Source organism: Glaciihabitans sp. INWT7 (genome assembly GCF_014217685.1).
In the GTDB taxonomy this organism is placed as follows: Bacteria; Actinomycetota; Actinomycetes; order Actinomycetales; family Microbacteriaceae; genus Lacisediminihabitans.
Window position 1 is genome coordinate 1 of sequence record NZ_CP043653.1, and the last position, 57,031, is coordinate 57,031.

Annotated in this window: 50 protein-coding genes and 3 tRNA genes (1 of these 53 cut by a window edge); 27 read left to right on the plus strand and 26 right to left on the minus strand. The window is 66.3% G+C overall.

Annotation, left to right across the window (positions count from 1 at the left end; genetic code table 11):
* The 10 genes from dnaA (at position 1) to F1C58_RS00050 (ending at position 11,085) form a co-directional block, all read left to right on the plus strand.
* On the plus strand, positions 1 to 1,440 hold the full coding sequence (dnaA, locus tag F1C58_RS00005; RefSeq protein ID WP_185202034.1) for a chromosomal replication initiator protein DnaA: 1,440 nt from the start codon (positions 1 to 3) through the stop codon (positions 1,438 to 1,440).
* A 380-nt stretch (positions 1,441 to 1,820) separates the two neighbouring features.
* A complete protein-coding gene (gene dnaN / locus F1C58_RS00010; RefSeq protein ID WP_185202035.1) occupies positions 1,821 to 2,969 on the plus strand; it encodes a DNA polymerase III subunit beta in 1,149 nt (382 codons plus the stop codon).
* A gap of 34 nt (positions 2,970 to 3,003) precedes the next feature.
* Positions 3,004 to 3,894 carry a phosphogluconate dehydrogenase (NAD(+)-dependent, decarboxylating) gene (gene gnd / locus F1C58_RS00015; RefSeq protein WP_185202036.1) on the plus strand — a complete coding sequence of 297 codons (891 nt, stop codon included), beginning with the start codon at positions 3,004 to 3,006 and terminating at the stop codon, positions 3,892 to 3,894.
* Between the two features lie 4 nt (positions 3,895 to 3,898).
* A complete protein-coding gene (gene recF, locus F1C58_RS00020; protein ID WP_185202037.1) occupies positions 3,899 to 5,083 on the plus strand; it encodes a DNA replication/repair protein RecF in 1,185 nt (394 codons plus the stop codon).
* Positions 5,084 to 5,093: 10 nt separating this feature from the next.
* Positions 5,094 to 5,600, plus strand: coding sequence for a DUF721 domain-containing protein (locus F1C58_RS00025; protein WP_255461169.1), 507 nt, complete (start codon positions 5,094 to 5,096; stop codon positions 5,598 to 5,600).
* Between the two features lie 166 nt (positions 5,601 to 5,766).
* On the plus strand, positions 5,767 to 7,737 hold the full coding sequence (gene gyrB, locus F1C58_RS00030) for a DNA topoisomerase (ATP-hydrolyzing) subunit B (protein WP_185202038.1): 1,971 nt from the start codon (positions 5,767 to 5,769) through the stop codon (positions 7,735 to 7,737).
* 113 nt (positions 7,738 to 7,850) lie between these two features.
* Positions 7,851 to 10,436: a DNA gyrase subunit A gene (gene gyrA / locus F1C58_RS00035; RefSeq protein WP_185202039.1), complete on the plus strand. Its 2,586-nt coding sequence runs from the start codon at positions 7,851 to 7,853 to the stop codon at positions 10,434 to 10,436.
* Positions 10,429 to 10,836: a DUF3566 domain-containing protein gene (locus F1C58_RS00040; protein WP_185202040.1), complete on the plus strand. Its 408-nt coding sequence runs from the start codon at positions 10,429 to 10,431 to the stop codon at positions 10,834 to 10,836. Before gyrA ends, F1C58_RS00040 begins: the two co-directional genes overlap by 8 nt.
* Positions 10,837 to 10,913: 77 nt before the next feature.
* A tRNA-Ile gene (locus F1C58_RS00045) sits at positions 10,914 to 10,987 on the plus strand.
* Positions 10,988 to 11,012: 25 nt separating this feature from the next.
* Positions 11,013 to 11,085: transfer RNA gene (locus F1C58_RS00050), tRNA-Ala, on the plus strand.
* Positions 11,086 to 11,337: 252 nt separating this feature from the next.
* Here F1C58_RS00050 and F1C58_RS00055 read toward each other — a convergent pair.
* Positions 11,338 to 11,907, minus strand: a complete 570-nt coding sequence (locus F1C58_RS00055) for a hypothetical protein (protein ID WP_185202041.1) — start codon at positions 11,905 to 11,907, stop codon at positions 11,338 to 11,340.
* A 118-nt stretch (positions 11,908 to 12,025) separates the two neighbouring features.
* Between F1C58_RS00055 and F1C58_RS00060 the strand changes: the two genes are divergently transcribed.
* Entirely contained in the window at positions 12,026 to 12,565 is a 540-nt protein-coding gene (locus F1C58_RS00060) for a peptidylprolyl isomerase (protein WP_185202042.1), read from the plus strand.
* 178 nt (positions 12,566 to 12,743) lie between these two features.
* A complete protein-coding gene (locus F1C58_RS00065; protein ID WP_255461170.1) occupies positions 12,744 to 13,454 on the plus strand; it encodes a rhomboid family intramembrane serine protease in 711 nt (236 codons plus the stop codon).
* A 77-nt stretch (positions 13,455 to 13,531) separates the two neighbouring features.
* On the opposite strand, the gene F1C58_RS00070 is transcribed toward F1C58_RS00065, so the two are convergent.
* A complete protein-coding gene (locus F1C58_RS00070) occupies positions 13,532 to 13,777 on the minus strand; it encodes a cell division protein CrgA (RefSeq protein WP_185202044.1) in 246 nt (81 codons plus the stop codon).
* 87 nt (positions 13,778 to 13,864) lie between these two features.
* On the opposite strand from F1C58_RS00070, the gene F1C58_RS00075 reads away from it, so the two are divergent.
* The 3 genes from F1C58_RS00075 to F1C58_RS00085 are packed head-to-tail and all read left to right on the plus strand — an operon-like array spanning position 13,865 to position 15,436.
* The gene (locus tag F1C58_RS00075) at positions 13,865 to 14,635 is read left to right on the plus strand and encodes a class E sortase (protein ID WP_185202045.1); all 771 of its coding nucleotides are present in this window, start codon (positions 13,865 to 13,867) and stop codon (positions 14,633 to 14,635) included.
* Positions 14,636 to 14,642: 7 nt separating this feature from the next.
* Positions 14,643 to 14,801 carry a hypothetical protein gene (locus F1C58_RS00080; RefSeq protein WP_185202046.1) on the plus strand — a complete coding sequence of 53 codons (159 nt, stop codon included), beginning with the start codon at positions 14,643 to 14,645 and terminating at the stop codon, positions 14,799 to 14,801.
* Positions 14,798 to 15,436 carry an aminodeoxychorismate/anthranilate synthase component II gene (locus tag F1C58_RS00085; protein WP_185202047.1) on the plus strand — a complete coding sequence of 213 codons (639 nt, stop codon included), beginning with the start codon at positions 14,798 to 14,800 and terminating at the stop codon, positions 15,434 to 15,436. Before F1C58_RS00080 ends, F1C58_RS00085 begins: the two co-directional genes overlap by 4 nt.
* A 19-nt stretch (positions 15,437 to 15,455) precedes the next feature.
* On the opposite strand, the gene pknB is transcribed toward F1C58_RS00085, so the two are convergent.
* The 7 genes from pknB to F1C58_RS00120 form a co-directional block, all read right to left on the minus strand.
* Positions 15,456 to 17,144, minus strand: coding sequence for a Stk1 family PASTA domain-containing Ser/Thr kinase (gene pknB / locus F1C58_RS00090; RefSeq protein ID WP_185202048.1), 1,689 nt, complete (start codon positions 17,142 to 17,144; stop codon positions 15,456 to 15,458).
* Between the two features lie 69 nt (positions 17,145 to 17,213).
* The gene (locus F1C58_RS00095; RefSeq protein ID WP_185202049.1) at positions 17,214 to 18,884 is read right to left on the minus strand and encodes a serine/threonine-protein kinase; all 1,671 of its coding nucleotides are present in this window, start codon (positions 18,882 to 18,884) and stop codon (positions 17,214 to 17,216) included.
* The gene (locus F1C58_RS00100) at positions 18,881 to 20,317 is read right to left on the minus strand and encodes a penicillin-binding protein 2 (RefSeq protein ID WP_185202050.1); all 1,437 of its coding nucleotides are present in this window, start codon (positions 20,315 to 20,317) and stop codon (positions 18,881 to 18,883) included. Before F1C58_RS00100 ends, F1C58_RS00095 begins: the two co-directional genes overlap by 4 nt.
* Positions 20,317 to 21,747, minus strand: a complete 1,431-nt coding sequence (locus F1C58_RS00105; protein WP_370543674.1) for an FtsW/RodA/SpoVE family cell cycle protein — start codon at positions 21,745 to 21,747, stop codon at positions 20,317 to 20,319. The genes F1C58_RS00100 and F1C58_RS00105 overlap by 1 nt, the downstream gene beginning before the upstream one ends.
* A gap of 9 nt (positions 21,748 to 21,756) precedes the next feature.
* Complete coding sequence (locus F1C58_RS00110) at positions 21,757 to 23,001, minus strand: Stp1/IreP family PP2C-type Ser/Thr phosphatase (protein ID WP_185202051.1); 1,245 nt, start codon at positions 22,999 to 23,001, stop codon at positions 21,757 to 21,759.
* Between the two features lie 4 nt (positions 23,002 to 23,005).
* Positions 23,006 to 23,575, minus strand: a complete 570-nt coding sequence (locus tag F1C58_RS00115; RefSeq protein WP_185202052.1) for an FHA domain-containing protein — start codon at positions 23,573 to 23,575, stop codon at positions 23,006 to 23,008.
* Positions 23,572 to 24,297, minus strand: a complete 726-nt coding sequence (locus tag F1C58_RS00120) for a DUF3662 and FHA domain-containing protein (protein WP_185202053.1) — start codon at positions 24,295 to 24,297, stop codon at positions 23,572 to 23,574. Before F1C58_RS00120 ends, F1C58_RS00115 begins: the two co-directional genes overlap by 4 nt.
* A gap of 117 nt (positions 24,298 to 24,414) precedes the next feature.
* Here F1C58_RS00120 and F1C58_RS00125 point away from each other — a divergent pair.
* A tRNA-Leu gene (locus F1C58_RS00125) sits at positions 24,415 to 24,498 on the plus strand.
* 205 nt (positions 24,499 to 24,703) lie between these two features.
* Here the strand turns inward: F1C58_RS00125 and F1C58_RS00130 are convergent.
* From F1C58_RS00130 to F1C58_RS00150, 5 genes are all read right to left on the minus strand, one after another.
* Positions 24,704 to 25,378 carry an ABC transporter ATP-binding protein gene (locus tag F1C58_RS00130; RefSeq protein ID WP_185202054.1) on the minus strand — a complete coding sequence of 225 codons (675 nt, stop codon included), beginning with the start codon at positions 25,376 to 25,378 and terminating at the stop codon, positions 24,704 to 24,706.
* Positions 25,375 to 26,280, minus strand: coding sequence for an ABC transporter ATP-binding protein (locus F1C58_RS00135; RefSeq protein WP_185202055.1), 906 nt, complete (start codon positions 26,278 to 26,280; stop codon positions 25,375 to 25,377). The genes F1C58_RS00130 and F1C58_RS00135 overlap by 4 nt, the downstream gene beginning before the upstream one ends.
* Positions 26,281 to 28,929, minus strand: a complete 2,649-nt coding sequence (locus F1C58_RS00140; protein WP_185202056.1) for an FtsX-like permease family protein — start codon at positions 28,927 to 28,929, stop codon at positions 26,281 to 26,283. It abuts the gene before it with no gap.
* Complete coding sequence (locus F1C58_RS00145; protein WP_185202057.1) at positions 28,926 to 31,880, minus strand: FtsX-like permease family protein; 2,955 nt, start codon at positions 31,878 to 31,880, stop codon at positions 28,926 to 28,928. The genes F1C58_RS00140 and F1C58_RS00145 overlap by 4 nt, the downstream gene beginning before the upstream one ends.
* A gap of 185 nt (positions 31,881 to 32,065) precedes the next feature.
* The gene (locus F1C58_RS00150) at positions 32,066 to 33,169 is read right to left on the minus strand and encodes a YihY/virulence factor BrkB family protein (RefSeq protein ID WP_185202058.1); all 1,104 of its coding nucleotides are present in this window, start codon (positions 33,167 to 33,169) and stop codon (positions 32,066 to 32,068) included.
* A gap of 128 nt (positions 33,170 to 33,297) precedes the next feature.
* Between F1C58_RS00150 and F1C58_RS00155 the strand changes: the two genes are divergently transcribed.
* Positions 33,298 to 34,140: a hypothetical protein gene (locus tag F1C58_RS00155; protein ID WP_185202059.1), complete on the plus strand. Its 843-nt coding sequence runs from the start codon at positions 33,298 to 33,300 to the stop codon at positions 34,138 to 34,140.
* Between the two features lie 3 nt (positions 34,141 to 34,143).
* On the opposite strand, the gene F1C58_RS00160 is transcribed toward F1C58_RS00155, so the two are convergent.
* Positions 34,144 to 35,175 (minus strand): aldo/keto reductase, encoded by a 1,032-nt coding sequence (locus F1C58_RS00160; RefSeq protein ID WP_185202060.1) that lies wholly within the window; start codon positions 35,173 to 35,175, stop codon positions 34,144 to 34,146.
* 149 nt (positions 35,176 to 35,324) lie between these two features.
* On the opposite strand from F1C58_RS00160, the gene F1C58_RS00165 reads away from it, so the two are divergent.
* Positions 35,325 to 36,695, plus strand: coding sequence for an NAD-dependent succinate-semialdehyde dehydrogenase (locus F1C58_RS00165; protein WP_185202061.1), 1,371 nt, complete (start codon positions 35,325 to 35,327; stop codon positions 36,693 to 36,695).
* 77 nt (positions 36,696 to 36,772) lie between these two features.
* Here the strand turns inward: F1C58_RS00165 and F1C58_RS00170 are convergent, their stop codons facing one another.
* Positions 36,773 to 37,444 carry a Type 1 glutamine amidotransferase-like domain-containing protein gene (locus F1C58_RS00170; RefSeq protein WP_185202062.1) on the minus strand — a complete coding sequence of 224 codons (672 nt, stop codon included), beginning with the start codon at positions 37,442 to 37,444 and terminating at the stop codon, positions 36,773 to 36,775.
* Positions 37,445 to 37,673: 229 nt separating this feature from the next.
* Between F1C58_RS00170 and F1C58_RS00175 the strand changes: the two genes are divergently transcribed.
* From F1C58_RS00175 to F1C58_RS00195, 5 genes are all read left to right on the plus strand, one after another.
* Complete coding sequence (locus F1C58_RS00175; RefSeq protein WP_185202063.1) at positions 37,674 to 38,111, plus strand: hypothetical protein; 438 nt, start codon at positions 37,674 to 37,676, stop codon at positions 38,109 to 38,111.
* A 292-nt stretch (positions 38,112 to 38,403) separates the two neighbouring features.
* Positions 38,404 to 39,231, plus strand: coding sequence for an SDR family oxidoreductase (locus F1C58_RS00180; protein WP_219731997.1), 828 nt, complete (start codon positions 38,404 to 38,406; stop codon positions 39,229 to 39,231).
* A 73-nt stretch (positions 39,232 to 39,304) separates the two neighbouring features.
* Positions 39,305 to 39,655 (plus strand): hypothetical protein, encoded by a 351-nt coding sequence (locus tag F1C58_RS00185; protein ID WP_185202064.1) that lies wholly within the window; start codon positions 39,305 to 39,307, stop codon positions 39,653 to 39,655.
* A 101-nt stretch (positions 39,656 to 39,756) separates the two neighbouring features.
* Positions 39,757 to 40,191, plus strand: coding sequence for a VOC family protein (locus F1C58_RS00190; protein WP_185202065.1), 435 nt, complete (start codon positions 39,757 to 39,759; stop codon positions 40,189 to 40,191).
* 4 nt (positions 40,192 to 40,195) lie between these two features.
* On the plus strand, positions 40,196 to 40,837 hold the full coding sequence (locus F1C58_RS00195) for a helix-turn-helix domain-containing protein (protein ID WP_185202066.1): 642 nt from the start codon (positions 40,196 to 40,198) through the stop codon (positions 40,835 to 40,837).
* A 23-nt stretch (positions 40,838 to 40,860) separates the two neighbouring features.
* Here the strand turns inward: F1C58_RS00195 and F1C58_RS00200 are convergent, their stop codons facing one another.
* Entirely contained in the window at positions 40,861 to 41,706 is an 846-nt protein-coding gene (locus tag F1C58_RS00200; RefSeq protein WP_185202067.1) for a sigma-70 family RNA polymerase sigma factor, read from the minus strand.
* A 45-nt stretch (positions 41,707 to 41,751) separates the two neighbouring features.
* On the minus strand, positions 41,752 to 41,988 hold the full coding sequence (locus tag F1C58_RS00205; RefSeq protein WP_185202068.1) for a hypothetical protein: 237 nt from the start codon (positions 41,986 to 41,988) through the stop codon (positions 41,752 to 41,754).
* A gap of 274 nt (positions 41,989 to 42,262) precedes the next feature.
* Between F1C58_RS00205 and F1C58_RS00210 the strand changes: the two genes are divergently transcribed.
* Positions 42,263 to 43,741 (plus strand): glycosyltransferase, encoded by a 1,479-nt coding sequence (locus F1C58_RS00210; protein ID WP_185202069.1) that lies wholly within the window; start codon positions 42,263 to 42,265, stop codon positions 43,739 to 43,741.
* A gap of 48 nt (positions 43,742 to 43,789) precedes the next feature.
* Here F1C58_RS00210 and F1C58_RS00215 read toward each other — a convergent pair whose 3' ends face one another.
* Together F1C58_RS00215 and F1C58_RS00220 are read right to left on the minus strand one after the other, a co-directional pair.
* Entirely contained in the window at positions 43,790 to 45,967 is a 2,178-nt protein-coding gene (locus F1C58_RS00215) for a beta-glucosidase (RefSeq protein ID WP_185202070.1), read from the minus strand.
* A 258-nt stretch (positions 45,968 to 46,225) separates the two neighbouring features.
* Complete coding sequence (locus tag F1C58_RS00220; protein ID WP_185202071.1) at positions 46,226 to 46,666, minus strand: VOC family protein; 441 nt, start codon at positions 46,664 to 46,666, stop codon at positions 46,226 to 46,228.
* A gap of 119 nt (positions 46,667 to 46,785) precedes the next feature.
* Between F1C58_RS00220 and F1C58_RS00225 the strand changes: the two genes are divergently transcribed.
* Both F1C58_RS00225 and F1C58_RS00230 read left to right on the plus strand, forming a co-directional pair.
* Positions 46,786 to 47,133, plus strand: coding sequence for a helix-turn-helix transcriptional regulator (locus tag F1C58_RS00225; RefSeq protein ID WP_255461171.1), 348 nt, complete (start codon positions 46,786 to 46,788; stop codon positions 47,131 to 47,133).
* Positions 47,130 to 47,621, plus strand: coding sequence for an SRPBCC domain-containing protein (locus F1C58_RS00230; RefSeq protein ID WP_185202072.1), 492 nt, complete (start codon positions 47,130 to 47,132; stop codon positions 47,619 to 47,621). Before F1C58_RS00225 ends, F1C58_RS00230 begins: the two co-directional genes overlap by 4 nt.
* Before the next feature lie 7 nt (positions 47,622 to 47,628).
* On the opposite strand, the gene F1C58_RS00235 is transcribed toward F1C58_RS00230, so the two are convergent.
* Genes F1C58_RS00235 through F1C58_RS00245 form a run of 3 tightly spaced genes read right to left on the minus strand, consistent with a single transcriptional unit; the run spans position 47,629 to position 51,664 of the window.
* Positions 47,629 to 48,813: an acyl-CoA dehydrogenase family protein gene (locus tag F1C58_RS00235; protein WP_185202073.1), complete on the minus strand. Its 1,185-nt coding sequence runs from the start codon at positions 48,811 to 48,813 to the stop codon at positions 47,629 to 47,631.
* Positions 48,810 to 50,315: an aldehyde dehydrogenase family protein gene (locus F1C58_RS00240; protein WP_185202074.1), complete on the minus strand. Its 1,506-nt coding sequence runs from the start codon at positions 50,313 to 50,315 to the stop codon at positions 48,810 to 48,812. Before F1C58_RS00240 ends, F1C58_RS00235 begins: the two co-directional genes overlap by 4 nt.
* Positions 50,312 to 51,664, minus strand: coding sequence for an aminotransferase class III-fold pyridoxal phosphate-dependent enzyme (locus F1C58_RS00245; protein ID WP_185202075.1), 1,353 nt, complete (start codon positions 51,662 to 51,664; stop codon positions 50,312 to 50,314). Before F1C58_RS00245 ends, F1C58_RS00240 begins: the two co-directional genes overlap by 4 nt.
* 61 nt (positions 51,665 to 51,725) lie before the next feature.
* Between F1C58_RS00245 and F1C58_RS00250 the strand changes: the two genes are divergently transcribed.
* Positions 51,726 to 53,228: a PucR family transcriptional regulator gene (locus F1C58_RS00250; RefSeq protein WP_219731999.1), complete on the plus strand. Its 1,503-nt coding sequence runs from the start codon at positions 51,726 to 51,728 to the stop codon at positions 53,226 to 53,228.
* Here F1C58_RS00250 and F1C58_RS00255 read toward each other — a convergent pair.
* The 3 genes from F1C58_RS00255 to F1C58_RS00265 form a co-directional block, all read right to left on the minus strand.
* Positions 53,209 to 54,372, minus strand: a complete 1,164-nt coding sequence (locus F1C58_RS00255) for a CaiB/BaiF CoA-transferase family protein (RefSeq protein WP_185202077.1) — start codon at positions 54,370 to 54,372, stop codon at positions 53,209 to 53,211. The two genes, F1C58_RS00250 and F1C58_RS00255, sit on opposite strands and share 20 nt — an antisense overlap.
* 101 nt (positions 54,373 to 54,473) lie before the next feature.
* Positions 54,474 to 54,857 carry a hypothetical protein gene (locus tag F1C58_RS00260; RefSeq protein ID WP_185204219.1) on the minus strand — a complete coding sequence of 128 codons (384 nt, stop codon included), beginning with the start codon at positions 54,855 to 54,857 and terminating at the stop codon, positions 54,474 to 54,476.
* A gap of 34 nt (positions 54,858 to 54,891) precedes the next feature.
* Positions 54,892 to 57,031 carry the 3' portion of a transglycosylase domain-containing protein gene (locus F1C58_RS00265; protein ID WP_185202078.1) on the minus strand. It continues 125 nt past the right edge of the window, so only the last 2,140 of its 2,265 coding nucleotides appear in the window; its start codon lies beyond the right edge, outside the window; the stop codon is at positions 54,892 to 54,894.

The window sequence follows — 57,031 nt, forward strand, 5'->3', positions numbered from 1 at the left end:
ATGAGTGACATCACGGATTCAACCCAGGAGATCTGGACATCCGTACTCACGACTCTGCGCACTGACGACCGGATCACCCCCCAGCTCCAGGGATTCCTCAGCCTGGTCGAACCCAAAGGTGTCATGGCGGCGACGCTCTATCTCGAGGTACCCAACGACCTGACCCGCGGAATGCTCGAACAACGTATCCGATTGCCGCTCCTCGACGCGCTGAACGGGCTCGACGGCGAACAGTCGGTCAGTAATTTCGCGATCGTCGTGAACCCGGAGATCGCCCACGACGCCCTCAGCCATCCCTCGGCCGATGCGCTCGAACAGCAGCCGCAGCCCTACATCGAGCAGCCGATGGCACCGACGCCCCCCACCGAAGGGATCGCTTCCGGCACACGCCGGGCTGATTCGCGGCTCAATCCGAAATACAACTTCGACAACTTCGTCATCGGAGGGTCCAACAGGTTCGCTCATGCCGCGGCGGTCGCGGTGGCCGAGGCGCCGGCGAAGGCCTACAACCCCCTCTTCATCTACGGGGACTCCGGCCTCGGTAAGACCCACCTCCTCCACGCGATCGGCCATTACGCCGAGAGTCTCTACCCGGGCATCCGTGTGCGGTATGTGAGTTCCGAGGAGTTCACCAACGACTTCATCAACTCGATCGCCAACAACCGTGCCTCGGTTTTCCAGTCGCGCTATCGCGAGATCGACATCCTGCTCATCGACGACATCCAGTTTCTACAGCGGGCGGTGGAGACGCAGGAAGCTTTCTTCCACACCTTCAACACCCTCCACGACCACAACAAGCAGGTGGTCATCACCAGTGACCTGCCGCCGAAGGCCCTCACCGGGTTCGAGGACCGCATGCGGTCCCGGTTCGAATGGGGACTGATCACGGATGTTCAGGCGCCCGACCTCGAGACCCGCATCGCCATTCTGCGCAAGAAGGCCCAGAGCGAGAAGCTGCAGGTGAGTGCCGAGATCCTGGAGTACATGGCAACGAAGGTCTCTTCCAACATCCGCGAACTCGAGGGGACCCTCATCCGGGTCACCGCCTTCGCCAGCCTCAACCGCACACCCGTCGACCTCGCGCTCGTCCAGACCGTGCTGAAGGACCTGATCACCCTCGACGACGACAACGTCATCGCGCCGGTCGACATCATCAACCACACCGCGGAGTACTTCAAGTTCACCGTCGACGATCTCTATGGCTCGTCCCGGTCCCAGGCCGTCGCGACCGCCCGGCAGATCGCGATGTACCTCTGCCGGGAGATGACCAACCTGTCCCTCCCCAAGATCGGCCAACTCTTTGGCAACCGCGACCACACCACGGTGATGTACGCCAACAAGAAGATCACCGAACTCATGAAAGAACGTCGCTCGATCTACAACCAGGTAACGGAACTCACCAGCCGCATCAAGCAGAATCACCGCTACAACTCGATCTAAGCGCCAAGGTAGACGACTCAGTCTCGCAGTGTGGATAACCTGTGGATAACTGTGGAACACGCCGATAAACACTGTGCAATCAAAACCCGCCCTGTGGAAAGTCCCTCGAGCGAATGCGAGGCAGCATCCTCGATTCGCCGTCGAATGCCACATCTTCCCCACAACTCACACTGTTGTAGTTCCCCGCTCTCGACGACCATCGACAGAGTTATTCACAGATCGCACAACGGTTAAGAGTGTTAATCCTTAATGACAATTATTTTGGAGAAGATAACCCTTGGGTCGGAGGTAAGAACCGGCTGTGCCAGTATTAACCTCCCGGATCACCGCTCGCTCCGAGAGCGCCAATTCGATAGCAGGTTCGATAGCAAGGGGTGCCCATGAAGTTCCAGGTCAATCGCGACGTCTTCAGTGAAGCCGTCTCCTTTGCGGTGAAACTCCTGCCCCAGCGCACGACCCTGCCGATCCTCAGCGGCGTGCTCATCGAGACCACCGAGACCGGCCTCACGCTCTCGTCGTTCGACTACGAGGTATCCGCGCAGACGGAGATCGCGGCTGACATTACGGAACAGGGCAAGATCCTGGTCTCCGGGCGACTTCTAGCCGATATCGCCAGCCGCCTTCCCAATGCTCCGGTGCAGTTCTCGACCGAGGAAGGACGCATCTCGGTCACCTGCGGACCGGCGAAATTCACACTTCTCAGCATGCCGGTGGAGGAGTATCCCACCCTGCCGCAGGTCTCCGCACAATCGGGACTGCTGCCGGCAGACGCCTTCGCGACCGCCGTTGCCCAGGTCGCGGTCGCGGCATCCCGTGACGATGTGACTCCGGTGATCACCGGGGTGCAGCTCGAGGTGTCCGAGAACAGCCTGACAATGGTGGCCACCGACCGCTACCGCGTTGCGGTGCGTGCCATCGATTGGGATTCCGGAGAGACCGGATCGACCGAGACTCTCACCGCCCTGGTTCCGGCGCGCACGCTGCAGGAGATCGGCAAGACCTTCGGCCACAGCGGCACGATCTCTGTGGCGATCACCAACACCGACGATCGTGAGCTCATCGCCTTCCGCGCCGATCGAAAGACCGTCACATCCTTGCTGATCAAAGGCAACTTCCCACCGGTCAAACGGCTTTTTCCGGAGACTGTGGACAACTACGCGGTCATCAACACGGCCGAACTCATCGAAGCAGTGAGGCGGGTGTCCCTCGTGCTCGAACGAGAGGCAGCCCTCCGCTTCACCTTCACGATCGACGGAGTAACCCTCGAGGCCATCGGATCGGAACAGGCTCAGGCCTCCGAGTCCATCGATGCGCACCTCAGTGGAGGAGACACGGTGGTCTCTCTCAAGCCGGCCTTCCTGCTCGACGGTCTCGGAGCTGTGCACTCCGAATTCGTGCGGATCTCCTTCACCAAGACCGAGAATCCCAACAAGCCGGGACCGGTGCTGATCACGAGTCAGTCGTCTAAGGACCAGCCGGGCGCGGATAATTACAAGTACCTCCTGCAGCCCAACCTGCTGCTCAGGTAACTTCACCCCGCGACATCCCTAAGGAAGTTCTGACATGCACATCGGTCTCGTCGGTCTCGGCAAAATGGGTAACAACATGCGCGAGCGCCTGCGTGCGCACGACATCGAGGTCACCGGTTACGACCGCAACCCCGATGTGACGGACGTCGCGAGTCTCGCCGACCTGGTGAAGGCCCTTCCCACGCCGCGCGTCGTCTGGGTGATGGTGCCGGCCGGCGCTATCACCGACTCGGTGGTCACCGACTTGGCCGGGGTGCTCGAATCCGGCGACATCATCATCGACGGTGGCAATTCGCGCTTCACGGAAGACATCAAGCACGCCGAGCAGGTCTCGGCACAGGGAATCGAGTACGTGGATGCCGGTGTCTCCGGGGGTATCTGGGGATTGGCGAACGGGTACGGCCTGATGGTGGGCGGTCACAAGAAGAACATCGACCTGTTGATGCCGATCTTCGATGCCCTTCGACCGGAAGGCCCGCGCGAAGAGGGATTCGTGCACGTGGGCGAAATCGGTGCCGGACACTACGCGAAGATGGTGCACAACGGCATCGAGTATGCGTTGATGCAGGCCTACGCCGAGGGCTATGAGCTGCTCGACAAGCGCGACGACATCATCAAGGACGTCACCGGCACATTCAAGGCCTGGCAGCGCGGAACCGTGGTGCGTTCCTGGCTTCTGGAACTGCTCGTGCGCGCCCTGGAGGAAGACCCGGAGTTCACCAACATCGAAGGCTATGTGGAGGATTCTGGAGAGGGTCGTTGGACCATCGAGGAAGCACTCGCCAACGCCGTTCCGGTTCCGACCATCAGTGCGTCGATCTTCGCGCGATTCGTGTCACGCCAGCCGGAGGGTTCTCCCGCCATGAAGGCCGTTGCCGCGCTGCGCAACCAGTTCGGCGGGCATTCGGTCAAAGCCGTCGACTGATGCTGTGATCGTCACCCACCTCAGCCTCACCGATTTTCGCAACTACAGTTCCGCGGAGGTCGCCCTCTCCGCCGGAGCCAACCTGTTCGTCGGCAGCAACGGGCAGGGCAAGACCAACCTGGTCGAGTCCCTCGCCTACCTCAGCACCCTCGGGTCGCATCGGGTGTCGATGGACCACGCCATGATCCGGCAGGGGACCGACTCCGCGATCATCCGCGCCCGCCTCGAGAACGGCGAGCGACAGATCCTCGCTGAGGTGCAACTCAACAGATCGGCGCCCAACCGCGCCCAGATCAACCGTTCGGTGATCAAGACTCGGGAGCTGCCCCGCTATTTCTCCAGCGTGTTGTTCGCCCCGGAGGATCTGGCGCTGATCAGAGGGGATCCGGCAGGGCGGAGGAGATTCCTCGACGAGCTCCTCGTGTTGCGGTCGCCCCGCATCTCGGGAGTGATCGCCGACTACGACCGGGTGGTGCGACAGCGCAACACGCTGCTCAAGTCCGCCAGGGCTTCCGGAGTGCGTGGAGACAAGCTCTCCACCCTCGACATCTGGGATGAACGTCTGGTCGCGCTCGGGTCGCAACTGATCGAAGCCCGAACGACTCTCGTCGCGGAGTTGTCGCCCGAGGTCGCGGCCGCATACACGTCAGTCGCGGGCGAGGATCACAAGGCGGGTCTGGCCAACCAACTCAGCATCTTCGCGGCGGGTTCCGCCCCCGATAGTGCGGGAGAAGAGGACGTCGAACCGGGCGGATCGAGTCGGGGCATCATCTCGGCAGGTGAAGCCGCTGTCTCGTTCCGCAACACGCTCGCGCACCGGCGCCGCAGCGAACTGGAGCGGGGGATCACCCTGGTGGGGCCACACCGCGACGATCTGGTGCTCGAACTCAACTCCCTGCCCGCGCGCGGCTACGCCAGCCATGGGGAATCGTGGTCGTTCGCTCTCGCTCTGAAGCTCGCGTCGGCCATTCTGCTGAGGCGGGAGTCGTCCACGGGAGATCCGGTTCTCATGCTCGATGATGTCTTCGCCGAACTAGATGCCTCGCGACGCGCTCGCCTGGCCGCTGCCGTGCGGGACTTCGAGCAGGTTCTCATCACCGCCGCGGTGTTCGAGGATGTTCCGCAGGAGCTCACCGGCAACACCGTGCATATCTCGCGGGGCACCATCGTCGAGGCGGCTGCACCGTGACGGTCGCGCGATGAAGGACATGGCGGATGCTCCGGAGGAATCCGAGCCGGTATCGGTGTACCTGCGGTTTCGTCGCGTCTTCGGTGATGGCTCGAGCAGATCCGCCGACGCACGCAAGCGGGCGAAGAAGGAGCCCGGGTCGACGATCCCCTTCGGAGGAGGGCGCGATCCGGAAGGACTCGGTGCAGTCATGGACTCGCTGACCTCGAAACTGGGGTGGAGCTCGCCGTTGGCGCGCTCGGAGTTGCTGGCATCGTGGCTGGAGATCGCGGGAGCCGACACTGCAGAGCACTCGGCGCCGGTCGGAATCGAGGAGGGTGTTCTTACCGTCAAGTGTGACTCGACCGCCTGGGCGACCCAGCTTCGGCTCATGCGTGTGCAGATCATGAGTCGCATCGTCGCGAGGTATCCGGATGCCGGCATCGACTCGGTGCGATTCGAAGGACCGGGTGCCCCCTCCTGGAAACGCGGCCCCAGATCAATCCCAGGGCGTGGTCCGCGCGATACTTACGGTTGACAGGGCAAAACAGGTCGCCATGGCAGATCTAAGTCCCCAGATCGCCGATTCGCGCCTATGGGCCCCGAGGGTTTGGTAGAATTACAGAGTCGTCATGGCAGCTCCCTTCTGGGGAACCTGAGCCGCGAACGAACAATCGATCTACCTGGCAGGAGCCTAATTTCACATGGCAGCGAACCGCTCGAATTCCGAATCTGAAGACAGCTACGGAGCAGATCAGATCCAGGTGCTCGAGGGACTCGAGGCGGTGCGCAAACGTCCCGGCATGTACATCGGCTCCACCGGTCCTCGCGGCCTGCACCACCTCGTGTACGAAGTGGTCGACAACTCCGTCGACGAGGCACTCGCCGGGTACTGCGACACCATCCTCATCACCATGTTGAAGAACGGTGGCATCCGTGTCGTCGATAACGGCCGCGGCATCCCGGTCGATCTCAACAAACAGGAGAACAAGTCGACCGTCGAGGTCGTCATGACGATCCTTCACGCGGGCGGAAAGTTCGGCGGCGGCGGGTACACGGTATCGGGCGGTCTGCACGGCGTCGGAATTTCCGTCGTGAATGCGCTGTCCCGCGAGGTGGATACCGAAGTGCGTCGCCAGGGACACGTCTGGCGCATGAGTTTCAACAACGGGGTGCCGACGGGCCCCCTGACGCAGGGTGAGGCCACGGACGAAACCGGCACCACCCAGACCTTCTGGCCGAGCCCGGAGACCTTCGAGACCGTGGTCTTCGACTACGAGACGCTGCGCGCGCGCTTCCAGCAGATGGCGTTCCTCAATAAGGGCCTCGCGATCACGCTCACCGATGAGCGGGAACTCGAGTCGGACGAGACCGTGAGCGTCACCTATATGTACGAGAAGGGCCTCGTGGACTACGTGGAGTATCTCAACTCCGCGAAGAAGGTCGAGGTCGTGCATCCGGATGTCATCTCCTTCGAGTTGGAGGACAAGGAACTCAAGATCTCGCTCGAGGTCGCGATGCAGTGGACCACCTCCTACCAGGAGAGCGTGCACACCTACGCGAACACGATCAACACCCACGAGGGGGGAACCCACGAAGAGGGTTTTCGCGCCGCGCTCACCACCCTGGTCAACAAGTACGCCCGTGAGAAGGGGATCATCAAGGAGAAGGACGAGAACCTCACCGGTGACGACGTGCGCGAAGGTCTCACCGCAGTCATCTCGGTGAAGCTCGCCGAACCGCAATTCGAGGGCCAGACGAAGACCAAGCTCGGAAACACCATCGCGAAGTCCTTCGTACAGCGGGTCGCCGGTGACCAGCTCGGAGACTGGTTCGACCGCAACCCCACTCAGGCCCGCGACGTGATCCGCAAGGCGATCCAGGCATCCGCTGCCCGGCTCGCGGCCCGCAAGGCGCGCGAGCAGACCCGGCGCAAGGGACTGCTCGAATCCGGCGGGATGCCCGGAAAGCTGCGGGACTGCTCGAGCAACGATCCCTCGCTCAGCGAGATCTTCATGGTGGAGGGTGACTCGGCCGGCGGTTCCGCCGTTCAGGGGCGCAATCCGGAGTTCCAGGCGATCCTGCCGTTGCGCGGCAAGATCCTCAACGTGGAGAAGGCGCGGCTCGACCGTGCCCTCGCCAACAACGAGGTGCAGGCCATGATCACCGCCTTCGGTGCCGGGGTCGGCGAGGACTTCAACCCCGAGAAGGCCCGCTATCACAAGATCGTGCTCATGGCCGATGCCGATGTGGACGGGCAGCACATCACGACCCTGCTGCTCACTCTTCTGTTCCGCTATATGCGCCCTCTCATCGACCTGGGCTACGTGTATCTGGCCCAGCCCCCGCTCTACCGCCTCAAGTGGACGAATTCTCCGCACGAGTACGTCTACAGCGACCGTGAGAAGGATGCCCTCCTCGCCGCCGGATCCGCCGCGGGAAAGCGGATGCCGAAGGACAGCGGAGTGCAGCGCTACAAGGGCCTCGGCGAGATGGACTACAAGGAACTGTGGGAGACCACCATGGACCCGGTGACCCGCACACTGCTCCAGGTGACCCTGGACGATGCGGCCGCGGCCGATGAGATCTTCTCCACCCTCATGGGTGAAGACGTGGAGTCGCGACGCAGTTTCATCCAGAAGAACGCCAAAGACGTGCGGTTCCTCGACATCTAGACATTCCCTGGTCGAGTGGCGCCGTCTTCGGTGCGGATCGAGACCACACCACCGGATCTCGATACGGGCCGCAGGCGGCCCCACTCGATCACCACTGCTGAGAAGGTAACAAAATGGCTGATGTAACACCCCCGGACGACGCGGAGCCGCAGATCGCGGGCCGCGAGATCGACCTCGCCCACGACAAGATTACGCAGGTCGACCTCCAGCTCGAGATGCAGCGCTCCTACCTCGACTACGCGATGAGCGTGATCGTCGGGCGCGCCCTTCCCGAGGTGCGCGACGGCCTGAAGCCGGTGCACCGACGCGTGATCTACGCGATGTACGACGGCGGCTACCGCCCGGACAAGGGATTCTCCAAGTGCACCCGCGTCATCGGCGACGTCATGGGGCAGTTCCACCCGCACGGCGACTCCTCGGTCTACGACGCCCTCGTGCGACTCGTGCAGCCGTGGAGCCTCCGCTATCCGCTGGCTCTCGGCCAGGGCAACTTCGGATCTCCCGGAAACGACGGTGCCGCGGCGCATCGATACACCGAGACAAAGATGGCCCCGCTCGCGATGGAGATGGTGCGGGACATCGAGGAAGAGACCGTCGACTTCCAGGACAACTACGACGGTCGCACCCAGGAGCCCTTCGTGCTCCCGAGCCGCTTTCCGAACCTGCTCGTCAATGGTTCGGTGGGAATCGCTGTCGGCATGGCCACCAACATCCCCCCGCACAACCTCCGTGAGGTCGGCGAGGGCGCACTCTGGCACCTGGCCAATCCGGATGCCTCGCAGGAGGAGCTCGTCGAAGCGCTCATCCAGCGCATCAAGGGACCGGACTTCCCCACCGGAGCGCAGATCCTCGGCCTCAAAGGCATCCAGGACGCGTACCGCACGGGACGTGGATCGATCACGATGCGCGCGGTCGTCAACGTGGAGGAGCTCCAGGGTCGCACCTGCCTCGTGGTGACGGAGCTGCCGTACCAGGTGAACCCCGACAATCTCGCGCTCAAGATCGCGGAGCTGGTGAAGGAGCAGAAGATCACGGGCATCGCGGACATCCGCGACGAGACCTCCGGCCGCACCGGCCAGCGACTCGTGATCGTGCTGAAGCGCGACGCCGTGGCGAAGGTCGTGCTCAACAACCTCTACAAGCACACCCAACTGCAGGAGAACTTCGGCGCGAACATGCTCGCGATCGTGGACGGGATCCCACGCACGCTCGCCATCGACGGGTTCATCACGGCGTGGAGCGACCACCAGATCGACGTGATCGTGCGCCGCACCGCGTTCCGGCTGCGCCGGCACGAAGAGCGCGCCCACATCCTGCGCGGATATCTCAAGGCCCTCGATGCGCTCGACGAGGTCATCGCGTTGATCCGTCGTTCGGCGACCGTCGAGGATGCCCGCGACGGGCTCATGACGCTGCTCGAGATCGACGAACAGCAGGCCCGTGCCATCCTCGAGATGCAGTTGCGCCGCCTCGCCGCACTCGAGCGCCAGAAGATCATCGAGGAGGCCGAGAAGATCGAACTCGAGATCGCGGACTTCAAGGCGATCCTGGCGAGCCCGCAGCGCCAGCGCGACATCGTGAGCGAGGAGCTCACGGAGCTCATCGCGAAGTACGGGGACGACCGTCGCACCGAGATCATGTTCGGTTTCGACGGCGACATGAACGTGGAAGACCTCATCCCCGAAGAGGAGATGGTGATCACCGTCACCCGCGGTGGCTACATCAAGCGCACGCGAAGCGACAACTACCGCAGCCAGCACCGGGGCGGCAAGGGCGTCAAGGGCGCACAGCTGCGCGCGGATGACGTGGTGGAGCACTTCTTCGTCACGACCACCCACCACTGGCTGCTGTTCTTCACGAACAAGGGTCGGGTCTATCGCGCGAAGGCCTACGAGGTGCAGGAGGGCGGCCGCGACACCAAGGGCCAGCACGTCGCGAACCTGCTCGCCCTGCAGCCGGATGAAGAGATCGCACAGATCCTGGATATCCGCGACTACCAGGTGGCCAAGTACCTTGCCCTGGCCACCCGCGGGGGGTTGGTGAAGAAGACCCTGCTGTCGGAATACGACACCAACCGCACCGGCGGCATCATCGCGATCAACCTCCGCGAAGACGACGAACTCGTCTCGGCGATGCTCGTGGAAGAGGACTCGGACCTGCTGCTCGTCTCCCGCAAGGGCATGTCCATCCGCTTCACCGCCTCCGATGACGCGCTGCGACCGATGGGCCGCGCCACCTCCGGCGTGATCGGAATGCACTTCCGCGACGAGGACACCCTGCTCGATGCATCCGTCGTCGCGGACACCGGATTCGTCTTCGTGGTGACCGAAGGCGGGTTCGCCAAGCGCACCGCCGCGGACCAGTACCGGGTGCAGAATCGCGGCGGACTCGGCATCAAGGTGGCCAAGCTGCAGGAAGCCCGCGGGGATCTCGCCGGTGCGCTCATCGTCGAGGATGACGACGAGGTGCTTGTGGTTCTGGCCAGTGGCAAGGTGGTACGCTCGTCTGTCGCCGAGGTGCCGGCCAAGGGTCGTGACACTATGGGCGTAGTCTTCGCACGTTTCGCGGACGACGACAAGATCATCGCAGTCGCGAAGAACAGTGAACGCAATCTGGAAGCCGAAGGTCTGGATGTTCCCGATGAGGAGCAGCCGGCCGGAGAAATCCAGACCGGAAAGGACGAGTCCGTAGATGAGTAGCGTCGCCGAAAAACTCCAGCGAAAATCCCAGCGGGCCACGGCCACGAAGCAGGTTCGCCTGAAGCTCGTGTACGTCGACTTCTGGTCTGCCGTGAAGCTGTCGTTCCTGATCGCGATCACGCTCGGGATCATCCTGATCGTGGCGAGCATGCTCGTCTGGGTCGTGCTCGACGGCACGGGGATCTTCGGCAAGCTCGACAGCGTGCTGCAGGACATCCTCAATGAGCCGACCTTCAGCGTGACGGCGAGTTTCTCGCTCGCGCAGGTCGGCCTGTTCGCCGTGGTTGTCGCCATTCTCAACACCGTTGTCGGCACCGCTCTCGGGGCGATAACGGCGATGCTGTACAACTTCAGCGTGCGCATCACCGGTGGCCTGCTGGTCGGTTTCACCAACAACTAACGGGGTTCGGCGCTCGATTCGTTGAAACTCGACAGGTGCGATACTCTCGTATCTGCCCTCGAGTGAATCGGGGCAATGGGGATATAGCTCAGGCGGTTAGAGCGCTTCGCTGATAACGAAGAGGTCCCAGGTTCAAGTCCTGGTATCCCCACTCGGAATCCGTTCGACGGATTTCCGGGGCTTTAGCTCAATTGGTAGAGCGCCGCCTTTGCAAGGCGGAGGTCAGGAGTTCGATTCTCCTAAGCTCCACAGTCTGTACTCCACCCCCGGTCCTTCGTGACTGGGGGTTTTGTGTTGTGGGAGTTTCGCTCGCTCGTGACGGTTTCTAGTCATCCGCTGCGACGGGGAACACACGAACGGGTGTCACCCGAGCGGCCGATGAGCCTCTCGAGCGACACCCGTCGTGAAGTGTCCTTTATGTGCGACAGCCAGAGAGTCCGTGTATGTGCGACAGCCAGAGAGTCCGTGGCCGATCTGCTTATGTACCGCGGTGGGGTGCGACTACGCGCGCGCCGACGCGGGCGCGATGGGGTCATCCGCTTCTTCGTCGCTGACCCAGAGCTCGTCGTCGGCGCGAAGGGTCTGCCAGGCCGCGTAAGCGACCCCGGCAGCCGCGACGACGGCGAGGGCGATGAGGATGTAGCGTCCCGGGCCCGGCTGGGGCTTGGGCTGAACGACACCGACCTTGGCGCCGAGCTGGTTTCCGGCGTTGCGAACGTTGCTGAGCGCTTCGCGCACGCGGGGGTCCTTGGAGACCTCGAGCACGGCGAGGGCCGAGGCGAGTGCGGAGGAGACTGCCGGGAGCACGTCGCGCTGCACCTTGTCTCGCGCGGTGTCAGCGACGGCGCGACCGGAGGCCACTCCGAGGTCGACGACCGGGCGCACCCGGTGGTCGTAGGTGTCGCGCACCCGCGGGGCGACTTCTTCGCGCCCGGCATTGGCCGCCTGGCGACCGGCCTCGCGAACGACGTGGGAGGCGTGCTCGAGAACATCCTTCTGGTCATCCCAGAGATCGGATGCAGCGGACCGGAGTCGCTTCAATTCTTTCGCGCGCTTACGTGACAGTGCCAAGGGGACCTCCAGTAGTCGGACGGAGAATTTATCCATCTTCGCACGCAGGCCTGCACAGACAAACCCGGTTGACTGGACGAACCCTGAACGCTAGGCATTGCTGTGGGAGAATATAGGCATGTCTACGCACACCCACACCGCAACTTTCCACACCACCGAAGGTGACATCAAGGTCAACCTGTTCGGCAACCACGCTCCCAAGACCGTGAAGAACTTCGTCGGTCTCGCCGCGGGCGACATCGAGTGGACCCACCCGGGCACCGGAAAGGTGTCCAAGGACAAGCTGTATGACGGGGTCGTCTTCCACCGCATCATCGACGACTTCATGATCCAGGGCGGTGACCCCCTCGGCCAGGGGACCGGCGGACCGGGCTACAACTTCGACGACGAGATCCACCCGGAGCTCACCTTCACCAAGCCGTACCTCCTCGCCATGGCGAACGCCGGCAGTCGCGGAGGAAAGGGCACCAACGGCTCGCAGTTCTTCATCACGACGGTTCCCACCACCTGGCTTCAGGGAAAGCACACCATCTTCGGCGAGGTCGCCGACGAGGCATCCCGCGACGTCGTCAAGAAGATCGAGGCCGTGAAGAAGGACCGCAACGATCGTCCCCTCGAAGACATCGTGATCAAGTCGGTCACAATCGACGAGGTCTGATGCACCGATCCGGTCGACTCCTCGTGAACGCACAGTGAGCGAGGGGTCGGCCAACGCCGACGACTTCTGCTACCGGCATCCGGATCGCCAGAGTTTCATCCTCTGCCAGCGCTGCGGACGCACGATCTGTGCCGAATGCCAGACACCGGCCGCCGTCGGTGTGCATTGCCCAGAATGCATGCGCGAGTCGCGGCAGAGTGCCCCGCGCACGAAGCCTGCCGTCGTCACCTCGGTGCGTCGAATGGCTCAGCCCGGGGCTCCGCTCGTCACGTATGTGATCATGGCACTCTGCGTGATCGTGTTCGCGGCCGAGGCACTCACCGGCCAGCTCGTCGGGCGGGGCAGCCCGATCGTCAGTGCATTGCTGTACTACCCCCCGTACACGTCGATCGAGCCGTGGCGGATGCTGACGTCCCTGTTCGTGCACGGATCGATCATCCACATCCTCTTCAACATGTATTCGCTTTTCGTGCTCGGACCGGAGCTCGAACGGCTGGTGGGGCGATGGCGCTTCCTTGCGCTGTTCCTGTTGAGCGGATTCGGCGGCTCCGTGGCTGTGCTGCTCAGCAGTCCGGGCTCGGCGGTCATCGGGGCATCCGGCGCGATCTTCGGACTGTTCGGTGCCTACTTCGTGATCGCCCGCCACCTCGGCGGCAACAGCCGTCAGCTCATCATCGTGATCGTGATCAACCTGGTGATCGGTTTCATCGTGCCGGGTATCGCCTGGCAGGCACACGTGGGCGGGCTGCTCGTCGGAGCACTCGTCGCCTTCCTCCTGGTGCGCACCCGCGACCGCAGCCGGCGAGGCATCCAAGTGGTCTCACTCGCCGGGGTCTTCGTGGTGTTGATCGGGGCGACCTTCGCCGGCGTGCAGCTCATCGGCGCATGAGCCCGGAGTTATCCACAGGCTTTTCCACACTGGGGATAATTACACGCGTGTAATTGCCCCTGTGCGGGGGCGCGGGATCAGCGCCAGCGAGTGGTCATCAGGAAGCCCACGAAGAGGATTCCGAAGCCGATGAGGATGTTCCACTGGTCGAACTGCGGAACGGGAAGAGTGCCCTGGCTCACGTAGAAGACGATGATCCAGGCGAGGCCGATGAGCATGAGACCGAACATGATCGGTTTGAACCAGACCGGGTTCGGAGCGTCGTCCCCCGAACGATTCGTTTCGGAAGCAACGGCCTTGGTGCGCGGAGTGGATCTTGCCATGCCGGAATTCTAGCCTGAAAGCCCCCACAGGCCCGAGGCGAGGCTCCCCCGTCCGGGCATTCGGACCGAACACTTAGAATCGAGACCATGAGCGAGCACCGGCAAAGGCAGGCGGATACCGTCGCGCCGAGGCGTCGGAACCGGGTGAGCGCGATCGGAATCCTCGGTGAGTTGTTCATCACCGCCGGGGTGCTGGTGTTCCTCTTCCTCGGCTGGCAGCTGTGGCTCAACGACATCATCGTTGGCGCAGACCAGAACAAGGCCGGTGCCGCGCTCGCCCAGGGGTGGGATGCGACGGCGCCCACCCATGAGCACGAAACAGCCCCCGGTACAGACTTCGGCGACCCCCTCGTGGCGATCGCTCCCGGCGATGCCGTGAAGTTCGCGGTCATGTACGTGCCCCGGTTCGGCGCGGACTACGCGCGATCCATCTCCGAGGGCGTCGAGACCGCGAAGGTGCTGGACAAGAACGGTATCGGCCACTACCCGGGCACGCAGATGCCGGGCCAGGTGGGCAACTTCGCCGTGGCTGCGCATCGCACCACCCATGGGGCGCCCTTCAAGCCTCTCGCGAGCCTGCAGGTGGGCGACAGGATCTACGTGCAGACGCAGGACGGCTACTACACCTACGAGTTCCGCGGCCTCGAATACGTGCGGCCCACCGGTGTCGGCGTGCTCGATCCGGTGCCGCAGTTCGCCGGTGTCGCCCCGACCGATCGCATTCTCACGATGACGAGCTGCAATCCGATGTTCTCGGCGGCCGAGCGGATCATCGCCTACGCGTCTCTCGAGTCCTGGCAGCCGACATCCGCCGGAGCCCCGCCCGCGATCCGCGCGGCCGTCACGGCGAACAGTTAGGACGGCCATGTACGCAGCTCTCTGGCGACTGATGCCCGGCCCTCTGTGGCTGCGCGTGATTCTGATTGTGCTTTTCTTCGCGGCGGTGCTCGCCGTATTGGTTCTGTTCGTGTTTCCGTGGCTCAACACCTTCGTGAACGTGAACGATGTGACGGTGGGAACATGACACGCATCCTGGTGATCGACAACTACGACAGCTTCGTCTACACGCTGAACGGCTACCTGTTGCAGTTGGGGGCGACGACGGATGTCGTGCGCAACGATTCCTTCCCGGCAGGCGAAGCCGCGTCGCGTATCGCCGAGTACGACGGTGTGCTGCTCTCTCCCGGTCCGGGCACGCCGGCGGCGGCGGGGGTGTCGATCCCCATCGTGACGGCCGCGCTGTCGTCGGGCCTTCCGCTGCTCGGAGTGTGCCTCGGCCACCAGGCCATCGCGGAGGCGCTCGGCGCGACCGTGACCCACGCCGAGGAACTCATGCATGGAAAGACGTCGTTGATCAGTCACGACGACAGTGACTTCTATCGGGGCGTTCCCCAGCCCTTCAGGGCCACGCGCTACCACTCGCTGGCCGTCGTGGATTCCACGGTTCCCGACGAGCTCGTCGTGACCTCGCGGACCGAGGGCGGCGTGATCATGGGCGCGCGTCATGAATCGGCGCCGATCTTCGGCGTGCAGTTCCATCCCGAGTCGGTGCTCACCGAGGGCGGCTACGCCATGATCGCCAACTGGTTGGCCGTTACCGGTCTCGAGACGGCGCCCGAGGCGGCTCGGGGGCTGACTCCGCTGGTCAACCTCGGCTGATCACCCAGCCCCTACCGGCCTAACCGCTGCAGTAGGTGAGGGTGATCGTCGAGCGTTGCGGCTGGTCGCCGGTGAGGGACTGCGCCTTCACCTTGCTCCCGGTGCAGGTGGAATCGGCCACCGGATTGATGGTCAGTTGAAGCACGCCGAGCTGGGTGTTCGCATCGCCGATGTCCGCTCCGACCACCGACGGGATCGTCACGAGCCCGGTGGAGATGAAAAGGTTGACGACGTCGCCCTCACGAGCAGGGCTGCTTGCCGCCGGGTCGCTTCGGATGACGGTGCCGGACGTGATTGTGGCGGAGTTCTCCGGCGTGTTGGTGCCCAGCGCGAGCTTTCGGGCCTCGAGGGCGGCCTTCGCCGCCTCGACGGTGAGATTGCTGAGACTCGGGATGGAGGTGGGCGTCTTGCCCGATGAGACGGTGACCAGCACGGTGCCGTCCTTGGAGACCTTCTGGCCCGCGGTCGGATCGGTGCTGATGATGTGGCCGCTCTCGACGGTGGAACTCGACTGGTCGAGCTTGGTGGTCTTGAGCCCCGCCTCTTTCAGCTTCGCGGCACCCTGGTCGTAGAGCTGGCCTTTGACATCCGGCACCTTCACCGAGAGGTTGTCCCCGATGGTGGCGGGCGGGAGGTTGACGACCCAGAACACGACGGCGATGAGGATGACCGCGAGAACGGTTATCCCGACCCAGATCCAGGCGACGGGAGGACGGTTCTGGGTGCGGACGCCACGCTCGTCGTTGGGCGCGGCCAGCTGCCGAAGAGCGGCCTCGGAGCCGGCGGTCGCTGAGGGGTTCACGCCGAAGAGCGTGGAGTTGAAGTCGGTGACCGGAGGCTTGCGGGGCGGGATTCCGCCGGCGCTCGCATCCTCGAGATCCTGGCGGAACTCGGCAGCGGTCTGGAAGCGCTGGAACTTGTCTTTCGCGAGGGCGTGGAGCACCACGGAGTCGAGAGACGGAGACACCCGCGGGTTGATGGTGCTCGGCGCGACCGGGGCCTCGCTGATGTGCTGGTACGCGACGGCGGCGGCGCGATCACCGCGAAACGGCGGCCGGCCGGTGAGGAGCTCGAAGAGCACTACGCCGGTGGAGTAGAGGTCGGTGCGGGCATCCACGGTCTCGCCGCGGGCCTGTTCCGGAGAGAAGTACTGTGCGGTGCCCAGCACCGCGCTGGTGTCGGCGACGGTGGCGGAATTGTCGGAGACGGCACGGGCGATGCCGAAGTCCATCACCTTGACCTGGCCGTTCTGGGTGACCATGACGTTGCCGGGCTTGATGTCGCGGTGCACCAGCAGCGCGCGATGGCTGTACTCGAGGGCGGTGAGGATGCCGGAGACTATGCGCACGGCCTCCTTGGGTTCGAGCGGACCGTCGGCCACGATGTCTTTGAGCAGCCGTCCGTCGACGAATTCCATGACGATGTACGGCACCTGGGTCTCGAGCCCGTTCGGCTCGCGAACGGTCTCCTCTCCAGCATCGAAGACGCGCACGATCGTGGGATGAGCCATGCGGGCGGCCTTCTGGGCCTCCTCGCGGAAGAGAACGCGGAATCGCGGATCCGTCGCCAGCGCCGGCTTGAGCAGCTTGATCGCGACTCGGCGCCCGAGCCGGATGTCCGTGCCGACGTGAACATCCGACATGCCACCCCGGCCAATGAGCGCACCGACCTCATAGCGGCCGGCGAGTAGCCGAGTGCCTTCAGTCACGGATGATCTCCTGGGGATGCGGGGGCAGGACCTTGCCAGTGTAATGCGTCGCGGTTTAGCGCCCGGTGGTTAGGGGGTCGTCGTGGGCGGAGCGACAGACGTCTTGGTCAGGGTCGGGGAGGAGGGCGAGGTTCCGCCGGAACAATTCGCGACGTAGGTCATGGTGTTGTTCGTGCCGAGGGTCGGCGCGAGGTTCCAGGTGACGGTGGTCGCTGTCGCCCCGACCGGATTGGCTGGCGTGAAAGTGGAGGGAGCGCTCGCCGTGAAGGTGAAATTGAGGAGGGTGGACCCCTCGGGGCAGCCCACGTAGGCCGGGATGGTGACCGTCACAGTGTTGTCGGGGCCGACGGTGCCTGCCGTGAGTGCGCCAGGCTGGGAGGGCGTGGCCGCGACGTCGCCGTAGAACCGCACGGTGATCGTGTCGTTCTTGCGCACATTGCCGGTGGGGTTCACGAAGTAGGCGGTGCCGACCTTGGAGGCGTCGGGTGCGGGACTCGCATCCGGCACCATGTTCGCGGCGAGTCCGAGGGAGTCGAGTTCAGCCTGCACCGCGGCGAGCTTCTCACCGATGAACTTGGTGGGCCCGATGTTGACGATGTCGCTCGTGGGAGACGGCGACGGGCTCGACGACACAGGGGGCTTGGAGACGGGCGGCGACTTGGACGGCGCCGGCGAAGGATTGCCCAGCAGCGTGATCAGGGCCCCGATGAGCACGACGAGCAGGATCGCCACGAGTGCGATGAGCGGCCAGGTCCACGGGCTGCGGGTCTTGGTGGGCACCGGTGTGGTCGGTGGCCCCGATTCCACGGCGTTCGCGGTGGTGAGCAGCCGGGTCGCCTGGGTTGCGGGGTTCTCGCGCAGGAGTGCGGGCAGGGTGCCCGCTCCGAGGATTCCGGGCACGGCGGATGCCGCCCCCGCGACATCCCCGCGGCGAAGCGCCTGGGCCGCGCGAGCGAGATGAGCGGCGGATGCCGGACGGTCGGCCGGGTTCTTGGCGATGCAGGCATAGACGAGGTTACGCACGGGCTCGGAGACCGTCACCGGCAGTTCCGGCGGGGCCTCGTTGATCTGCGCCATCGCGATGGCGACCTGGGACTCACCGGTGAATGGCCGCTTGCCGGCGAGGGCCTCGTAGGCCACGATGCCGAGCGAGTAGATGTCGGTGGTCGGCGAGGCCGGGTGACCGCTCGCCTGCTCCGGCGACAGGTACTGCACGGTGCCCATCACCTGGCCGGTGGCGGTGAGCGGCACCTGGTCGGCGATGCGGGCGATACCGAAATCGGTGATCTTGACGCGGCCATCCGGGGTGATCAGCAGGTTGCCCGGCTTGATGTCGCGGTGTACGAGTCCGGCTGAGTGGGCGGCATGCAGCGCGGATGCCGTCTGGGCCACGATATCGAGCACGCGGTCGGTGGAGAGCACGCGTTCGCGTTCGAGGATGGTGGACAGGGCTTCGCCGGGCACCAGTTCCATCACGAGGTAGGCGCTGCCCTCTTCCTCGCCGTAGTCGAAGACGTTGGCGATGCCCTCGTGGTTGACCAGGGCGGCATGCCGGGCCTCGGCGCGGAAACGCTCGAGGAAACCGGGATCACCGAGGTACTCGTCTTTGAGGATCTTGATGGCGACGGTGCGCCCGATCACGAGGTCGGTCGCCTGCCAGACCTCGCCCATGCCGCCGATGGCGACCCGGCTGGAGAGTTGGTACCGTCCTCCGAAAGTGAGGCCACTCGTGGGTCTCATTTGCCAAGCACCGCCTCTATTACCTTTTTCGCGATTGGGGCCGCGACCGCATTGCCGAAGCTCTTTCCGTTTTCCACGACGACCGCCACAGCAACTTTCGGGTTGTCTGCGGGCGCGAAGCCGGTGAACCAGAGGGTGTAGGGCTTGCCGTCGCCGTTTTGCGCTGTACCGGTTTTGCCTGCCACATCGACTCCACTAATTCTTGCATTACTGGCAGCCCCGTTGCTCACGTTGTTGATCATCAGCTGCGTCATGGTGGCACTGGTGGCCGGGGTGATCGGCTGGCTGAAGACCTTCTGCTGGAAGGGCTGGATCGGCGTGAGATCCGGTGCCGTGATCTCTTTGATCAGGGTCGGCTGCATGAGCGAACCGCCGTTGGCGATGGCGGCCGAGGTCATCGCCACCTGCAGCGGGGTGACCCGGTCTTCGAATTGCCCGAAAGCCGAGAGCTGCACCTGGGCGGTGTCGCCGACGTTATAGATACTCGGTGTGACGGCCATGGGGATCGAGAGCTTCTGGCCGAATCCGAATGCCGTGGCGTACTTCTTCAGTTCGTCGCCGCCGAGTGCCGCGCCGAGCTGGGCCATAGGGATGTTGCAGCTGAGACGGAGTGCATCGGCGATCGAGACCGTCGCGCCGCCGCCGCAGCTGCCGCCCTCTGCGTTGTTGATGTTCGTCGAGGTGCCGGTGAGGGTGAAAGTGCTGGGGTTGGGGAAGGTGTCTTCGGGGGTGTATTTGCCGCTGTCGATCGCCGCGGAGGTGGTGATCAATTTGAAGACGGATCCGGGGTAGTACAGGTCGCCGGCGATCGCCCGGTTGATGAGCGGTTTCGTGGGGTCCGCGAGAAGGGCCTTGTAGGCGCTGATCACGTCGGTGGAGTTGTGGGAGGCCAGCACGTTGGGGTCGTAAGCGGCCTTCGACACCATGGCAAGGATCGCCCCGGTGCGCGGGTCGAGCGCGACCACCGATCCCGCGTTGTCGCCGAGGGCATCCCAGGCCGCCTGCTGGATCTTGGGATCGATGGTCAGGGAGACGGAAGCACCCTTGGGGGTCTGGCCCGTGAGGATCGAATTGACCTTGTTGAGGAACTGGTCGTTGGCGGTGCCGCTGAGGTAACTGTTCAGTGCTCCCTCGACGCCGGTGTTGCCCTGATTGAGGGTGAAGTATCCGGTGACCGCGGAATAGAGCTGCGGATTGCTGTAGACGCGCTGGAACTTGTACTTGTCGGCGACCGGCTTGGATTCGGCGATCGCCTGACCGTCGACGAGGATCGGCCCCCGCTCGGCCGAGTAGCTGTCGTTGAGGGTGCGTACATTTCGCGGGTCAGCGTTGAGCGAGTCCACTTGGAAGACGGTGATGATGGTGGTAGACGTGAACAACGCGAGGAACATCAGCATCACCGCGATGGTCACGCGTTTGAGCTGCCGATTCATCACTCCACCACCAATTGGGGTTGGTTCCGCACGCTGTCGGAGAGCCTCAACAGCAGGGCGGCGATGATCCAGTTGGCCACGAGCGAGGATCCGCCCGCCGCGAGGAACGGGGTGGTGAGACCGGTGAGCGGAATCACCCGGGTCACTCCCCCCAGCACGATGAACACCTGGAGTGCGATGACGAAGGAGAGGCCGACGCCGAGGAGGCGCCCGAAATCATCCTGTCCGGCAAAACCGATGCGGAATCCTCGGGACACGAAGAGCAGGTAGAGGGCGAGGATGGCGAACAGCCCCGCCAGTCCGAGCTCTTCACCGAGGCTCGCGATGATGTAGTCGCTCTCGGCGAGAGGCACGATTCCGGGACTCCCCTGGCCCCAGCCGGTGCCGATCAGGCCGCCGTGGGCGAGACCGAAGATTCCCTGTACGAGCTGGTAGCTCCCGCCTGGAGCGTCATAGATCTTCGGGTTGAAGGCGTCCAGCCAGGAGCTGAATCGCCCGCCGACATAGCCGAGCAGTTGGCTGGCGATCAGGGCACCCCCGACGAACAGCGCGAGACCGAGGATGACCCAGCTGAGGCGTCCCGTCGCGACATAGATCATCACGAGGAACAGGCCGAAGAACAACAGCGCGGTGCCGAGGTCACGCTGGAAGACCAACACCGCCATCGCGGCGAGCCAGATCACGAGGATCGGGCCGAGGTCGCGCACCCGCGGAAAGCGCATTCCGAGAAACTTGCGTCCGACGAGGGACAGGCTGTCGCGCGCGGTGACCAGGTAGCCGGCGAAGAAGATGGCAAGGGCGATCTTGGCGAGCTCTCCGGGTTGGAAGTTGAAGCTGCCGAAGCGGATCCAGAGCCGGGCGCCGTTGATCGTCTGGCCGATCCCGGGCAGCATCGGCATCAGCAGCAGCACGATCCCGACGAACATGGCGATGTAGCGGTAGCGCTGCAGCACCCGGTGATTGCGGATGACGATCAGCACGGCAAGCGCCAGCAGCATCGCCAGTGCCGTCCAGGCGATCTGGCGCACGCCGGCCGCCTCCCAGCCCGACTGATTCTTGCCGATGTCCAGCCGGTAGATCTCCGCTATGCCGAGCCCGTTGAGCAGGGTGATCACGGGGAGGATGAAGGGATCCGCTTGCGCCGCGACGAATCGCAGCGCCACATGGATGACGAGGGTGATTACGCCGAGTCCCGCCGCCAGCGCGAGAACCGGGCCCTGCACCGCGCCGAGGGTGCCGAGCTCGACGAGGGCGATCGACGATCCGACGACGGCGACCGCGAAGAGCAGAAGGGCGAGTTCGAGGTTGCGGAGCTTCGCGGGAACGCGCAACTTCAAGCGGATCGTGCTGGTGAGGGTCGACAGCGCTCCCGTTTCCGACGCTGCGGGCGCGGGCATCCCGATCTGGGTGGTGCCTTCGGTGCTGGTCATGACAGTGCTCTACTTGCTGGCATTCGTCAGTCGTTTGATGATCGCCTTCGCGTCGGCGAGATCGGAGGCGCTGATGGTGTCGACGACAGTCTTGCGGGTGTAGCTCGGCAGGTCGTCGAGCCGCACGCTGGTCTCGGTGTAGATGCTGTGCAGGCTGATCGGACCGAGATCCTGCTGGATTCCCCGGTAGATGGCCACCGTTTGGCCGTCGGCACCCACGTAGTACAGCGACTGCGACCAGCGGTAGCCCACGAAGAGTGCGCTGGCGAGCAGGGCGACGATGACGATGATCCCCACGAGCCAGGTGACGCGGCGACGACGGGCGCGGCGACGGTCTTCGAGGATCAGCTCGTCGAGGTACTCGTCGGATTCCGGTTCGAAGTGACTGTCTTCGTGCGCCTGAGTCGACTTGAGCGGATGCAGCAGCAGGGTGGGCAGGCGGAGTGGGCGACGGCCCGACTCGCCCTCGAAGGTGAGGGGGGAGGCGGCGGACCCGACGATCATGACCGGTGATGACGCGGATTCGCCGGTCTCGTCGATATCGACGATTACCACCGTGACATTGTCTGGCGCCCCCTGGTCGAGGCTCTCCTTCACCAGGCGTTCCGCCGCATCCTGCACCACGGCCTGGGACGTGAGAGTGTGCTCGATCTTGTCGTCGGAGACGTAGCTCGAGAGGCCGTCGGAGCAGAGCATCCAGCGGTCCCCGGGCAGCACATCGAACACCGTGGTGTCGATCTCGGGCGTGGCATCCACGTCGCCGAGCACGCGCATGAGCACGGACCGGCGGGGGTGGACGGCCGCCTCTTCCGGCGTGATGCGCCCGCTGTCGACGAGGCGCTGCACGAAGGTGTGGTCGGCGGTGATCTGCTTGAGCGTGCCATCCCTCAGCAGGTAGATGCGGGAGTCGCCGATGTGGGCGATGGCGACCTGCGAGCCGGAACGCAGGATGGCGCTCACCGTCGTGCCCATGCCGGTGAGCTCCGGATGTTCGAACACCGTCTCGGCGAGCATGGTGTTGGCCGCGCTGAGCGCGGACTGCAGGGCGAACTCCGCATCGGCGGCCGAGGCGTACTGCCGGTCAGCCTCCATCACGCGTTTGAGCGCGATGGCGGAGGCGACGTCACCGCCGGCGTGGCCGCCCATGCCGTCGGCGACCACGAAGAGCTGCGTGCCCGCATAGCCGGAGTCCTGGTTGTTCGCCCGGATCTTTCCGACGTGCGAAACGGCCGTGCTCTTGCCCGATGTGGCCATTCACCTACCGCCGAAGTTCGAAACTGGTCGTGCCGATCCGAACCGGAGTATTGAGCGGTACCGGTGTGGGAAGCGTGACCCGAGTGCCGTTGAGGAACGTGCCGTTGGTCGAGTCTAGGTCCTGGATCACCCAGTCTTCGCTCCACAGCATGAGGCGAGCATGGTGTGTGGAGGTGTAATCGTCGCGGATGACGAGGCCGCTCTCGCTCGATCGGCCGATGGTCAGGGGCTCCTTCGGCAGGCTGAGTTCGAGGCCCTCCTTCGGCCCGGAGGTGATGACCAGCCGGGTCGCGACGAGTGACGAGTTACCCCGGTTCGGCTGTACCTCGAACGCCTCGGTGGCGTCGGACGCAGTGCCGCCTCCCCAGGCAGGAGCAGGCGCCACCGGCGGCGCGACGGCGGAAGCGACGAAGGGCGGGCTCGCCGCGACGGCCCCGGATGCGACATCCGCGGGCAACCGGCGCACCCGCTGTCCGAACAGGTCGGTGCGCAGCGCGTAGACGACAGCGAAAACGAAGGCCCAGAGGATGATCAGGAACCCGAATCGCAGAAGAAGAAGGGTGAGTTCACTCATCGCCGACCGCCGGCACCGTCGTCGCCGGCACGGAGATCGGAGAACTGGTAAGCCGACGCTGATTGGGCGAGCACCCGGAACACGATACGGGTTCTTCCGATATTGATGACGGAATCGGGGGCGAGTGGCGCTTTGTGCACCGGAGAGCCGTTGAGCTGCGAGCCGTTGGTGGATCCGAGGTCGTTAACCTCGGCGCGAGTGCCGTCCCAGAGGATCTCGACGTGCTTGCGCGAGATGCCGGTGTCATCCACGGTGATGTCCGCGTCGTGGCCGCGCCCGATGATCGTGCGGCTCTTCACGATGGGGTAGCGCTTGCCCGCGACATCCAGCACCGGCGTCCAGGAGACGGTGCCCTTGACGCTCACCGAGTCGATGCCCAGCACGCCCTGCGTCAGTGTGCCGTCTTCGGCGAGCTCGATGCTGATGCCGCCGGAGAACTGGTAATGCTGGGCCGCGGCGTGCTGCTGGACCAGTCGGCTGAGTTCGTCGACGAGCGTGGGGCCGATGGCGGTCATCTTGGCGAAGTCCGCGCTCGAGAGGCGGACGGTGAACCGGTTGGGCACCAGGATTCGGTCACGGGCGACCACCGCGGCCTTGGTATCGAGCTCCCGGCGCAGCGCGGAGGTGATCTCGATCGGTTGCAGGCCGGACTTGAAGGTCTTGGCGAACGCCCCGTTGACGGCGCGCTCCAAACCCTTCTCGAAGCTGTCCAGCAGGCCCAACGTTCTCCCTCGTCACTGTGCGAGCATGTAGGTCGATGTTAGCCGCACGGCCTGTGCCGCGCCTTCCACTGCCCGGCTCATCCGGCTCGCGTGCGCTGTGGTAATGTCGCTAAGTCTGCGCGAGTGGCGAAATTGGCAGACGCGCACGGTTCAGGTCCGTGTGCCCGTGAGGGCATGGGGGTTCAAGTCCCCCCTCGCGCACAACGGTGAATTCACTTTTGAACAAGTCGGGTTCATCTCTTGAACATCTGAAGGCCGATCTGGTGAAATACCGGGTCGGCCTTCGGTGTTTTTCGCGGTCGCGGTCGCGGTCGCCGTCGCGGGATGTGGGCTCATGTTCGAGTGGCCGAGCGGATCGATCTGGGACTTCACCGCTGAGTGGGACCCTCGGGGCAGCAGGCGCGCGTTACTCGAGCGAGCCGTCGAGGATATTGATGACGCGGTCGGCCCCCGCGGTGATCTTCGGATCGTGGGTCGACACGATCGCCGCCACGCCCTCCCGGTGGACGAGTTGGGAGAGCAGCCCCATCATCGAAGCCGCGGTCGCGCTGTCCAGCTGTCCGGTCGGCTCGTCGGCGATGAGCAGGCGAGGGCGGTTGGCGAGCGCGCGGGCGATACCCACGCGCTGCTGTTGCCCCCCGGAGAGTTCCGCCGGGCGTTGGTTGGCATGCGCGCCGAGCCCGACGAGTGCGAGCAGTTCGGCAACGCGGGCGTCTCTCCCGATGACGGCGTCGCCATGGATTCGAAGCGGAAGTTCGATGTTCTCGGCCGCAGAGAGGTGCGGGATCAGTGCGAATGCCTGGAAGACATAGCCGACGGTGTCGCGGCGCAGAGCCACCCACTGCGACGGACTCGCGTGGGTGACATCCGTGCCATCGAGGTGAACCCGACCAGAGGTCGGCACATCGAGACCTCCGAGGAGGTTCAACAGGGTCGTCTTACCCGATCCGGAGGGTCCACGGAGCACCACGAGTTCACCCGCACCGACCTCGAGGCTTACGTCTCTGAGGGCATGCGTCGCACCATCGCCCCGCCCGTACACCCGGGTCAGCCCCTCGGCTCTCACGACGACGTCGCTCATCGCTGATCCTCGGATTCCTGTTCAGTGGGACGCACCTCTACCCGGTCAGATTCGAGCTGCAACCGCACACGGTCCTGGAGGCCGAGTGTCGAGAGGTACTCCTCGGGAAGCTGCAGTCGTCCCACGCGGTCGAGCACCGCGAATTCCTCGGCGTGCTGCACGGACCTCCCACTGTCGTTCACGCGGGTGGAGCGGAACACCTCGGTGGAGGTGCGTCCGTCGCGGATCTGCACGGTGCGGCGAACATGCGAAGACACCCCGGGGTCGTGGGTGACGATGAGAACGGTCACCCCGAGCCGTTCGTTCACATCCCTCATGGCCTCGAGCACCCGCTCGGAATTCGCGGCGTCGAGTTCGCCGGTCGGCTCGTCGGCGAAGAGCACCTCAGGGTCATTCGCCAGGGCGACCGCGATCGCTGTGCGCTGCTGCTGTCCCCCGGAGAGCGTGCCGGGAAGCCGATCACCGAGATCTGCGATGCCAAGGGGCTCGAGAACATCGGCGATTCGCTGCCGCCGCCGCTTCGTGGGATAGCGCGCCACGGCGAGAGCTGTGGCGACATTCTCGGTCACCGTGAAGTACGGCACGAGATTGCGCGAGGTCTGCTGCCACACGAAGCCGACGGTGCGGCGCCGGTAGGCGGTGCGTTCTGCGCCGCGCATGGCGAGGAGATCGTGCCCGGCGACACGGGCCGCTCCCGCTGTCGGGGTGTCGAGCCCCGAGAGTATCGAGAGGAGTGTCGACTTACCCGAGCCGGAGGCGCCGACTATCGCGGTGAGCTCCCCCCGATTCACTCGCAGGGTGAGGCCCTGGAGAGCCTGCACCTCGATCCCGTCGCCCGAGAAGATGCGCACGAGGTCGACGCATTCGATCTGCGGGGCTTCGGTCAGCGTTGTCGTGGTCATTCACGCTCCCATCTTCACGGCGACAGAGGCGCTGAGTCGCCTTGCCGCCACGGCCGACGTTATCGCGGCTGTTGCCGCCACCACCACGGCGAAGCCGCCGATGGTGACCGCCACGAGAGCCCACGGCACCGTCGGGGATATCACCACGGAGCCCCCCACCACGGACCGGAGGTCGACGAGCGTGGTGACGATCACGGCGAGGGCGATGCCGAAGCCGGTGCCGGCCACTAGAGCGGCCACGGTCACGGGGGCGAACTCCCAGGCGATGACCCGGCGAAGCTGCCCGCCCGACATGCCGAGCAGGCGCAGGATCTCGCGGGATCGGGCCCGCTCACGTGCCGCGCCGAGCGCGGCGAGCGACACGGCCAGGGCACACAGGAGCAGCGAGAGGCCGGCGGCCACCAGCAGGGCGACTGTGAGACCGGCGATTCCCGGGCGAGCCGCGGCATCCGCCGTGACGGTCGTCGTGTCGACGGCCTCGACCCGATCGCGATTGGCTGAGGTCTGGGAGTCGGCGACCACGTCTTTGACCGCGCGGGCGGTCGCCGGAATGTTTGCGCCCGCCCGGGTGGCGACGAGGAGCGACCCGTAGGTCGGCGGTTCCCCCACGATCGCGGACTCGTCGGCGATATCGGCGAGCACCCATGATCGCGAGAGTCCGGGGAGGCCGAGCCGGCTGACGGTGCCGACGGGCGTCACGGCATGCCCGTTGAGGCGGGTCGCCCCACGCGCCCGGCTTACGAGATCCGGTGACAGCAGCACCTCTCCCGCCGTGAGCACAGGAAGATCCGGTCGCACCTCGTGCAGCGCGGCGAGGTCGGCGAACACCACGGTGACCAAGGGGGTGTCCCGGCCGAACAGGATCTGCACCCCGGGCACCGTGTCGAGAGCGGCGGCGGCGCGCACCCCGGGCAGGCCGGTCACGGCGGCCGAGCCACCGATGCTCGCGGCGTCGACCCGGATGTCTGCTCCGACCTGGCTCGATGCGGCAGTTCCGATACCGGTGGTGACTGTCGACACCAGCACGAGGGAGAAGATCGCGGCGGACACCCCCACCACCAGCGCGAGTACGGAGGCGAATGCGGTGGTGTTCGCGCGGAGCGACCCGGAGGTGCCGACCAGGCCGACCGGGCTTCGCCCCCTTCGGGCGGCCCGCTGCAATGCGAGGAGCGGGAGCGGGTAGAGCCGAAGAACGACGACGCATATCGCGAGCGAGAGCAGTAGCGGGGTGACCGCCAACAGCGGATCGACGACCCCGCCATCGACGGGAACAAGCCCACGGCGACCCAACAAAACCAGCGCGAGAGCCGCAGCGCCGACTATCACCGTCTCCACTATCCACCGTCCCCGGCGCTCGTCTGCCCCGAGATCGGTGCGCCCCGCAACCCCCCGCGGGCTCGAGGCGGCGAAGAGCAGTGGCACGGCGAGGGCGAGAAGCACGGGGAGTGCATAGCCTGCGGCGACGACGGGCTCGGGCACCGGCACGACAAGCACCACGGCGACCAGAGCGACGAGGGAGCCGGGGATGCCGATCAAAATCCCTTCGATCAGCATCGTCGCGCGCAATTGGAGCTGGCTCGCACCCCTGGCCGTCGCGAGCGTGAGAGTGGAGCGTCGACGATCGAGCACTGTGCGAGTGCCCAGTGCGAGCACGGCCAACAGCGCGCCAAGGGGTGCCGACCCGGAGAGGGAGGAGATTGCCGTGGTCGTCCCGACCGCGGCCTTCACTTGATCCAGCTCCGCGGGAAGCGTGGTCTGGAACGCCAGATTCGCGCCGCTCGGAAGATACACGCCCAGCGTGCGGATTCGGATCAGCTGGCCGGTGATCTTCGCGAGCCGGCCGAACCTGAAGGTGTCGGTGCGCACGGGATACCAGGCGCGAAGTTCTGAACGCTCGAGGGAGGTGGGAAGAGCTACCGCGGAAACCGGATCGATGTACGCGGCTCCCCGCACGACCGTCGGCGACCCCGGGTCGCGGGAGATCGACGCCGTGGTCAACTCTGGAGCGTGCACCCAGAACGGATCGTTCGGGTGATCGGGAGTGTAGATGCCGCTCACACGGAGAACTCCCTCAAGGTAGCGGATCTCGTCGCCCACCTCGAAGCCCGCCTCATCGGCGAAGTCCTGGGAGATCGCGAACTCGATCGGGGCGCTCCTGTCCCGGAGGTTCGCCACCGGCGGCGCTCCCGCGGTGAAGGTGACCCGTTCGAGCCAATGGAGGTCGACGGCCAAGCGCAGGATCGGTTGCACCCGGAGTCGCGGGGAATCGAGACTCACCAAGTCCGGCGGGAACATGGTGACCCAGGAGACCGGGCCAAGAGCACCCCTGAGAGGCTCCTTCAGTCCGGCCGGAACGGTGCGGAGGTCGACGTCGGCCCGGCCGAATATCTCCTGGGCGGAGGAGAGGTCACACCCGGTGTCGATTCGGCCCAGTTTGCCGATGCCGTAAAGGTCTGTGACGCCGGCCGGGAGGGCAGTGAGTTGGTGCTGCAGCTCGGCGTTCGAAACGAGCACCACCGCCCGCGGCACCAGCACAGCGAGCGCTACGGCAACGGCAATAAGCAGGCCGAGAGCGATGGAGGTGGATACCCGCGAACGTAGATGCCGCAGCACCAGCGCCGGTGTCGTCACCGGGGACCGGCGGCTCACCGGCTCACCCTGCGCGCATAGTCGACGATGACGAGACCGAGAGAAAGTGCGAGGGCGGCAAGACCGATCGCCAGCCCCAGCGGCTGGATCCCCACCTCGGTGGGCAGCGCAGCATAAGAGGCGGGAATTGCGGCGCGCGCGAGGGGCCCCAGCGTGAGCGCCGCGACCACGATCCCCGCCCCGACTCCCACGGCGAGCCCTGCGGCGGCGACGATACCGAGTTCGATCCGGCGCGTGGAGACGAGTTGCCGGTCGGAGATCCCGAGCGCGCGGAGCACGAAGACCTCTCGGGCACGGGTGCTCAGCTGTGCACCCGCCACCGTGACGAGGGCGATGAGGGCGAGGATGCCCGCCCCCACCGCACCGAACCACAGCGCGGTGACGGCCGAGCCGAGCACTCGTCGATCCTCGCTTGCCACGAGGGCTCCGACGGTGATCCCGCCGGGAACGGCCTCCCGGACGACCGCGGAGGCCTTGGCCGGGTTCGAGGATCCCAGCCAGGCCGCCGCCGGCGTCGGCGTCTCTTGGTAGAGGCGCGCGCGGGCCGCCTCGACCAGCGAATCGTCGATGAGCACCGCGGAATCGGATTCGGCGCCCGGGATCGCGGAGACGATCCCGGCGACGACGCTGTCGAATGCGGGCAGAAGCGCATCCACCGACAGCTTCACGGTGTCGCCGACGGCGATCCGCGCGGCGTGAGCGAGGGCGCTGGAGATGAGAATCGGCGGCACGACCCGACCGCTGAGGTCGCCGAAGGGCGGAGTGACTCGCACCGTCGACTCCCGGGCCGCGCCGCTGAATCCGGCACCAGCGGGCGGCCCGGGGAGGGCGGCCGCGAGCGGAGTGAAGCCCGTCGCCGACCATCCACCACCCAGGGGAATGTCGAGGCCGTCCGCAGTGAGGCTGGTGATGGCCAGCTCGGAGGGGCCGTCGAGCGACCGATGGACGACGAAGGCCAGGACCTTCCAGCTGCCGTGCCCCAACGGGAGTTCGAAGCGGTGGTCGCCGGTGGCGCGGATCTCTCTCTGCACGCCCAGGTCGTCGGCCACCACGAGTCCGAGTTCGATTGGAGCTGTGGAGTCGCTCGTCAGGGACACGGCCACATCTGCCACTCCGTGGGGGAGCACGGGGCCGGTGAAGGGCACTGCGATGGCGCGGGCGGCCGCCCGTGCATCGAATTCCCCACCCGCGCTCGACGCGAGCGTCGCAATAGCGACGGGTGTCGCCGCGATCATGCTCGCCGGGTTTCCTCCCGCCTCGATCTGCTCGGAATCGATTGCGGCCACTGCCGTCACACCCGGTAGGCCTCTCACCGTGGACAGCACCGACTCCGAGAGCGGGCTTTGCGAGGCGATCATCACCAGGTCGGATCCCGCACGGAGGGCCGCCGTCGTCGCATAGGCCGAGCCCCAAGTCTCGGCGTAGCCGGCCGCGAGCGTCAACTGGCCCGCCGCGAGGGCATACATCACGAACGGCGCGAGGAACAGGCGACTGCGGCGCGACAGGCTTCGCGAAACGAGAGCGGGGCGCGTGGACCTCGCCGAAGCGCGATCCAAGGGTGCCCGGAGGAGCGGCGTCGCGGATAGCACCAGTACCACGACGGCGATCAGCGCGAGCGCGGGAGCGAGCACGGCGATCGGATCGACCTGCGTCCCGCCGCCACGCGACGCGATGATCGGCGAGCCGTAGCGCCGCAACTGCCAGACCGCGAGGGCTGCGGCAATTCCCAGGAAGATCGGTGCGGCGAGCCCGGTCATCCGGGCCATCCGTCCGTTCGCCTCCAGGCCCTGCATTCGAGAGATCGAGCGTGCGGCCAGGAAGGTCGTCGTTCCGACTACGGCGACGGCCACGGCGGTGGCCGTCGCCGGCACTATCCACACAGTCGCCCCGAGGAGCCCCGGCGGTTGCCCCACCAGAACCACAGCCACCACGGTCCCCGCGACCGAACCGAGGATGGCCACGCCTGCCGTCTCCCCACAGGCCCCGCGGGTGAGGGCGCCGACGGTCTCTCCGCGAGAGAAGAGCAGCAGATGCTCGGTCGAGCGCAGGGTGGCGAGCAATCGACCCAGTTCGACGAGAGCGATCACAGCGATGGCAGCGATGACGCTGACGGCGGCCGGGGAGACGGCACCGAGAGCGCTCACGCTCGACTGCACCTCTGCAGCCGAGCTCACGAACTCACCGCCAAGGTCGAGGCTGTCGAGGTTGAAGCCCCGATCCGCACTCAGTGAGTCGGCCATCGTGCGCCAGCCCCCGATGATGATGTCGAGATCGCCCGCGCCCACGGTCGCCACCCGGGGCACTATCGCCCACCGGGTGTCCGTCGCGGCCCCGATGGCATCGAGCTCCCGCTGCGGCACCACGATGGGCCCGAGTACGACACCGCGCAGTCCCTGCATCAGGAGTGAATCGCTCACCCAGCGCGGGTCGAGCGGATCCGTGAGCCGCCAGGTTGCCGTGATCCTCAGCTTCGCGTCGCCGACGGTGAGCTCTTCACCCGGGGTGAGGCCGAGGGCGGCAGCGGCATCGGCCTGCACGGAGGCGTCCCCCGGTGCGCGCGGCCACGCACCATCCACGAGGCTCGCATTCGACTCGAGGCCGGGGATGCTCGCCACGAAGGCCTTGACGCCGGTCGACAGTTGCACGGGGTTGCTCGAGACCTGGCTGCGGGTGATGTCGACGGGCAGCGCCCGATCCCCGTCCCGGAAGACGCGCGCGATCAGCCTGTGAACGCGCGCATCCTGGGCTGCGCCGTCCGGGTCGCTGGCGAGGGTCAGCTGCAGCGCGGCGTCCGCCCCCGCACGTTGCGCGAGTTGGGAGCGCACGCCCGAGGACTCCGCGGTTGAGAGGAATTCGAGGATTCCGACGATCAGACCGCTTGCCACAGCGACGACCACGAGGAGGGCGGCGAAGACGGCCGCACGGTGGCGCATCCGTTTCACCAGGAGCACGTGCTTCCTCCGGATCCACGGCGAGAAGTCGAGAAGTCGAGAAGTCGAGACTATCCCGTGTTCGGCGTGATCCGCCCTCGGATCCGGCTCGTCACGCCGTACCGAGGTCGATGCCGCCGTCTCGGATGGCGTAGACGTCAGCGTGATCCGCGATCGCGGCTGCGTCGAACCCGGGAGGGTAGAGCTCAGCCGCGGTGCCGGATCCGCTCCAGCACGGAGCGGACAGCAGTGCGGAGGCGATAGGTCAGGGTGTCGGTGCGGTGGGGAAGAGGCTCTCCGTCTCGCAGCAGCGCCCCGAGCTGTTCGTCGACCTTGGCCGTGCGTTGGGCGAGGTCGCTCGCTGTCGTGTCTCGAGTCGGAAGCTGGAGTTGCGCTTCGGCGCGGATGCCGGCTTGAAGCTCTCGCCCTCGCTCGAGTTCCGTATTGAACTCGGCCCCGAACAGGAGCGCGACATTGACGAGGAACAGCCAGACGAAGAAGATGATGACGCCGGCAAGAGCGCCGAAGGTGCGGTTGTAGCTGGCGAAGTTCGCCAGGTAGAAGGCAAAGCCTCCCGATGCCGCGCCGAGCAGGCTGATGGCGAGAATCGCCCCCGGACTCAGCCAGCGGAATCGTGGCTGGTGGATGTTCGGTGTCGTCGCGTAGAGCACCGTCACGATCGTGATCACGGCTGCGACGAGCACCGGCCATTTCGCGATGTCCCACACGGTGACGGCGGTATTCCCCACGCCCAGCGCGCCACCGAGAGACCGCAGAATCGGTTTCGATGCCGCCACGATGATCGCGATGATCAAGATCAGGATGACGAGGAGCACGGTGACGGCCAGTTGAGCCGGCTTGCGCTTCCAATAGGGACGCCCCTCGGGCACCTCGTAGATGCGGTTCATGGCCCGACTGAACGCGCTCACGTAGGCGGAGGCGGACCACAGCGAGGCGATCACGCCGGCGATCAGCGCGAAGCTCGCCGTTGAGGTGGTGGCGATGTCGGTGAGCGGCGTGCGCAGCACATCGACGACAGGACCGGGGGCGACCTGGTTGAGCAGGAACAGCAGGCGATCGACGGTGCCCGGTCCGTCCCCGAATACCCCGATCAGGGAGACGATCGCCAGAGCCGCGGGGAATACCGAGAGCACCGAGAAGAAAGTGAGTCCTGCGGCCGCATCGATGCCGCCATCCTGCACGAATTCATGCAGGGTGCGACGAGTCAGATAGGCCCAGGTCTGCTTGCGGAGCTGGGTGGGCCACGATGCTTTCACCGCATCATCCGGGGGTGGCGGAGTTGTGGTCATATCTCACGCTATCTCGCGCGAGCGTCGACGGGATATTCCGGCGCTCTCGCGCCGCCCGCCGGGCATCTGCCCCATCCGGGCGGCGATGCCGGCGTCCGGTAGGTTTCCAACATGGGCGGTGACATCCAGTGAGGGTTTCCGGGGCGGCTGGCGCCGCGATACTGATCGCCGCAGCGCTCCTTCCACTCCTCAGCGGATGCTCGACCGCGCCAGAGCCGAAGCTCTCTGTCGCTCTGTTCCAAAACCGCGCCGACTATGCGACTCGCAGCCTGCAGGTCGAGATCACCAATCGCGGAAGCACGGATGTGGTCATCACCGCCGCTACCTTCACCTCCGCGTACTTTGAGGGATCCGGCACCGCCGGCCACCTGCCATACACCCTGGTCGCCGGCACGACCACGGACTTCCCGGCGACCGTGCCGCCGCCGGTCTGCGAGGGCCCGGATTCCAAGCCGACCGCCACGATCCACCTCATCCCCAAGGGCGGTTCCCCTCTCGTGGTCACGAGCAGACCGAAGGTGCCGTTCAACTCCCTCGGCGCCCTGCATGCGCAAGACTGCGGGCAGCAGGCCTTCGAGAAGGTCGCGAGCATCACCCCGGCGCCGCACCTGCGGTTCGAGACGCGGGATGGCTCGGAGCTCGCCATCCTCGACGTCACCATCGCCCCGACGGGGTCCCCTGGCACCGTGACACTCGTGTCCACCACCGGCACAACGCTGCTGATCCCGACGGAGGGTGAGGTGCGTCCGCTCGGAATCACCTTCAGTGCTGCGACTGCCCCGACGGTCCTCACCCTCGACTTCGTGCCGTCCCGGTGCGGAACCCACGTGATCTCCGAAGACAAGATCGGCACGCTCATCCCCTTCCACGCCGTCGCTGGCGAGTTCGAGGACGCCTACTTCCGCGTCGCGGTCTCCCCCGTGGTCAAGGCGGAGTTCTACGACTGGGTGGGCCGCTACTGCGGGCAGTAGCCCTCAGCGCCCGCCCTCGAGATTGCGGTTGCGCTGGGCCACTCCGGCGACACCATAGGGATAGTCGTCGGAACGGGGTGCGCTCGCCGCGGTGAGGCTGTCGAGCTGCTCCGGTGAGAGTTTCAGGTCGACGGCGCCCATGTTGTCGGTGAGTTGGGCGACAGTGCGAGCCCCGAGAATCACCGACGTCACCGCGGGCTGGGCTCCGAGCCAGGCGAGAGCGACCTGTGAGGAGCTCGCGCCGTGGGCGTCCGCAACCGACTTCACGGTGTCGATGATCGTCCAGGTCTGTTCGCGGGCGTTGCGCTGCTTCCAGGCCTCCATGCCGCGCTCGGGATTCTCCCCGAGGCGGGTCGCACCGGTCGGCGCCTGGTCGCGCACGTACTTTCCGCTCAACCAACCACCACCGAGGGGCGACCACGGCAACAGGCCGATGCTCGCGTCGAGAGCCGCCGGCACCACCTCGTGTTCGATGTCGCGCACCAGGAGGCTGTACTGAGGCTGCAGGGTGACCGGTGGGGCCCAACCGTGGGCCTTCGCCACATGCACGGCCTTGGTGAGCTGCCAACCGAGATAGTTGGAGAAGCCGTAGTAGGCGATCTTGCCCTGCCCGATCGCGTCGTTCAGAAATCCGAGGGTCTCCTCGATCGGGGTGAAGGCGTCCCACGCGTGCATCTGGTAGAGGTCGATCTGTTCCACTCCGAGACGGCGGAGGGATGCGTCGAGCGCGCGCCCGAGGTGACGGCGGCTGAGACCGAGGTCGTTGGGGCCGGTGCCCATCGGGAACCGTCCCTTGGTCGCGATCACGACCTGCTCCCGCTCGGTGGGGTGCGAGGAGAGCCAGGAGCCGATGATCTCTTCCGACGTGCCGGAGCTGTAGACATCCGCAGTGTCGATGAAGGTGCCGCCGGCCTCGAGGAAGGAGTCGAGGATGAGGTGGGATGTTTTTTCGTCGGCCTCCGCGCCGAAGGTCATGGTGCCGAGGGCCTGCGCTGAGACGACAGTGCCGCTGTTTCCGAGTGTGCGAAATTCCATGATTGCGACGGTAGTCCCGATCTGGCGTGGCGCTACCCCGGCTGCAGAGCTCCGCCCGATCCCGTAGATTTCCTTCTAGGTTTCGTTAGCCCGATGTGGTGCACGATGTGGTGCACGGGCCGGCCGCGAACACATATCGAGGAGCACGCATGAGCGAGTATGTCGTCACCAATCCCGCCACCGGAGCACAGGGAGCCGTCTTCCCGACGGCGACCGATGCCGAGTTGGATGCCGCGCTCGGGTCCGCCGACAACGCTCACCGCACCTGGTCACGCACGAGCACCCTCGCCGAGCGCACGGCCCTCGTGCAGAGGGTCGCCGAACTGCATGTGGAGCGTCGGGAAGCGCTGGCGGAGATCATCGTGCGTGAGATGGGCAAGCCGCTCGACCAGGCCCTCGGCGAGGTCGATTTCAGCGGAGCGATCTATTCCTACTACGCCGAGAACGGCGAGAAGTTCCTCGCCGACGAGCAGATCGACCTCCTCGACGGTGAGGGCAGCGCCTTCGTGCGCCGGTCATCCCTCGGCGCGCTTCTCGGCATCATGCCGTGGAACTTCCCCTACTACCAGGTGGCCCGCTTCGCCGGTCCGAACCTGGTGCTCGGCAACACCATTCTGCTGAAGCATGCGGGGCAGTGCCCGGAGTCGGCGGCCGCGATCGAGCAGATCTTCCACGATGCCGGGTTCCCCGAGGGCGCTTACGTCAACATCTACGCGTCCAATGAGCAGGTCGCCGGGCTGATCGCGGATCCGCGCCTCGTCGGAGTCTCCCTCACCGGTTCGGAGCGCGCCGGCGCGGCTGTCGCCGAGGTGGCGGGCCGCAACCTGAAGAAGGTGGTCCTCGAGCTCGGCGGATCGGACCCGTTCATCCTTCTCAGCACCGACGACATGGATGCCACGGTCGATGCCGCGGTCTCCGGCCGTATCGATAACAACGGGCAGGCCTGCAACGCGGCAAAACGGTTCGTCGTGCTTGGCGACCTCTACGAGGACTTCCTCGCCCGCTTCACCGCGAAGCTCACCCAACCGACTCCGTCGGACCCGATGGCGGATGGCACGGTGCTCGGCCCGCTGTCGTCAGCGCTCGCCGCCGATCGCCTCGACGAGCAAGTCGACCGGGCGATCGCCCAGGGCGCGACCGTCGTCGCTCGTGGCGACCGCAGCGGCACCTACTTCTCGTCGGTGGTGCTCACGGGGGTCACGGCGCAGATGGATGCCCACCACGAGGAGTTCTTCGGCCCGGTCGCCATCGTCTACAGCGTGCCGGACGAGGCCGCGGCTGTCACTCTGGCGAATGACACCCCGTTCGGGCTCGGTTCCTACCTCTTCTCGACGGACTCCGAGCAGGTACTGCGAGTCGCCGACCAGATCGAGGCAGGCATGGTCTTCGTCAACGGCGTGGGGCTCGACAGCCCCGAACTGCCCTTCGGGGGCATCAAGCGCAGCGGGTTTGGCCGCGAGCTCGGGCGCTTCGGCATCGAAGAGTTCGTGAACCGGAAGATGATCCGCATCCTCAAGTAGCGCGATCGAAGCGGTGCCACCGGTGCCTCGTCAATCGTGCGGCGCGAGGGCGGGCCCCGGGTGCGTCGGGCCCGATCCTAGGGCGAGAAGTGCCGCCAGTGCCCTTCCGAGACAACACTGACGGAATCGTCGACGACAGTGATCGCGGTCTGGTCGTCGATCGCATAGGACGGGCTAGCGATGCCTGCGGCCCATTTCTCCGCCGCTGCCATCGAATTGCCCGGCAGCTCGATCGTGGCCAGATGCGGACAGATCGAGAAGTCGACCACCGCAAGGGTGCTGTCGTCTCCGCTTGGTGGTTGCCAGCCGACGAACTCTTTGCCGATGCGTGGAGTCATCACCATGCTGCCCGCGCTGAGCCCCACCCAAACCATCCTGCTCAACGATGGGAGCATCTCCGCCAGCCCCGACTGTCGCATCCAGTGGGACAGGTAGAGGGCGTCGCCGCCGGCAACGAGAAGGGCATCCGTCTCGCGAACCAGCGGCTTCCAGCGGCTTTCGTCAATGCTCGGCAGGGCGGTCAGCTCGAGCACCCCGACGGACTTCCAGCCCAGGTCGACCATGTGATTCTCGGACCTGCCGGAGATGAACTCCCATGCCTTGACGCCGGGCCCCACCCAGGGGTGACCGTATTGGGCAGTCGGGATGCACAGTGCGGTGGACTCCCCGATCGGTTTGCCCAACAGCTCGACCAGCGCGTCGAGAATGCTCGGGTTCGAGACCCCCGCCGAGGTGAGAAGAAGTTTCACAGTGCCTTCCGAACCGCTCGGGATCCCCGATTTCCGTCAGCCTAGGGTTTCGAACGCCAGAAATCCATGGCGCACACGACTGGATGCGGGTCGGACCGGCCTGGTGATCTGCCGCAGCATCCACCCCGGGGATCACGGGAGGAAGCACGGATGCCTCGGCTCCGAAACGGCCTCCCCTCCCCTTCTCCTTCGTCTGGTGGTGGCAGGTTTCTCGGCATAGTGTGAGGACATGAGAGGTGCTCGCGAGAGTGACGCGGAGAACGAGGCATCCCGCGCGGCTCTGCTGGCCGCGGTGGACAACGCCAGGCTCCGGCGGCGGATGGTCGCACGGCTCACACTCCTGACGGGCGTCCTTCTTATCGCCGGTTCCGTGTTGCTGTGGCCTCGGGGCCTGTTCGGGCTCGGGAACGCCGAGCCGGGCATCTCCCTCGCCCTGATCACGGGCGGATCGGCGCTCCTGCTCCTCGGCATCGGCGTCATCGCCTGGTCCGTGCGTAGGCTCTCGCTGCTGCACAACAACTACAGCTCAACCGGTAAGCCAGATTCCGGATTCGTGTTCCGGCCCGATATCGGGCTTCCCCAGATCGGGCAGGGGCATGGCGGCCCACTGGATGCCAGTGCCGCGCTGTTCGCCAATCCTGACAAGGTCAATAACGGCCGTCGTTAGTCAGGCGAGCAACTCGACGGCAGAATCTTCCGCACCCGCAGGCTCGAGGAGAAGGTCGCGTAATGTTGTCGTGGTGGCCGACCTGACGGTAAGGGCACGAGGGGTCGTCCCGGAGACGGGTTCGAGAAGGTCAGGAAGTAGACCTCCGCGTGACGCCACACTCTTCACCACGAGACGAGCCATCGGGGAATTCTTCCCGCTGTCTCCCGTTGTCTTGGAGAGGCCTCGCGAGGGTGATCGGGAAGCTCCGATCGCCGTGATCCGCGGGCAACCGAAGGAAAGAAGCCTGCTCATGGAACGCGCCAACCTGGACCTCACCGACCGCAACGGCATCATCACCGGAGCGGGCCAGGGAATCGGGCGTGCGCTTGCGCTCGAATTCGGTCGACGCGGGGGTCATCTCCTCCTTGTCGGCAGACACGAGCAGACGCTCTCCGAAACGGCGCGGATGGTGGCCGCCGAGGGCGGAACCGCCGACATCCTGGTCGAAGACCTCACCCGGGATGGTGCCGTGGAGCGCGTCGCGGCCGCTGTCGCGTCGTGGAGCGTCGTCGATCTGCTCGTAAACAATGCGGGGAATGTTCGTGCCGGCAGGCTCGAACTCACGAGTGACGCGGACGTTCATTCGATGATCGACCTGAACCTCACTACCCCGATTCTCCTGACCAAGGCATTGCTCCCCGCTCTTCGGCGCTCCGCTGCGGACCGCGGCAGCATCCTGCTCAATATCGCCAGTGGCATTGCGCTCGTCGGTATGCCCTTCTACTCGGTCTATGCGGCCACCAAGTCCGGAATCGCGCAGTTCGGTGAATCGCTTCGGCGGGAGGTGTTCGGCAGTGGCGTTCACGTCGCCACCGTCTATCCCGGCGCGACCGACACGGCGATGATGACGTCGCAGAGCGCCGGAGCAGAACTCGGCTGGGAGCGTCGCTCCCTCGAGGATGTCATCACCGATGTCATCGCGGCGCTGGAGGCCGGCGAGCACGAGATCAACACCGCGCCCGAGAGTCGCCGGGCGATGCAACAACTCAACATCACCGACCCCCTGGCCGTCGATGCCTCGATCGCCCCGAACCTCGAGGCGCTCGAGCTCGCCGTGCGAGACCACCGCAGCATCTGAGTTCGGCTGTAGCGAGGCGCGGCACCCTCGTCAAGGCATACCCGAAATCGGGTTTCGGGATGAAAATGACAGGGTGACGCACGAACTGATGACACCCGAAAGTACTCTCAAACGCATCATGTGGACAGGCACGGCGTGGTTCGCTGTCGCGGTCGGCGCATCCGCCGTGACTCTGGGCCTACTGCTGGGCAGCGGATGGCGCCCCGCAGTGCTTGCCAAAGGCCTGGCCGTGTTGTGGTGGGTCGGAGCCGGGGTGGTCGCTCTGTCCATCGGCCTGATCGGGTGGTCTGGATGCCCGGTACTCGAGGTGGATGTTCCGACCGCCGATCGCAACAAGAGCCGCACCATGCAGCTGGGAACCATGATGTTCATCGTCGGCGGGACGGCGGCGATGCTCGCCGTACTGCTCGGGCCCGCTAGGTAACCGAGAGCGCTGACCGCCGCTGCGGATGACCCTTGACAGCTCACTTGTTTTTTGCAAGTGTAGCCTCATCCCGCAGACGGGGCCCAGCGAAGGAGATCACGATGCCCACGATGTTCGTCAACCTGCCGGTGACCGACCTGGAGCGCGCGAAGGTGTTCTATACAGCGATCGGATTCACCATCAACCCGCTCTTCACCGATCACAACGCGGCCTGCGTCGTCGTCGAGGAGGACCACAGCTACTTCATGATCCACGTGCGCGAGTACTTTCAGACCTTCACCGACCTGACCATCGGTGATCCGGCGGTGAGCCCCACGGCATCCGTCGCGATCTTCCTCGACAGCCGGGAGGCGGTCGATACGGCCGTCACCGACGGGCTCGCTGCGGGCGGATCGGAACCCCGCCCGGCCTCGGACTACGGCTTCATGTACCAGCGGGGGGTCAACGATCCGGACGGTAATTCGATCGACTTCGGGTGGATGGATCCGGTCGCTGCCGCGCAAGGCCCCGAGGCGGCCCTCGGCCAGCAGGGCTGAACACATGGCCGCACGGGACTACGGGCAATACGGCGGCATCACACAAGCGCTGGAGCTCGTGGGCGAACGCTGGGCACTGCTCATCGTTCGCGACCTGCTGGTCGGGCCGCGCCGGTATGGCGAGCTCGCTGCGGGGCTGCCGCGGATCCCGAGCAACATCCTGGCGGCGCGCCTCAAGGAACTGCAGGCGGCGGGCATCCTGCGCCGGGTGCCACACTCCCGCGTCATTGTGTACGAGCTGACTCCGTACGGCCGGGAACTCGAACCTGTGGTGCTCGCTCTCGGCGCCTGGGGATTCAAGACCCTGGGTGATCCGCGGGAGGAGCAGATCATCACCCCCGATTCGATGACCATGGATCTGCGCACCGCCTTTCGACCGGAGGTGGCGGCGAGTCTGCCGTCGACCGCCTACTCGGCCCGACTCGGTGCGGCGGAGCTGCTCATCCGGGTGCACGGATCCGCCCTCGATGTGAGTCGTGGGGACGGACTGGCCGACCTCGCATTCGCCGCGGGGCCGGACATCCGGCGGCTCATCTCCGGTGAGCTGAGCCCGGATCGCGCGATACAGACGGGTGTGGTCGAGGTGCTGCGCGGCCGCGGCGACCTTCTCGACCGCTTTGCGACCACGTTCCATCTGGCCGCCTGACCCAGAGGGTCACAGCCTGGCGGTCACGCCCGCTGCTGACCGGTGCGACGCTGCACCCGAGCCAGCAGCGCGGGGTCCGCTCGGAAGTCGATGCGCGTGACCTGCCCCTTTTCGATGCTGAAGTCGAAGACGACCTTCGCTTCGCCGAGATGGATCCAGGCAGCCGCCGCGCGCTCCGCGACATAGACGGGAAAGGCGGCCTTCGCCGCGCCATTGAAGAACGTCGCGACCCGCTCTCTGCCATCGATGAACTCCGGCGTTCCCAGGGCGATTGCCGCGGAATCACCGCGCACAGTGACGTCCGGGGCGAGAAGCTCGAGCAAGCGGGCGAATTCTCCGTTCCGGGCCGCGGCCAGGAAGGCATCCACCACCTGCCAGTCGGCGTGCCCGTCTTGTTGCTCCAGCGGGGTCTTCGTCAATGACAGCTTGCTGCGGGCCCGGGACGCCAACTTGCGGGAGGCCGCCGGAGTCTGTCCCAGAATCTCCGCGATAGTGGCGAAGGGAAACCCGAAGTTGTCGTGAAGCACGAACGCGACGCGCTCTGGCGGTGTCAGCCGATCAAGAAGCACCTGCAGCGCGACCCCGACGGTCTCGGCGAGGGCGACCTCCTCGGAAGGGTCGGGGGTGGTCTCAGTCGCCTCGACCAGCGCTTCGGGCACTGGGATGCGGGCGCGCAGTCGGTCAAGACACAGACGGGTCGTCACCGTCGTCAACCACCCCGCGAGGTTGTCGATGGCCCCGTCGGCAGCAGCCATCCGCAGCCACGCGGTCTGCACGACATCCTCGGCTTCGTGGGGATCGCCGAGCACGCGCCCGGCGACCCTCAGCAACCGGGGTCGATGCTGCTCGAATTCGTCGGTCTGGTTCACGATGATTCCCATCCTCACCGGTCCCCGGCATGGTCGAGGCTCAACCTAGTCCTCTGGAAGGGCGGCGAACGCTTTCTTGGTGCCGGAATACCAGTCCATCGACTGCTTCGGATGTTTCCAGCGATTCTTCATATCCTTTCGCGCCTGATCGTGGGTGGCATCACCGTCCTTCACCGCCTGCGTGAGATGGCGGTCCTGGTCTTTGATCACCTGGTCCGCTGTCTCCGCACTCAGCTGATGATCACACGGGCCGCCCAGCTGTCGACAGGTCATGGTTTTCATTGGTGTTGTTCCCGTTCTTTCGATGGCGGGGGTTGCGGAGTGCAGCCCCTACCTAGATGACGATTTGCACGGGCAAAGTGTGACCGGCGAGCGGATTCGGGCCTGCCGAGTCGCCCAGCCTCTGCTCAGAGGGTCTTGGCCGCGAGACCCGCCGTCGTGAAGACCGGCCACGGCGCGACCGCCGTGAGGACAGCGAGGCCGAGTCTCATCATCGGCCTGCCATTCCCCCGTGGCCGGTCGACCCGGCGCAGGTGCGGCGAGCTAGCATCGCATCATGCGCAGCACGTCGGCCGGAGGCTCCACCACCGTGGGAGGGGAGCGCGTGCTGATCCTCTCGGCCGGGGTGGGATCGGGGCACAACAGCGCGGCGGCGGCAGTGCAACAGGCATGCCTCGCGCGCGACGATGTCGCCGAAGTGCGGGTGCTCGATGTGCTGCAGGAGAGCAGCGTGTTGTATCGCGACCTGTTGGGGAAGGGTTACTTCGTTCTCGTGGAGAACCTGCCGTGGCTGGTGGAGTGGGCTTACGATGTCAGCGATCCGCCGTTCCGCCGGCGCGGCCCGATCGACCCCTGGACCCGGGCGAACGCGCTTCCGGTGGTCGCTGCCATCAAGAAGTTCCGACCGACCGCGATCGTCAGCACCCACTTCCTGCCCGCCCAGTTGCTGGCATCGCTGTTGCTCCGCGGCACGATCGATGCGAAGACCGCCATCGTCACGACGGACTACGACTTCCAGGGTCTGTGGCTCACGAGTGCCTTCCATGCACTCTTCGTCGCGAGGGAGGAGGGGAGGGTGCAGCTCACCTCCCTCGGCCTGCCTCCCGACCGCGTCGCCGTCACCGGCATCCCGATCGCATCACAACCGCGATCGGGTCAGGCCCGCGACCCCGAGGCACCGCCGATGCTGCTGATCTCCGCGGGGGCGGCCGGCGGCGACTACGCCGTCGCGGTGGTGCGGCAGACGCTGCACATCCGCTCCCCGTTCACGGCCACGATCGTGTGTGGGCGAAACGATGCGCTACGCCAGCGCATCGAGCAGCTCGTCGCGCCCGCGGGCGACCGCTACCGCGTGCTCGGGTACACGGAGGAGATGCCGCAGCTGCTCAGCCGCGCCGACCTCTTCGTGGGCAAACCGGGCGGGCTGTCGGCCTCGGAGTGCATGGCCGCCGGGCTTCCCATGGTGCTGGTGAATCCGATCCCGGGGCAGGAGGTGCGCAACGGGGACTACCTGATGGAGCAAGGGGCGGCGGTGCGCTGCAATTCCACCGCCACTATCGGCTGGAAGATCGATGAGCTGCTGCGGGAGCCGGGGCGGCTCGCGCGGATGCAGGAGGCCGCACGACGGATCGGGCGTCCCGACGCAGCGGCCGACGTGCTGCGCGGACTGCTCTCCGGGCCATCCCGACCGCTGATCGTGACGCGCGCGGCGCAGAAGACGATCCTCGCCGCGAGCGAGCAGCGACAGATCGCCAGCGATCTGACGGGACCGACCGCCCTGGTGCGCCTGATCGACCGCGCCACCGACAGTACCGTCTCACTGATGCAGGCCGAGGAGCTCGTCGACCTGCAGAAACGATATGCGGACCCCGCTGGGAAGCTGGTGCTCCGGCGCGACGAGACCCGGGTGTCGTTCCGATGGGAGGCTCGGAGGCTACTCCGCAGTGTGCTGCGCCAGGACGAATCACTCCCCGTGCGCGTGGAAGGGCTCGCGGCGAATACTCCCGCCAGTGTCGCCGGCCCGCCGGTCGGTTGACGCCGGCAGCGGTGCCCCTGTCAGCCGGCCCCGCTCAGCCAGTCCCGCTCAGCCGGTCCCGGTAGCGTCCCGGTCGGCGGCTCGGTACAGCGGGCGTGCGCCCTCCCAGCCGCCGGGGCTGTGTTGGGCGGCAAGCACGGCCCAGTCGCCCGGGCGCGCCGTCCACCGGTGAGTCTCCGGATCGCGTTGCAGCGTCGGTACGGCATCCAGCGCGACGTCCACCGTCGTTTCCATTCCGGGCCGGAGCGGGACCTTGCGGAAACCCAGCAGCTGAGCGACCGGCCTGTGGAGCGACACGTCTGCGGCATAGACCTGCACAACGGTCGAGCCCGCTCGGTCGCCGGTATTGGTGACGAGCACCTTGGCCGTGCCGCCTGTCTCGTCGAAGCTGTGGTCGAGAAGCAGATGATCGAACGTCGTGTAGCCCAAGCCGAACCCGAAGGGGTGAGCGGCGGCATGGCCCTCTTCATCGAGCAGGCGCTGACCCCACCGGTCGTCATAGACGACGGACTTCGCCGCGCTGTCAAACGCCGGCAGGTGTGCGGGGTCGGTCGGCATGACGAACGGGAGGCGCCCCCCTGGCTCCAGGGTGCCGGTCAGCACGCTCGCGAGGGCGTGTCCCCCCTCCATCCCGCCATACCAGGCGAGGAGCAGAGCCGGCACGCGATCCTGCCATTCCGTGGTCAGGATTGCACTGCCGCCGATCAGCACGACGATGGTGCGTGGGTTTGCGGCCACGACCGCGTGGATGAGGCGCACGTCACTCGGCCGGAGGTCGAGCGAGCTGCGGTCGCCCCCTCGCACGAAGTGGGATGCCAGGTGCGCGAGACCCATCAGGGGCCGACGGAGGGGGCCGGAGCCGAAGGCCCGGCCCAGAATGCCCACATCCACACCGCCGGTGACGACGGATTCACCCTCGTCGTGCTGGTCGAGGCCGACGACGAGCACGACCGTCTCGGCAGCAGCGGCCACCGACGTGGCGGAGCGCGGGTCCGTGCCAGAGTCGGCGGTGATCCGCACTCCCGGGAGCGCCCCCCGCAGGCCCTGCAGCGGCGAGACCGTGCTCGGGGGGCGAACGCGGGACGAGCCGTGATCGCCGAGGTTCGCCCGCGCGGCCAGCCGGCCGATCACGGCGAGACTCCGAATGCCGGGATCGAGGGGCAGTAGCGGTGCCGGGCCGACCGCGTCGTTCTTGAGCAGCACGATCGACTCCGCGGCGACTCGGTAAGCGAGGTCCCGGTGGGCGGGGGAGGCGACGAGGGAGGCGCTGGGCTCCGTCATCTCGCGGGTCGCGGCATGCAGCACGGTGGTGCGCAGGATGCGCCTCGCCGAGCGTTGGACGGTCGCGCGGGACAGGGCTCCCGACCGCAACGCCGACGGCAGAGCGCGGGCGCGGAGCAGCCGCAACGGCATCTCCACATCCATGCCCGCTTCTAGGCTGGCGACCGCATCATGGGTGCCGAACACCCAGTCGCTCGTCACGAACCCCGGGAAGCCCCACTCGTTCCGCAGAACGTCGGTGAGCAGGGCCCCGTTGACGTCCATGTATTCGCCCCGCACCCGGTTGTAGGCACTCATCACCGAGTCGGCCCCGGCATCCAGCACCGCCTTGAAGTGCGGCAGGTACACCTCGTTTAGGGCGTGGTCGTCGACCGACACGTCGACCTCGAAGCGCTCGTTCTCCATCGAATTGAGCGCGAAGTGCTTCACGCAGGCCATCACATTCGCGCGGAGCCCCCGGGTCATCGCGGATCCCATGCGACCCGTGAGCACCGGATCCTCCCCGTAGCACTCCTGTGCCCGGCCCCACGCGGGGTGACGGAGGAGGTTGACGCACACGGAGGCGGCGTAGTTGGCGCCCCGTGCCCTGGTCTCCAGGCCGATGGCGAGGCCGACCCGCTGCTCAAGCTCCGGATCCCAGGTCGCGGCCCGAGCCATCGTCACCGGGAAGGCCGTGGAGGCGCCGATCACCACTCCGCGCGCGCCGTCACTGAAACGAATGCCCGGGATGCCGAGCCGCGTGACCGCCCCGGCCACGAACGGTCGTCGGCCGAGCAGCACCGGAATGAGGGGCAACAGGCGTCGCGGGGAGTCCCCGTCGAGCAGCCCGAGCACTTCTCTCACCGTCATCCGGTCGATCAGTCGGTCCGCGGCATCATCCGGGTCGAGCTCGCCGGCCCTCACCGCACGGACGGCATCCCCGTACGCGGTGCGCTCGGCCCTCATCGGGCACGTCGATCGGTCGCCAGCACTTCACTGCTTCCGCGAACTCTCCCGACGCCGCGTGACCATCCCATGATTCGATTCTTCACCCTGCGACCGCGCTCCGAAGACACCGCGACTGCGGCATTGCCACAAAGACAGACCTACAAAGGCATGGCGCGAACGACTGCACGACCATGCCAGCTCGTTCGGCCCGCGCGTTCGGCCCGCGCGTTCGGTCCGCTCCTTGCGCCCGCGCGGCGTGCCGGGCCAGCCGGTCCGCTAGTCGAGGCAGAACTCGTTGCCCTCGGGGTCGTGCATCGTGATGAATCCGGATTCGCCGGTCGCACTGTCCGGCTCCACCCGATACGCGCGGGTCGCACCGAGCGCTGCGAGGCGATCGGCCTCGGTCTCCAGAGTGTTCATGCGTTCGTCGCCCTCGAGCCCCGGTGCTGCCCGAATATCGAGGTGCACCCGGTTCTTGACCGTCTTTCCCTCGGGAACGCGTTGGAAGAACACCCGGGGGTGGGATCCCTCGGCAGCAACGATCGCCGAGCGCGAGTTCCGCTGTTCGGGGGGAACGCCGAATGCGGCCAAGGCCGCGTCCCACGACTCGAACCCGGGCGGCGGCGGTTGCACCTCGTACCCGAGCGCTTCGGCCCAGAAGAGCGCCAACGTGCCGGGATCAGCGCAATCAAAGGTGATCTGCACGTCCTTCGTCATCACCCCAGCCTGCCAGAGGGACCCGACAATCGTTGTGCGAAGGTGCTCGCTCCCGCCCTCTTCAGCCATTCGGCTGGGCTCCCCTTGACATTCAACCGTTTGATTGAATAATTGGGATTGTGACCGCCACCGTGACTCAGACCTTCGCCGCCATCGGTGATCCGATCAGATCGACGATCGTCGACCGGTTGGCGAGCTCGGATGCGACGGTCGGCGAGCTCGTCGCGCTCTTCGAGATCTCCTTTCAGGCCGTCTCACAGCATCTCGATGTGCTCGAACGCGCCGGCTTGCTCACGCGTCGGCGAGAGGGACGCACACGAAGGGTCCAATTGGTTCTCGAGCCGCTCGAAGAGGCCCTCACGTGGATGGAATCACGACGAGACCGCCTCGAGCAGCGCTACGCACGCCTCGATGACCTGCTCGACACGCTGAACGATTCGACCGATACCCCAGAGGAGAGACCATGAACACGCACGACATCCGCCAGCCGGGACTCACCGAGCACACTCGAATTGGCGAGCAGAGCATCTTTCACCGTCGGGAGTTCGCGGCATCGGCCGAGAAGGTGCAGCGCGCCCACACCGAGGTGGAGCTGTTCTCCCAGTGGATGGGGCCCCGTGGCACGAGCGTGCGAATCGAGCGTTTCGATGCGACCACGGGTGGTTCATTCCGCTACGTCGTCGAGTCCGCATCGGGCAGTTGGGCATTTCGAGGCTCGTACCATCTGGTCAGTCCGGGTCTCATTGTGCACACCTGGGAGTATGAGGACGAGCCCGGCGCCACCCTCGAGACGCTGCGCTTCGTCGCGCTCGGCCAGGATTCCAGCGCACTGGAGGTGACCTCCACCTACACGTCGAAAGAAGCGTGCGATGCGATGCTGGCATCCGGAATGGACTCCGGCATGGACGAGGACTTCGAACGCCTGGATGCCGTGCTGGAGCAGGCCCGGGCCTGAGGCGCAATCAGCGGAACGCCGCGATCCCGGTGATGTGGTTGCCGATCACGAGGGTGTGCACTTCGTCCGTGCCCTCGTAGGTGCGCACGCTCTCGAGATTGTTGGCGTGGCGCAGCGGCGAGTAGTCGAGGGTGATTCCGTTGCCGCCGAGCATGGCACGGGCATCCCGGGCGATCTGGATGGCCTCGCGGCAGTTGTTGAGCTTGCCGATCGAGATCTGGTGCGGCTGAAGTCTTCCGGCGTCCTTCAGGCGACCGAGCTGAAGCGCCAGCAGGGTGCCCTTGTTGATCTCGAGGGCCATGTTCACGAGCTTCTCCTGCGTGAGCTGGCAGCCCGCCAGCGGCTTGCCGAACTGCAGACGCTGCGCGGAGTAGTCGAGGGCGGCCAGGTAGCTGTCGCGGGCGGCGCCCATCGCTCCCCAGATGATGCCGTACCGGGCCTCGTTGAGGCACTCGAAGGGACCGCGTAGGCCCTTCGCCTTCGGCAACATCGCTGAGGCGGGAAGGCGCACCTCCGCGAGCTCGATCTCGCACTGGATGGAGGCACGCATCGACAGCTTCTGCGGAATGACGGTCGCGGTGAACCCGCTCGTGCCGGTGGGCACGAGGAAGCCCCGGATGCCGTCATCCGTCATCGCCCAGATCACGGCGATGTCGGCGATCGAGGCGAGACCGATCCAGCGTTTGGTGCCGTTGATCACCCAGTCGTCCCCGTCGCGCCGGGCGAACGTGGTCATGCTGCCGGGGTCTGAGCCGGCAGTAGGTTCGGTGAGCCCGAAGCATCCGATGGCCGTGCCTGCGGCCATCCGCGGCAGCCACTCCTGCTTCTGCTCCTCGGAGCCGTGCCTGTGGATGGCGGTCATCGCGAGCGAGCCTTGAACGCTCACTAAGGTGCGCAGGCCAGAGTCGCCGGCCTCCAATTCGAGGGCCGCGATGCCGTACTCCACCGCGGAGCGACCCGGGCAGCCGTAGCCGCCGAGATGCATTCCCAGCAGGCCGAGCTCCGCGAGGCGCGGGATGATCTCGGTGGGAAACACCGCGGCGTCGTACCAGCCGGCGATGTGCGGCTTGATCTCCGCGTCGACGAAGGCTCGCACGGTGCTGCGCAACTCGAGTTCCGAGTCGCTGAGCAGCGAGTCGACGTCGATGAGGTCGGAGGTCTCGGGCACGGGGGTTCCTTCGGTCGGGGTCATTCGCACGGTACCAGTCGCCCATTCAGGCGACGGGGCAGGTTCCAGGGATTCTGCGGCTGCAGCATGGGCGGAAGCTGGATGGATGTCGCGTTCTGCAGGCTCACCGGTCGCACGAAGCGGGCGAGCCCGGCGGCGCCGACGCTCGTGGCATCCGGGCGCGAGGTCGCGGGCCAGGGGCCGCCGTGCTGCTGCGACCAGGTGGTGGCCACTCCGGTGGGCCAGGCGTTCACCGCGACTCGCCCGACCCGCGGGGCGAGCTGCGCGATAGCGGCCACCGCATCCTCATCGCCGTCGGCGCCGCTGAACACCGAGCCGGCGAGCGAGGGCTGGAGGCGATCGAGGGCGGCGAGGGCACCGGCGACCGTGTCGTACTCGGCGACGAGGGCGACCGGGCCGAAGCATTCGTCGAGCAGTCGCGACCCGGGCACGAGCTGGTCGAGGGACACCGCGATCACACGCGGTGCGACCGCGTAGCCGGCTGCGGCCGGTGGGTCGGGGGTGATGCGGGGGTCGGGGGCGGTGTGGGGGTCGAGCTCGGCGAGACCGCGGCGATAGGCGGCGGCGATTCCGGCAGTGAGGAGGGGCTCCTCGGCGACTCGCGCGACGCACGTGGTGATCGACTCGACGAAGCCGTGACCGGCCGGCACGAGGATGAGGCCGGGCTTGGTGCAGAACTGTCCGGCGCCCAGGGTGAAGGAGTCGACGAACCCCTGGGCGATCACGTCGCGGTCGGTGGCGGCCGCGGGGCTGACGAACACCGGGTTGACCGTGCCCATCTCGGCGAAGACGGGGATGCCGCGCCGAGCACCGCGCTCGACGAGCGCCATGCCCGCCTGCTGGCTGCCGGTGAACGCGACAGCGCGAACGAGGGGAGAGTCGACGAGCTGAAGACCGGAGTCGAAGCCGACTACGACGTCGAAGGTGCCCTCGGGGGCGCTGGAAGCGGCGAGAGCATCCCGCACCACCTGGCCGAGACGCACGCTGAGCCGCGGATGAGCGGGGTGCGCCTTCACCACCACCGGGCAGCCCGCCGCAAGGGCGCTCGCCACATCGTGTCCGAAGATGCCGAAGCCGAAGGGGAAATTGCTCGCGCCGAAGACGCCGACCACGCCGAGGGGGAGGTTGCCGCGCACGATCGTCGATCCGCCATCGAGGTCGTCGCGGCTCACCGCGAGGTAACTCCCCTCGCGGGCCACCGCGCCGTAGAACCGGGCGCTCGCCGCCATTCGAGCAAGTTCGCCTTCGAGGCGGGCGACCCCGAGCCCGGTCTCGGACCGGGCGAGATCGACGAGTTCGGCGGAGGCGGCGAGCACCGAGGCGGAGGCGGCGGCGAGCCAGCCCTCGCGGATCGCCGGGTTGAGGCCCGCGAGCACGGACGCCGCCCCGCTGGCGCGGTGCAGGATGCGGGAGACGTCATCCGGTGTCGAGTGCGGGACCGCGCCGGTGCGTTCGCCGGTGCGGGGGTCGAAGCTGGCGTCCTCCGCCGTCGCCGCAAGAGTCATGCCGTAGCGCCCTGCTCCTCGATGGCGGCGGTGAGCACTCCCAGGCCGTCTTCGAGCAGTTCGGTGCCGATGACCAGAGGGGGGAGAAGGCGGATGACGTTGCCGAAGGTGCCGCAGACCAGCACGAGCACACCGGCGGCATGACACGCGGCGGCGACCGCCTTTGCGACATCCGGGCGGGGCGCGAGGGTACCGGGATCGGCGAATTCGACCGCGAGCATCGCCCCACGGCCCCGCACCTCGGCCACGACGGGCACGGAGTCGAGCAGTGGTTCGAGGTGGGAGCGCGAGATGCTTTCGATGGAAGCCGCATTGGCGAGCAGGGATCCGTCCGCGAAGGCCTCGAAGACCCCGAGCGCGGCAGCACAGGCGAGCGGGTTGCCGGCGTAGGTGCCGCCGAGGCCACCGCTGGGCACCGCGTTCAAGAGCTCCGTGCGACCGGTCACGGCCGAGAGTGGAAGTCCGCCACCGAGAGCCTTCGCCGTGATGATCAGGTCGGCGACGACGCCCTCGTGCTCGCTGGCGAAGAGGGTGCCGGTGCGGCCCATCCCGGCCTGGATCTCGTCCATCACGAAGACGATCCCGTGGGCATCCGCGATCGCCCGCAACCCGGCGAGGAAGCCCGGTGCCGGAACGAGGAAGCCGCCCTCGCCCTGGATCGGTTCGATGACCATGGCCGCGAAGGTCTCGGGTCCGTTTTCGGCGAGGATCGCCTCGACGGCGGCGAGCGCTTCGGCGGCGGCATTCCCGGCACCGCTCGGCCAACGCAGGGGAGCGGCGTTCGGGGCGCGGAAGATCTGCTCGGGAAAGGGCCCGAACCCCTCCTTGTATGGCTTTTCCTTCGCCGTCATCGCCATCGTGAGAAGGGAGCGACCGTGGTACGCCTCATCGAAGACCAGAACGTTCGGTCGCCCAGTAGCGGTTCGCGCGATCTTGATGGCGTTCTCCACGGCCTCTGCGCCGGTGGAGAACAGCGCGGTGCGCTTGTCGAAGGTGCCAGGGGTGTGGGCATTCAGCCAGCGGCAGACCTCGGTGAATCCCTCGTACTCGGTGACCATGAAACAGGTGTGGGTGAAGCGATCGAGCTGCGCGGCGACCTGTGCCTGCACGAAGGCATTCGTCGCGCCGACGCTCGTGACGGCAATCCCGGAGGCGAAGTCGATGATGCGGTTGCCGTCGACATCCTGCAGGATGGCGCCCTCCGCTCGATCGATGAACACGGGCAGCGCGGAGCCGAACGCGCTCGTCACCTGGCCGTCGCGATGCTCCTGCAACTCCCGGGATCGCGGGCCGGGAATCGCGTGGACGATGTGACGGGACTGGAGCACGGGAGTGGGAGAGGTGGCCATGGGGCCACGCTATTCTCGTCACCGATCCCCGTCATTGGATGAATCATCCAACATTTGGCACATGGTAGATAAACTGGCCAAGAGTTCGGGGAGTTCAGACATGGTCACACTGGAGCAGTTGTGCGAGCGGCTCGGCGGCGAGCTCCGACCCGCCTCCCCCGGGCCGATCGGACGCCAGCAGCTCACCGGTGTGCACATCTCAGAGCTCGCTGATCCGACCCCCTATCTCGAGGGCGGTGAGCTGCTGCTCACCACGGGAATTCCGCTGCACGGCGGTCCCCAGGCGATCCGTAATTACGTGCAGCGCCTCGCCGGCAAGGGCATCGCCGCTCTCGCCCTCGGCCTGGGAGCGGGCACCGACCGGGTGGATCCCGAGCTCGTCGCGGCCTGTGCGGAGGCATCCTTCGACCTGCTGCTCGTGCCGGAGGCAGTGCCGTTCCTGCATATCTCCCGCGGATTCTGGCAGCTGGTGGGCAGGTCCGAGCAGGCAGACCTGGCCTCGCGCCTGGGGCTGCAGACGGCCCTGGCTCGGGCGGCCACCCGGGACGATGCCGTCGAAGCCATCGTCACTGTGCTCGCCAGGGGGCTGGGGGGTTGGGCGGCCTATCTGCCGGCCGACGGGGGCACCGAGACGATCTGGCCCGCGACCGCCGCCGAGGTCGTGCCGCAACTGCGCGTCGAATCCGCGCGCTTCGATCTCGTCGGCACCTATTCGGCCGCCACTTTCCCGGTCAACGGCACGGATGTCGTCGAGCACTCGATCACCGTCGGTCCGCGAACCGTCGGCTTCCTCGCCGTCGGCGCGGGGCGCGGCTTGCGCAAGGCCGACCGTCAGCTGATCCTCACATCGTGCATGCTGCTGTCCCTCACCGCGCAACGGGCGCAGGAATCCTCCCGGGTGAGCCTGGCGCTCGGCCGCAGCGTTGCCGCGCTCATCCTCGGCGGGCACGTGGATGCGGCGCGACTCGTCGCCGAGCAGGCCGGACTCCCCCCGATCGCCGCATCCGGGAGGCTGCTCGCGGTGCGGTCAGAGGTGCCACTGGACTCCCGCGAACTCGACGCAACGATCGGCTCGCTCGGCCTGCCGGAGTCCTTGTTGCGCGCGGAAGTCGGCGGGCTGGCCATCGTCATCCTGCCGGACGGGCCGCAGGACGAGGCAGGACGGGTCGCGACCGGTGTCGCCGGTGTCGCCGCCTCGCTCAGCCCATCACTGCCGCTCATCTCCGTCGCCGGCAGAGTCGCTGCGGCGCTGTCCGCCTGCCGTGCTGCGGCCCTCGGCACGGTGGTGGGTGCGAGCGGATCCCCCGAGACACGGGGCGATGCGTGGGTGGAGCTGCTCGCGCGGCAGCCGCGGGGTGACCTGTGCAGCACGGTGCGGAGCTATCTCGCCCACCGGGGGCAGTGGGAGGCTGCCGCGCGTGAGCTCGGCATCCACCGCAATTCCGTGCGTCACCGGATCGCGGTCGCGACGGAACTGCTCGGGGTGGATCTCGCCGATCCAGACGTCGCCGCCACCCTGTGGATCGCCCTGCGTCGTCAGGCGATCAGTCCACGGGGTCGGTGAGCCAGTCCCGCACCGCGGCATCCTGCTCCCCCAGCAGTGGAGGAGCGGAGGCACGACGCGGGAGCCGAGGAGTCCAGGTGATCGGGTGCCGCACCTGCGTCGCCACAGTGACCCCGGATGCGTCGACGACCTCGATGGTCGGATCCAGCCCGAGGGATGACGCGAGCTCGAGACCGTCGGCGATCGTGCCGACACGCCCCGCCGGCACCCCGATCGCGGTCAGACGGCGCTGCCATTCCGCGGCTGGCTTCGTGTGCAGGCGCTCCTCGAGCAGCGGCACCAGCGCCGCGCGATTCGCGACCCGCAGGGCGTTCGTGAGAAAGCGCGGATCCTCGGCCAGAGGCGCTGCCCCGAGCGCCTCGGCGAGGCGTCGGAACTGGCCGTCGTTGCCGCAGGCGACGGCGATCGGTCCATCCCCGCAGTCGAGAGTCTCGTAGGGAGCGATGGACGGATGCGTGTTGCCGAGGCGCACCGGAATCACTCCGGCGCCGAGATAGGCCTGGGCCTGGTTGGCGAGCGACCCCTGAAGGCTCGACAGCAGGTTCAGTTCCAGGAGCGCGCCGAGACCGGTCGACTGGCGGCGAAGCAGCGCTGCGAGGATGCCCGCGACGGCATCCTTCGCCGTGAGCACGTCGACGAGGGCGACGCCGGCCTTCACCGCTTCACCGTCAGTCTCCCCGGTGATGCTCATGAGGCCACCGAGCGCCTGCACCACGAAGTCGTAACCGAGCAGGTCACGGCCGCCGGTGCTGCCGAAGCCCGTGATCGAGGCGTACACGATGCCCGGGTTCGATTGCCGCACCGTGTCGTAGTCGAGGCCGAGCTTCTGCATTCCGCCGGGTTTGAAGTTCTCGACCACGACGTCGGCGCGGGCGATCAACTCGCGAGCGAGATCGAGATCGTGAGCGTCTGCGAGGTCGAGACAGACCGACTCCTTGTTGCGATTGACGCTCTCGAAGTAGGTGGAGCCGGTGGCGGAGAAGGGGGGTCCCCACGATCGGGTGTCGTCGCCGACATCCGGCCGCTCCACCTTGATGACCCGGGCACCGAGGTCGGCAAGCGTCATGGTGGCGAGCGGCCCGGCGAGTACGCGCGAGAAGTCGGCGACGAGGATTCCAGCGAGGGGCGCCTCGGGTGTTGGCATGGTTGAGACCCTAGCGGTGCGGGCCACTCACCGGCGTGCCGGCCGTCTGTGCAGAACCCGGACCATGTCAGCGTGGGCGCGCGGCCGCGGTCAAGCCGCTTCTACTCGCGTCGCGCCTCTGCTGCCGCACGGCCGTAGAGCACCAGGGCCCAGACTCCGAGCAGCAGGAAGACGATCGCGGGAATGGCGGCGGCCCAGTTGACTGTGAACAGGAGCAACACCCCGAGCGCCAGTGCGATCACGACGCTGACTGTGCCGAGCGTGAGCCACCGGTCTGCCCGATTGGTGAAGGGGTGCAGGGGCTCGATCGCGTCGACCGGGGCTCGCTGCCACACGACGATGAGGAAGGTGGCGAGCGGGCCGATGAACAGCGATACCAGGAACCAGGTGAGCCTCGACCGATTCTTCTGTTCGGCGAGGCCGGCATTCACCAGGGCGAGCACGACCCATCCGCCGCTGTTGACAGTCCATGAGCTCTGGTCCATAACGCGACACTAGCCCCTGGGTTGCGGCCGCGGGTCAGGGTTTGCGGTTGCCCCCGCCGCCGTTGCCATTGCCGTTTCCCGCACCGAATCCGTTGCCATTCCCATTCCCGTTGCCGGTGCCCGTCGCGGGTGGAGACGAGGGAGCGGGAGTCGGCGTCGGCGCGCGATAGGTGTAGCTGCGCAGCAGGGTGCCCGTCGGTTCCGTGAACGCACCGCCCTTGCCATAGACCGCACTCGCATTGAGCGCCGCCAGAATCGGCTTCATCACATAGGTGCGCAGATTGGATGCCAGGATGCCGCCGATCGAGATGCGTCGCATGTTCTGGTCGCCCTCGATGTTGCCGATCCACACCGCGGTCGTCGTCTGGGTGCTCGAGGCGACCATGTAGCTGTGCAGCGCCTCGGCGGTTCCGGTCTTGCCGAAGAGCGGTGTGCCATCGCGGGGATTCGCGATCGAACCGGTGCCCCCGGACTGCAACGGACCCTGCAGGTCGTAGGCCGCGGCGGCAGCCACCTCGGGGGTCAGCACTTGGCTGCAGCTCTGCGTCTGGCCGGGAAGCTCCGTGCCATCCGGCCCGATGATCTTGTCGACGGCGATCGGCTGGCAGAGCTTGCCACCGCTGGCGACGGTGGCGTACGCGTTCGCCATGCTGAGCGGCGACGGGGTATTGGTGCCGAGAATTGATGCCGGGGCGTGCGAGAGCTCGGAATTGTCGGCGTTGTGCACTCCCATCGATTCGGCCACATCGCGGATGTCGCAGAGGTCGAGCTTCGATGCCATGTTCATGAAGGCCGCATTGACCGAGCCCTTTGTGGCACTCAGCACGCTCATCTGGCCCTGGCTCACCCCGCTGTCGTTCTTGGGGGTGTAGCTATCGATCAGGGGGTAGTAGCCGCCATCGCAGGACGCGGGAAACGACTTCGAGCGGGCCGGATAGGTCTGGATGTTGGCGTTGACGGTGTCCTGGATGCCGTGCCCGTTCTGCAGCCAGTCGATCAGGGTGAAGAGCTTCCAGGTGGATCCGACGGGGAAGCCGGATGACCCGCCGTACTCCTTGTCGGTATTGAAGTTGATCGCCGTGGTGAGGTTCGGGTCGCCAAGACCGGTGTCGTCGAATCCCTTGTTCTGCGCCATGATCAGAATTCGGCCGGTGCCCACCTGCACCGTGGAGACCGCGCTTCCCATTTTGAAGCGCGTCTCGCTCGCGGGGGTGCGCTGGGCGAGATCCGTTTCGGCGTTCTGCTGTTGATCGAGATCGATGGTGGTGTACACGGCGTTTCCGCCGCGGCGCCACGCTTCGCGCCGGTCGTCGGCGGACTCGCCGAGGCCAGGGAGGTTCTTCACGTTCTTGATCACGTAGTCACAGAATGCCTTGGCGGCCGAGGCGTAGGTGCATCCGTTCTTGGGCGGACTGATCTTCACCGTCGTCGCATCCACCGGGGTCGCGATCGCCTCGGCGTACTGCGCCTGCGTGATCATCTTCTCGCTCAGCATGGTGCCGAGGATCGCATCCCGACGGGACTTGTTGCGCTCCCAGTTCGCTTGCGAGCCCGGATTGCGCAGGGGCGGCTGCTGTACGACGGCGATGAGGCTGGCGGCCTGCGCGAGAGTGAGGTTCGCTGCCGTCGTGGAGTAGTACTGCTCGGCCGCCGCCTCGATGCCGTAGGTGTTGCCACCGAATCCGGCGATGTTGAGGTAGGCGAGCAGGATCTCGTGCTTCGTGTAGTTCTTCTCGAGTCCGATGGCGAGCTTGGCCTCTTTGAGCTTGCGATCGAGGGTGTTCGCCTGGGCCTTCGCCTTTGCGGCTTCGAGCTTCTTCGGGTCGGTGTAGGTGGCGACCGCATCCTGGATGGCCAACTGCTTCACGAGCTGCTGCTCGATGCTCGATGCGCCCTGCAGGTCTTTGCCGGTGAGGTTGTTGACCGCGGCCCGCGCGATTCCCGCGAGGTCGACACCTCCATGCGAATAGAACCGCACGTCTTCGGCCGCGACCAGGGCGTCCTTCGCGAACGGAGACACCGCATCCCAGGCCACTTCCTGGCGATTCTGGTCGTAGACCTGGGCGAAAGGCACCTGTTCACCGCCGCGAAGACCGTAGAGGATGTTGCGCTGGGACTGGTTGCCGATCTTGATGTAGTCCGGCAGATTCTCGAACAGGCCTACCGCGTTGTTC

Coding starts and splice junctions, on each gene's coding strand:
- F1C58_RS00075 (WP_185202045.1), top strand. CDS start 13,865: ATGAGCGAGCACCGGCAAAGGCAGGCGGATACCGTCGCGCCGAGGCGT.
- F1C58_RS00240 (WP_185202074.1), bottom strand. CDS start 50,315: ATGACTCTTGCGGCGACGGCGGAGGACGCCAGCTTCGACCCCCGCACC.
- F1C58_RS00105 (WP_370543674.1), bottom strand. CDS start 21,747: ATGACCAGCACCGAAGGCACCACCCAGATCGGGATGCCCGCGCCCGCA.
- F1C58_RS00135 (WP_185202055.1), bottom strand. CDS start 26,280: ATGACCACGACAACGCTGACCGAAGCCCCGCAGATCGAATGCGTCGAC.
- F1C58_RS00080 (WP_185202046.1), top strand. CDS start 14,643: ATGTACGCAGCTCTCTGGCGACTGATGCCCGGCCCTCTGTGGCTGCGC.
- F1C58_RS00220 (WP_185202071.1), bottom strand. CDS start 46,666: ATGACGAAGGACGTGCAGATCACCTTTGATTGCGCTGATCCCGGCACG.
- F1C58_RS00195 (WP_185202066.1), top strand. CDS start 40,196: ATGGCCGCACGGGACTACGGGCAATACGGCGGCATCACACAAGCGCTG.
- gyrB (WP_185202038.1), top strand. CDS start 5,767: ATGGCAGCGAACCGCTCGAATTCCGAATCTGAAGACAGCTACGGAGCA.
- F1C58_RS00260 (WP_185204219.1), bottom strand. CDS start 54,857: ATGGACCAGAGCTCATGGACTGTCAACAGCGGCGGATGGGTCGTGCTC.
- F1C58_RS00210 (WP_185202069.1), top strand. CDS start 42,263: ATGCGCAGCACGTCGGCCGGAGGCTCCACCACCGTGGGAGGGGAGCGC.
- F1C58_RS00165 (WP_185202061.1), top strand. CDS start 35,325: ATGAGCGAGTATGTCGTCACCAATCCCGCCACCGGAGCACAGGGAGCC.
- F1C58_RS00070 (WP_185202044.1), bottom strand. CDS start 13,777: ATGGCAAGATCCACTCCGCGCACCAAGGCCGTTGCTTCCGAAACGAAT.
- F1C58_RS00230 (WP_185202072.1), top strand. CDS start 47,130: ATGAACACGCACGACATCCGCCAGCCGGGACTCACCGAGCACACTCGA.
- F1C58_RS00150 (WP_185202058.1), bottom strand. CDS start 33,169: ATGACCACAACTCCGCCACCCCCGGATGATGCGGTGAAAGCATCGTGG.
- F1C58_RS00040 (WP_185202040.1), top strand. CDS start 10,429: ATGAGTAGCGTCGCCGAAAAACTCCAGCGAAAATCCCAGCGGGCCACG.
- gyrA (WP_185202039.1), top strand. CDS start 7,851: ATGGCTGATGTAACACCCCCGGACGACGCGGAGCCGCAGATCGCGGGC.
- F1C58_RS00235 (WP_185202073.1), bottom strand. CDS start 48,813: ATGACCCCGACCGAAGGAACCCCCGTGCCCGAGACCTCCGACCTCATC.
- F1C58_RS00100 (WP_185202050.1), bottom strand. CDS start 20,317: ATGAATCGGCAGCTCAAACGCGTGACCATCGCGGTGATGCTGATGTTC.
- F1C58_RS00255 (WP_185202077.1), bottom strand. CDS start 54,372: ATGCCAACACCCGAGGCGCCCCTCGCTGGAATCCTCGTCGCCGACTTC.
- F1C58_RS00190 (WP_185202065.1), top strand. CDS start 39,757: ATGCCCACGATGTTCGTCAACCTGCCGGTGACCGACCTGGAGCGCGCG.
- F1C58_RS00175 (WP_185202063.1), top strand. CDS start 37,674: ATGAGAGGTGCTCGCGAGAGTGACGCGGAGAACGAGGCATCCCGCGCG.
- F1C58_RS00205 (WP_185202068.1), bottom strand. CDS start 41,988: ATGAAAACCATGACCTGTCGACAGCTGGGCGGCCCGTGTGATCATCAG.
- F1C58_RS00250 (WP_219731999.1), top strand. CDS start 51,726: ATGGTAGATAAACTGGCCAAGAGTTCGGGGAGTTCAGACATGGTCACA.
- dnaA (WP_185202034.1), top strand. CDS start 1: ATGAGTGACATCACGGATTCAACCCAGGAGATCTGGACATCCGTACTC.
- F1C58_RS00160 (WP_185202060.1), bottom strand. CDS start 35,175: ATGGAATTTCGCACACTCGGAAACAGCGGCACTGTCGTCTCAGCGCAG.
- F1C58_RS00115 (WP_185202052.1), bottom strand. CDS start 23,575: ATGAGTGAACTCACCCTTCTTCTTCTGCGATTCGGGTTCCTGATCATC.
- F1C58_RS00215 (WP_185202070.1), bottom strand. CDS start 45,967: ATGAGGGCCGAGCGCACCGCGTACGGGGATGCCGTCCGTGCGGTGAGG.
- F1C58_RS00065 (WP_255461170.1), top strand. CDS start 12,744: ATGCGCGAGTCGCGGCAGAGTGCCCCGCGCACGAAGCCTGCCGTCGTC.
- F1C58_RS00180 (WP_219731997.1), top strand. CDS start 38,404: ATGGAACGCGCCAACCTGGACCTCACCGACCGCAACGGCATCATCACC.
- F1C58_RS00110 (WP_185202051.1), bottom strand. CDS start 23,001: ATGGCCACATCGGGCAAGAGCACGGCCGTTTCGCACGTCGGAAAGATC.
- F1C58_RS00245 (WP_185202075.1), bottom strand. CDS start 51,664: ATGGCCACCTCTCCCACTCCCGTGCTCCAGTCCCGTCACATCGTCCAC.
- F1C58_RS00085 (WP_185202047.1), top strand. CDS start 14,798: ATGACACGCATCCTGGTGATCGACAACTACGACAGCTTCGTCTACACG.
- F1C58_RS00025 (WP_255461169.1), top strand. CDS start 5,094: ATGAAGGACATGGCGGATGCTCCGGAGGAATCCGAGCCGGTATCGGTG.
- gnd (WP_185202036.1), top strand. CDS start 3,004: ATGCACATCGGTCTCGTCGGTCTCGGCAAAATGGGTAACAACATGCGC.
- F1C58_RS00060 (WP_185202042.1), top strand. CDS start 12,026: ATGTCTACGCACACCCACACCGCAACTTTCCACACCACCGAAGGTGAC.
- F1C58_RS00130 (WP_185202054.1), bottom strand. CDS start 25,378: ATGAGCGACGTCGTCGTGAGAGCCGAGGGGCTGACCCGGGTGTACGGG.
- F1C58_RS00095 (WP_185202049.1), bottom strand. CDS start 18,884: ATGAGACCCACGAGTGGCCTCACTTTCGGAGGACGGTACCAACTCTCC.
- dnaN (WP_185202035.1), top strand. CDS start 1,821: ATGAAGTTCCAGGTCAATCGCGACGTCTTCAGTGAAGCCGTCTCCTTT.